Genomic DNA, 57,671 nt, shown 5'->3' with positions numbered 1-57,671 from the left:
AATTAGTGAAAAATATGCTACCAGCCTATTTTACAGCAATTGGTACCATGTCTAGTGCGGCAACTATTCCCGTTTCTTTGCGAGCGAGTAAAGCAAATGGTGTTTCAGAAGAAGTTGCAAACTTTTCCGTTCCTTTATGTGCTACAATTCATTTATCCGGTTCGACGATTACAATTGTGACTTGTGCCATGGCGGTAATGTTCTTATCACCAACGATGGCAATTCCGTCGTTACTGGAAATGTTACCATTTATCTTTATGTTAGGTATTGTGATGATTGCTGCACCAGGTGCACCTGGTGGTGCGGTTATGTCTGCATTGGGCTTGTTAACTTCCATGCTTGGCTTCGATGAAAGTGCAATTGCTCTGATGATAGCACTTTACCTTGCGCAAGATAGCTTCGGTACGGCATGTAATGTCACCGGTGATGGTGTGATCGCACTGTGGGTAAACCGATTCTCTGAAAAAGGAGAATAGGCCATAAAACCTAGTAATATAGTCGTATATTGCTAGGTTGGTGTGATGTAACTGATTATGCTTTGTGAAATTATATGTTAATCTCGCAAAGCAAATCGAATAGATTTTTTACCAAGGGCTAGCGTGAGGATGTTCCATTGATTAACGTACTTTTAGTTGATGATCATGAACTTGTAAGGACTGGGATCAAACGCATTTTAGATGATGTGCGTGGTTTCAAGGTGGTCGGAGAGGCTAAAACTGGGGAAGAGGCGGTTACTTTTTGCCGTCAGAGTGAACCTGATATCGTATTAATGGACATGAATATGCCGGGGATCGGCGGATTGGAAGCAACGAAAAAGATCTGCCGCTACTGTCCTGATGTTAAAGTGATTGTTTTGACAGTGCACTGTGAAGATCCGTTTCCAAGTAAAGTGATGCAAATTGGAGCTCATGGTTATTTAACGAAAAGTGCCGGACCGGATGAAATGATCAATGCTATCCGTTCAGTGAATTCTGGTCAGCGTTATATTGCACCTGAGATAGCACAGCAAATTGCTTTGGCTCAGTTCAGTGGTAAAGTTGATGAAAATCCTTTTCAATCATTATCTGATCGAGAATTGCAAATCATGCTGATGATCACTAAGGGTGAAAAGGCGCAAGATATTGCCGAGAGGCTCAACTTAAGCTCTAAAACTGTTAATAGTTACAGATACAGAATGTTCGAAAAATTGGACGTAAGTGGTGATGTTGAGCTGACTCACTTGGCGATTCGTCATAAAATGATTGATATTGATAGTTCTCGTTAGTCAAAACCATTTTAATGGCTGAATTTGATCACAAATCGTTTTTAAAAACGTTATCTACTGAGCCTGGTGTTTATCGTATGTATGATGATGAACACCAAGTAATATATGTTGGTAAAGCAAAGAATTTAAAAAAGAGAGTAAGTAGTTACTTTCGTAAAAATATCCCTGACAGCAAAACCCGTGTCCTAGTTAGTAATATAGTCAATATTGAAGTCACGCTGACAAATACAGAGACAGAAGCGCTATTGCTTGAAAATAACTTAATTAAGAAATATCAGCCTCGCTATAACATTTTGCTTCGTGACGACAAGTCATATCCATACATTTTATTGACCGAACATAAACATCCCAGAATTGCTTTTCACCGTGGTGCCCGCAAGCAAAAAGGTGAGTATTATGGTCCTTTCCCAAGCAGTGCAGCGGTGTCTGAAAGCTTGCGCTTAATGCAAAAAATCTTTCCTGTTCGCCAGTGTGAAGATGCATATTATCGTGCGCGTAGCCGCCCGTGTCTGCAGCATCAATTAAAGCGGTGTTCAGCGCCTTGCGTTGATAAGGTCACAGAAAGTGAATACGCAGAACAAGTTGAACTGGTAAGACAGTTTTTAGGTGGCAAGTCTCATCTGGTTATAGAAGCGTTAGTTGCAAAAATGGAAAGTGCAAGTATGGCTTTAAACTTTGAAGCTGCCGCAAAATATCGAGACCAAATAGCGTTATTGAGGCAGATGCAGGAGCAGCAATCGGTTGCAGGTAATTTCGCGGAGATGGATGTGATTGGCTTTGCTCAACGCAACGGTCTATGTGCGATACATATGTTGATGATCCGCGACCATAAAATTTTAGGCAGTAAGACCTATTTTCCAAAAGTCCCTAAGGACTCCACAGAAGATGAAATTTTAACATCATTTATCGGCCAATATTATGTCTCTAATGGTTCAAATGCACGGATAGCGAGTGACATAGTATTGCCATTTGAGTTATCTGAACATAAAGAATTGACAGAGGCCTTGACCCAGTTGTCAAAGCGTAAAGTTCATGTCCGTTCAAATGTTAGAGCGGAACGAGCCAATTATTTAGCGCTGGCAACAAAAAATGCATTAAATAGCATTATGGTTAAACAAAGTGCGCAAGATGCGGTAAGTAAACGCTATGCGCTGTTGAAAGAAGCTGTTGGCTTGGTTGATATCCATCGTATGGAATGTTTCGATATCAGTCATACTATGGGTGAAAATACGGTGGCTTCATGTGTTGTATTTGATGCTCAAGGCCCCAATACCAAAGAATATCGTCGCTATAATGTGACTGGGATCACGCCTGGAGATGATTATGCAGCGATGGATTTTGCGCTCCATAAGCGATATACAAAGATCGTTGACGAGTCAAAAGTACCGGATATTATTTTTATTGACGGTGGTAAAGGACAGTTGGCAAGGGCTGAAGCGTTTTTTGAAAATTGGAAACTAGATAAAATGCCAATGTTGATAGGTGTTGCCAAGGGCACTAGTCGTAAACCAGGTTTAGAAACGCTATTATTCGATGGTGGTCGCAAAACCATTAATTTGGACAGTGACTCACCGGCGTTGCATTTGATACAGCATATTCGAGATGAGTCGCATCGCTTTGCAATTGCAGGTCATCGAAATAAGCGACAGAAGCAGCGAACTCAGTCGGTGTTAGAAGAAATAGGCGGTGTAGGTAATAAGCGGCGACAGGCCCTATTAAAGTACTTAGGAGGATTACAAGGCGTTAAATCCGCCAATATACAACAATTAGGGCAAGTGCCTGGGATCAGTCCGCAGTTGGCTGAAAAGATATTTAACCATTTGCATGACAAAGCTTGATACTTCATGCGAACATATAAAAAAAGAATTCTTTAAGTAGTTATGTGGAATATTCCAAATACGTTAACAACATTTAGGTTGTTTCTTATCCCCGTCTTTGCTGTGGTATTTTATTTACCTTATTCATGGGCGTTTTTTGCTGCGGCATTTATTTTCTGGCTGGCATCCGTAACGGATATATTGGATGGATATTTGGCTCGTAAGCTAAATCAATCCACGCCTTTTGGTGCATTTCTTGATCCTGTTGCTGATAAAGTGATGGTGAGTGTTGCACTGGTTATGATTGCTGCTCATTATCAAAATGTGTGGATTACATTTGCAGCGGTTGTGATTATCAGCCGTGAAATTGTTATTTCGGCATTAAGAGAGTGGATGGCAGGTCTTGGTAAGAGGGCCAGTGTAGCAGTCTCTTCTTTGGGAAAGTTTAAAACCGCAGCTCAAATGCTTGCGATCATTGGTCTTATTTGGCAGTTTTCGCCTTGGATGCTGATGCTGAGTTATATTCTATTGGCGACAGCGACGGTACTGACAATTGTTTCTATGCTGCAATATTTGGTCGCTGCGAAGGGTGAATTGCTCAAATCTTAATTGAGATTGAGCAATTACAGTACGGTTTAGATAAAAAATAAGCAAACAGTTAAAAACATTCATTTTTTATATTGACGCAATCAAGAAGTTCTGTAGAATGCGTCCGTGTTGAGAGACAACAGTCATCAAAACGAAATGTAGCTAAAGCACATTAAGTTGCTTAAGTTTATGTTGCGAGTATAGCTCAGCTGGTAGAGCGCGACCTTGCCAAGGTCGAGGTCACGAGTTCGAACCTCGTTACTCGCTCCAATTTTTGATACTGGATTAGCGGCGGAATGGCAGAGTGGCCATGCAGCGGATTGCAAATCCGTCTACCTCGGTTCGACTCCGGGTTCCGCCTCCATTTCTCAATATAATCCACATGCGAAAGCAGCCCGATGCCCGGGTGGTGGAATTGGTAGACACAAGGGATTTAAAATCCCTCGCTGGTAACAGCGTGCCGGTTCAAGTCCGGCCCCGGGCACCATTTATTGTGCGAGTATAGCTCAGCTGGTAGAGCGCGACCTTGCCAAGGTCGAGGTCACGAGTTCGAACCTCGTTACTCGCTCCAACTTTATTTTAAGGTTGGCTTTTGCAAAACCCGATGCCCGGGTGGTGGAATTGGTAGACACAAGGGATTTAAAATCCCTCGCTGGTAACAGCGTGCCGGTTCAAGTCCGGCCCCGGGCACCACTTATTTATAAGTGAATATGCGAGTATAGCTCAGCTGGTAGAGCGCGACCTTGCCAAGGTCGAGGTCACGAGTTCGAACCTCGTTACTCGCTCCAACTCTTTTTAGAGTATGGCGGAATGGCAGAGTGGCCATGCAGCGGATTGCAAATCCGTCTACCTCGGTTCGACTCCGGGTTCCGCCTCCATTTATCTCCACATAATCTACTTACGTAGACATCCGATGCCCGGGTGGTGGAATTGGTAGACACAAGGGATTTAAAATCCCTCGCTGGTAACAGCGTGCCGGTTCAAGTCCGGCCCCGGGCACCACTTTGAAATTATCCAAAATCGCATAATGTTAGATACTTTTAAAAGATGTTTAAGTATGCTTACTCAATTTCTTCATATAAGAAAGTTATTCAGCTAATCACTGTGCGAAATACTAAGTGACATACACTCGCCTTGAAAAATCGTGAGCACATAAGATCTAGGTATGTGAATAATCAACGGGTGAGACCCGTTGATTCGTTAATTCACAGCCAGTTTGAATTATTTGAGTCAGTATGTTCGATTCAGTTTCCCAACAATCCCTTTTAATTGGGTAGTGAAAAGAACTCTAGCATTAATTTAAAGTGTCCCGCACCAAAGTATTCGCTAGATATAATTTTGCCATGACCACTTACACAATCGCCTTCATACGAGTGCACAAGCTCACCTTCCATCACGACTTGTCTTCTATTTTTTGCCCAGTAAATTCTGATACCTTGTTTTGTTCCTCTGAATGTATCAAAGTAATCATTGAACTCACGCTCTTTCCCTTTCAATGGATTCAACTCAAAGTCCACTTCCTCACTCAGATCTTGCCCGTAAGAGCTGAAAACGGCTAGCTGAAATGTGTCATTGATAATCGTATCAAAGTCCCACCAGGGTTTGTCTAAGGACGTTAGGTCTGGGCTTGCTGCTAAAAGTGGAATTTCAAAATCGAGTATTTCAGAAATTTGCTCTGCAGATTTATGTTGGTTGTAGATCCGCTCTACAATTGCGATTTCTTTAGGAGTAAGTGCGTGATCTTCCTCGTGCTCAAACTCCGTAATTGATTTGGCAATGAGGTGATCTTCAAGCGACTCTAATACCTTGTCTGTGATCTTAACCTTATTCATACTGATATCGTCTCATTAAATTTATTGCTGTGAGTGAGAAAGTATATGTCGAAGTCTGTTTGTGGATTATTTCCTAACTCGAGGTTCAATCCGGATTCTTCAACGCGTTTTGATAGTTTATTAACAAATCTGGAAATATAGGTGATTGCGGCGTTTCCTTTGAATCCATGCCGCTCACCCAGCTGCTTTTGAGTAAGAGTATTTTGGCGAAAAGACAGTGAAAAAAAGTCATAAAATAGTGCCTGCTTTTGTTTATCTTCTTCTTGCGCAATTGTTTCTAGTAACAGGTTGATGAATAAACGTGCATTTTTATCCATTTTTGTTACCTGATCGGGCGATGGTTGATCACTGGGCATCAGTTCATACATATTGCTACTTGAGCCCTCTGAAGTGCTATTGCTCTCATACAAGTGAACGATTTGCACTGAGCGCCCCTCATCGGGTGCTTTGGCCTGCTCAGAAGCTGATTTTCTTCTGTACGTAACGTTGCTACCCATATCTAAATAGACGCTTTCAAATGCTTTATATGTGTAAGCCTTTAAAACATGATTAAAATCACTCTGTGTATTCAACTTTTGAGTATCTTTTTCTGAGTTATCGTTAATCTCTTGCTTTGTCGCTTTTATCACTTTTAACAATGTCTCTTGAACCAGTGCTTCTGTGTCAATTCTGTGATCAGTAATCGACTTTTTTCGAAGTAAAAATTTAATAAATTTATACGCTTCTTGTACGGCTTGTTTGTTATCAAACCACATCCATACCCCCTTTAAATTGTTGTTGTATCCCTTCTACCACTCATTTCTATTACTTTATTAGGAATAGTCTGATTGCTGATTGCGATATAACAACTTTTCGATAAGTTTCAGCATATTATATTTTATTTCCTAACAGATGTTATCAAGGATTGTTGCCATTTTAGTTACACTTCAATAATTCTATATAATGTTCAAATTTATTTTGTGCTTTTTGCCACTGAATACTTGTGTGTGATTGCAAGAATGTGTCTGTGAGGGCTTTACCCGCTCCAAAGTAATTACAGGCATCCTCTGTCTCACCGATTTCTGAAGCAATATATCCAAGGTTAAATAACTTCTTTCTATAGCTAACTTGGTAGCCCTGATTGTCAGGGTGCACTCGCGTTAGGTGCTTGGCATAAGCTTCAGCTTCCTTTAGATGAGCTTGTGCAGTCTTTTTATCCCCTTGGTTGTACAAATGGATAGCGACTTTCGAATGTGCTCCCTGTAAAAGGCTGATAAAGTCCACATTATTGATATCTTGGTTGTATAGCCTTTTGGCCGCTTTAAGTGCTTTTTCGTAATATTGTGCACTTTGTTCGGTTTGATTCGTTTTTGTGAAGTAGTCGGCATAAGTCATATACAGCTCAATGCTGTGCCCTTGCCAGTCTATGTTATTGTCATTTAATACGCGTAGCTTTCTAGTAATGTCTAAGCCTTCAAGGAAGTGTGTTTGAGCCTCGACTAGATAGCCTTGCTTCAGTTTGCTACTACCTAACCTGCTCGCTAAAAGTAGTTGTGCGACTTGAACATGGACGTTGTCAGGGTCTTTAATGGCATAGAGCTTGACCAGTTCATTGGCGTGGTTATAGTACTTATCTGCTTCTACATTATTACTGCTGTTTTCAGCTAAGTTTATGTAAATTCTTAATAAATTATACTGAAAGACAAGATGGTTTGGATCAGTTTTTAATTGGTTTTCAAGTGCCGTCTTAGCTCTTAATAGTAAATCACTAGCTTGTTGCTCTGAAGAGACCGTTTTCGCAAGGTTTCGGAATGTATTAATTCTTAAGATATTAAACTCTTGGTCGAGTTTTTCTGTTGGTACTTGAGAGTCCAATAATTGTAATGTTTCATTGTATTTTTCGGCAGCGAGTTGGACATCTCCAGCCCACAAGGCCATAAATGCAATTTGTGAGACAACTTTTGCTTTAAAGAGTGTTGAAGTAGCATCGACGGGTATATCATCTATTTGCTTTAATGCGAGTTCCAAATACTGTTGAGCTTCCTCACTTCTCCCTTGCTTTATCAATAACACGCCAAATTCATAGTTAAAGGAAATAGCAATCTGTACTTCTTTCGGGTTGTTGTGGTCAATATCTTGTATTCGGCGCTCTAAAGTCGCGAGTACCTCTTGCAATTCATCGATATGTGTAGAGTCATCTTGTCGTAATATTCTTACCTTGATGAGTAATAATCTGAGTTTATCAATGTCGTCCAATGCAATGTCGTCGACACTCGATACGAGTTTTGAGATATGGCCATTTAAATACTTACGTTGAAATGTTGGTAAGTACTGGGCAAGTATCGGCTCAATGGAGTCTATGTTCAGTAACACGTTGTCTTTTAAATGAGAGAGCGCTTGTGCTGTTTTGGCTTGTTCGGACTGCACTAATTGCTTTTGGTAGTAAGCAAATGATGCTGCACTCATTGCACACACAAACAATATGCTAGTGGTAAATAGACGCTTTTTTTGTGCTTTATTTTGCTGCTCGAGTGTTGATTGGTAAAAAGCTTGAGATGCAAGAATATAGTTTTTGATTGATTGTAGGCTAATAGTGCCAGGTTGGCTAAGATACTTAGTACCATCTTGTAATTCATGTTTGCCCAGCATGAAGTTATCTTGCTCTTCGGGCTGGGATGTGAAAATTTTCCACTGTTTATATTTGGCTTCTACGCCATGAAACCATTGCAGATACTCTTTTCTTGCACTTAACCAAATATAAAACCGTGGCCAGATCTGTTGATCAAGAGAGCGCTCTTCTGCAATGGTGATAAGGCAGTCGTGTGTTAATTTTACATAGGGAGGGTGCTTGTGTACTTGATGCCTGATCACAAGCTGTTTTTCAATCAGTGCATTTACCAATTCAAGTAGATGCGGGTTTTCCTGTTCTAACACCAAGAAATCGACATGTTTTGAATAGCAAGTACCATTGATATTCACGCCTATAAACAATTCAAAAAACTGCTCTGTTAATGGCTCAAATTGTCCTAAGATATACTCTGCTTGTCGATACACAACTCCAGTCAACTTGTTGAGCTGGTTATATTGTGAAAATGTCAGTACTTTTGGTTGATTACTGTCGATAGCCAAGGCATGCATTTGGGCTAATAAATATTCCACCGCAGGTAATGCATGGGAAAGCTTTAACGCTTCTGTTTGTATTGTTTGTGCTAAACCATCTTCTAGTTTAATACCTAAGGCAATTGCTTGGTAATTGATTATTTTGAGCCAATCTTCAGCCGTTAAACTATGAGGTACATAAAAGTCTCTGCCCACCATATCAGTATGGTGTAAGTACTCACTTCTTATGCTAACTATGACATTTATAGAGGTGTGTTCAGATAACAGTGCTAAACTTTGTAATAGCTGATTATTGGGTTCAATTTCAAAAATTTCTTCAAATTGGTCAATGTACCAAATATAGTTTTTTTTATGGGCTGTGAGATGAAGTGCGAGCTCATCTAAAAAGGTGGTATTTAATTTGATGAGCTCTTCTATGAACTGCTCTATACCAACTGACATTGTTTTTAGTACTGACTCAAACCCTGCTTTATTCGAGCAAATAAAATGTTTGAGTAATGCATTACTGTCCGCAAAGTCTTTAGGCAGTCCTATCTGCCAGTGAACATTGTTTTCCTGCTGAATAAGTGCAGGTAGTAGGCCTGCTTTAATTAAACTTGATTTGCCGCTGCCGGAAACACCGTGGACCTTGATCAGGGATTTGCTTTCATTAAATAGTGTTAAGAGATCAGAAGTTAGTTGGTCACGGCCAAAAAAGTAGTAAGCGTCATGGGGCTCAAAGCTGCGCAAGCCTTTAAAGGTCAGCGAACCAGACTGCTGCGCTCCATCATAGTCATCCCCAAGTAATAGCTGTAATGCCTCGGTAATATGTTCTACTGGTGATAACTCGCCCCCTAATAATGCGACCTCTTTGATGAGTGCATCGTCGATCTCATCATGATTGGCAAGTGGATAGAAGATGACAAAAGGGCCTGTATGGCGGTGAGTCATCGCATAGATTGCCCCTTGGATCTTATTGTTGATATGGCCAATGCTATGTACGTTTCCACTCGGTGATACCTCGCCAGTAGCGAAGCATGTATATGTGTGTTTAATGGGCTTTTGAATATGCGCGCGATATGCTAAAGCGCAGCTCAACGCATAACCCAGTCCAACGCTGGTACTGTCCTCTTGTAAGTTAACTGTCTCTTGATTGCTGGTCTCTAGGTTCAACTCAATAAAAAATTGGTTATTCTGCCTATCTAATGGATTTAGAGACATAAATGCAGCTTCAGCTGCCATAGCAAAATAGTTACTTTGCTCTTTAAACTTATAACCTAGGGCAAGTATCAAGTCATTGGCAAATTTAACTTTTACTTTTTGGCGATCTTTCGGTTTTATAAATCTGAACTTCGGGCTGTATGTATAGCGCTTATCAGATAGCAGAATGTGCATTATTTTTAGCTCTTTTTAGTAAATCGTTGGTCGCACGATCATCAATATTTTTAGTTGTTATTTTTAACTCATTGCTCTAGGTAAGTACACAAAAGTCACGTTCATTTCCTTATTAAAACGTTAAATCGAAGTAAAAAATAACAAATGCGATTAAAAAACCTCTACACCTTATAGAGGTACGAGTCTAATGAATATTATTCATATTTACGAAATTTTTTGGTTTGCTTTTCTCGACATTTTCGAAAAAGTTAATATCTTATCTATGGTTCTAAAATGCCTACTATGAATTATTTAATAAATCCACTTTTTTTTGTTTTTTGCTGCCTGTTTTGTTATTTTTTAATCAAATTGGCGTTTTAAATGGTTAGAAACCGGTTTTCTATTCATGATTTAGGTCTCGAATTGTATAAGGAATGTATCGTAATAAAAGTGTAGTTGGTTGAAATTAAGGCGTAACTTATCCATTTTTGTGAAAAATCTAGAATAGGTATATCTCGAATTTAACAATTATCTCATAAGTATAGAGAGTAGATCTTCACTTTATTTGAAGTGGGTTGTTGAACTTGACTATAAAGCAGTAGAGATGGAAAAGCATAAGAGGTTGTGTTGCATCGAAGGGTGTATTCGCATTGCGGGAATTTAACAGTTAAATTCATTTAAAACAATGGTTTAAGGATAATAAATATAAAAAATTAAATATCGCTTTGCTAGGAGTTAGTATGGGTTTTTTTAAAAAAAGTGCAGTTTTTGCGAGTATGTTAGGTAGTTTGAGTTTCATGGCGCAAGCGCAACATTCTGACAGTACGTATTTAGTGCAGTTTAAAAATGGGCAGCTATCTCAAGATTTACTTAGCTCTTTAAAAGTAATTGGGCAAAGTGGCGGCAAAGTTATCGCGCAAGGCGCACTATCAGCGCAGCAAATAGATGAGTTGAATCAGATTGATGGGGTCATCCTTGAAGCCGATTATGGTTTAACCCTGAGTAGCAATTCTCTTAATTACTTTAATGCAACGACAAGCAGTTTAGATGACTTAGCCAATAATGAACTGGAGCCCTATTGGTTACGTGCAACCTCGATTAGTAAATTACCTTCTGCAACAAATGATATTTCAGTATGTGTCATAGACTCTGGTGTTGATAGTAATCACCCAGATCTGCCTTTAAATATTCACGGTTATCACAGTGTTTATGCAGGGTTCTGGGATCAGGATGCACTGAGTCATGGCACGCACATGGCTGGAATTATTGCCGCACAAAGCAATGGGATTGGTGTCAAAGGCGCATTGAGTGACGGTGCTGCAAGCCTACAAGTTCATAAATTAATAAAAACTGCAAACGGAAAAAATTCAGCTATTTGGGGCGGAAACTTGATTGAAGCCATTGAAGTATGTGCAAATTCAGGTGCGAAGGTCATCAATATGTCTCTCAGTGGTGAGCAGTATTCACCAATGACAATGACAGTGATTGATAGACTAGCTTACGATAGAGGCTTGATATTTGTCGCAGCTGCGGGAAATCATGGTTCGACAGAAAAAAAGCAGCAAGGTATGTATGATGATGCGCTGCATTATCCAGCCTCATATCATAATGTGTTATCGATAGGCGCGCTGGAAACGGATGGTACTATTGCCTCTTTTTCTCCCACTAATCAGCATATTGATTTTGTGGCCCCTGGTAGCAAAATTATATCGACTGCGAATCGCAGCCATTACGCAGTGCAGGAAGTAGTGATACAGCACAGCGGGTCTGTGTCAGATTCCGTAACATATACCCAAATTGATGTTGGCATTAGCAGTGAATCTATGCATACGGTGTTGCCAGAACAGTGCCTATATACTCTGTCTGCCAGTGATGTACATCAGCAGATAACTGAGCGCACGTTATCCTATCAGACTCGCCAAGGTTTGAGTAACGCCCAATCAAGCTGTATTGCTGCAGGCGGTAAAGTTCTGCTTGTTAACTATGCCCAGTATCCAGGGAGCAGATTGAAAGGCATAGACTATTACACTGAATTTCCAACTTTATTGGTGCATCAATGGCCGAATATTGTGGACACTTCCAATATGTCTATTGCGGTGAATAGCTACCACAATGACTATGTTGTCGGCGCTGGCACCTCTCAAGCGACGGCAATTATTTCAGGTGGTATTGCGAGGCTATGGTCACAAAACCCAAACTGGAGCCGAACGCAAATTATTGATGCGCTTAAATCGACTAGTCATGATTTAGGTGATTCAGGAAAGGACAGTGTATACGGCAATGGTTTGCCAAACTTTGCGCAAGCACTGGTTTATTTGCAGTCAGGCAGCACACCGAGCTGTCCTCAAAGTTGGTATCGCAATAAGCCCTATGAGGGGGGCGAGCAGGTGACTTATGAAGGTAAAATCTACAGCGCGTATTATTGGAATAAAGGCGCAAGCCCTGCGCAAGCTCCCAAAATGTGGCAGGAACTAGGGCAATGTGAGTCAAATAACCAAAGTCAGTCAACACAAACGGATCCAGGATTTAGCATTTTAGATTTTTCAGGGTTAGAAACTGAAAGCTCTACGTACAGCTGCAAAGGCCTCAGTCTGATGTGTGGCGGTGGGTAAATTTTGGTGGCATCAGGGCAATTGGCGCACTGATGCCACACTGTATTTTGGTTGTGGTAAGTGGTTTAGGACTTGCCCTCAAGCAGCCAAACATAGACAACAGGGAAGCCTTCTTTATAGTTGACCTGAATATCCACAAGTTGACCGCTAACTATTTGTTTAATTTCGAAGTGGGCGCTACTTAAAAAGTAACGCCCATTCTCGTTAAGTAGTGTGCTACTGGCTGATACGGTAAGACCTTTATTTTTAGCAAGCTCTACGAGTGCATCACGAATTGCATACTTTATGGCACTGCTAATGAGATTATCAGGCGCGATGGTCCCATCCTCACCAAAATTGCCCATCACGATGCTTCGCCCTTGATGCTGTTTTATTTTTCGCCAATTTTGAGCTGTTTTTAATTTTGTATCTGTGTGTTTAATTTGATAATTCGCGAATATGGTTGCGCCGTATCTACAACTTTTTGTCATAAGTAAAGGCTGTTGATATACACTACCTGTCACTTGCCCCTGCCTTGAAAACTGAGTTTGATGGTGCTCTGCAGAATAGGACTCAAAATAGTGTTCCTGCATATTTACGCGTGCTTGATCAAGGTAACCAGCCAATGCTTTAGCATTTACTCCTGTCATAGGGAGTTGCTTATGTGACAGCGCTGTATAGTAGCTCACGCCGATTACATCGTTATTCTCCCCACTACATAGCCACGCAGGTTCACATAAACTAAAGTTGCAGTTTATTTCTTTACACCACTTATTTTTATCAATGGGCTGAGTATTTGCGTAGGTATACAGGGTGTCTGATGTGGTATATGGCATGGAAAAGAATAGCGTTTGACCATTTGGTAACAAAAGTTGTGTGTGTTCAGCTGGCAGGTTTTCAATCTCTTGATCTACATTAGGGAAGCCATAATACTCAGTCAGCCTTGCCGCTGCGCGTTGCCGACTGGCGATAAGAGAGCCATTTAGAGTAGCGCTAAATGGGGCAGCAGTACCAATAAAACCAATTTGATGGGATGAAACAGGGCTTTGCAACCAGCACGGTATTTTAGCTTCAGATTGAACAGGGTCTGTCTTTGTTGTTTGGCAAGCCGTTAACGCGAACATGCTTAAACCGACCCAAAACCGAGAACGTAATAACATGAAAAAATCCTTGATACAGGCTACTCTGTTCAAGCAGCCGAATCCTTCGTTATTATTCAGTGTCTCGCAATGGGATATCAAATTCAACCATAAGGCCGCCTAGCTTTCTGTTTTTTAGTTTTAATTGCCCTTGATGGGCATGGATAATGTCATTACATAAACTTAACCCTATGCCACTCCCTTCGGGTTTAGTTGAGTAAAATGGCAAAAGCGCTTGATGTAGATTTCCGTTCAATATACCTGAACCTCTGTCCACCACAGCAATATGAAGTCTGTCATAGTTTTTTACCGCTTTGATGGCAATGTGTTCGGCGGCGCTGCCTGACTGATGGGCGTTTTTCAATATGTTAATTAAGACTTGTTCAATTTGAGTGTTGTCAAAATAAGCTTGTTCAACGGGGAGTTGGCCTACTTGCTCAAATGAGTAAAGTGCACTTACTTGATCAAACAGAGATTGAATGCAATGGTAGCCAAAATCAGGTTTTGGTAGACGAGCGAAGCGTGCATATTGTGCAATGAATTCACTTAAATTTTGGGCTCGTTGATCTACAGTTTGTAAAATATCTGGCAGTAGTTCGAGGTGTTTATTTTTTTCGAGCATATTTTTTGCCGAAGAGGTGAGTGAACTAATTGGTGCTAATGAATTATTAAGCTCATGGCTAATTAATCTAATGGCATTTTTCCACATATGTAGTTCTTCTTGCCCAAGCTCTTGAGAGACATTTTTGATGATCATTAATTGATGGGGCAAGTGATTAAAGGTCACGGTTTTGAAACTGAGATAGTAGCTTTGCTTTGCGTCACCCTGCTCAAAGCTGATCAAGCCAGATTGTGCTTGCATCACTGACTTTTGTAGATTCGGGTGTAACTTTTCACAACATTGATGAAGGGTCATTCCTTCAAGTTTGGGTAATTGCAGCAGTTGTGTGGACTCGTTATTAAAGTAGATGATGTGCTTATAAGGATCTATCAATACGATGCCCATAGGTGACGCTTGTACAATACTATCGAGCAATATCTCTCGTTGGTTGAGTGTTTGCCTTTGTTTTTTTAACTGTTGAGTGAGTTTATTGTACATGTTGAGCGCTTCGCCAAGTTCAGAGTGCTGTAGCTCTGTAATGCGAATAGAAAAATCATTATCATGAAGGCTTTTGAGGCCACTTGTGAGTGTGTCGACAACCCCCTTATGCTTTTGAAAAATGTACTCGCAACAAAAATATGTGACAGGTAATGTGATCAGTAAGGAAATTAAAAAACCAACTAATGCAGGCGCCCCAATTATGGTAAAGGCAAGTTGAATGGACCCAGACAAGACAATAAATAATGTGCAGAAAAGTGCCATTTTTCCAGCCAAAGATCCTAATTTGGCATTCATGAGCGTGCGATCCCAAATTTATCCATACGTCGGTACATAGCTTGGCGACTGAGGCCTAAACTCTTTGCTGCATGGGTGACATTTCCCTGATGAGTAGTTAAAGCGCTTATTATATCTTGTGCTGATAATTCTGTATTCGCTGCGGAATTTGCTGGATTGGTGCTGAGGCCAAGGTCACTGGCTTCAATTAGGTCACTTTTTGAGAGCAATTGAGCACGACCAATTACGTTTTGTAGCTCTCTGACATTACCCGGCCAAGTATGACATTTTAATGTGTTGACTGCACCAGCGCTAAGCTGCTTGTTATCTGATAAAAAATGGTTTGCGAGTGGGATAATATCTTCTGGTCGCTCTGCAAGAGCAGGTAGCTTTAACTCAATCATATTTAGTCGATAGTAAAGATCCTCTCTGAATGAGCCTTGAGCAATTGCGGTATTTAAGTTGGCATTGGTCGCGCTGAGAACGCGTACATTCACTTTTTTGGTCTGGCTGCTGCCAACGGGTTCAAATTCGCCGGTTTGCAATACTCGTAAAAGTTTTTGTTGCCCTGAGAGTGGCAAGTTTCCAATCTCATCTAAAAATAGCGTGCCACCATTAGCAGCTTCAAATCTTCCTATCCTACTTTTATTAGCCCCTGTATATGCGCCACCTACGACGCCAAATAATTCAGCCTCTATCAAATCAGCGGGGAGTGCGCCAGCGTTTACTTTGATAAAGGCATTGTCGCGATAGGCGCTGTTGGCGACGATCACCTCCGCGATTTTTTCTTTACCCGCCCCGTTGGGTCCTGTAATGAGTACTGGCGCGTTCGAATGTGCGACTTGTGTTGCAACTTCCAGTAAGCTGAGCATCGCAGGGTCCGCATAAACTAGGCCGGTTAAATCAAACTGTTCGGCTATTTTTACTGACCGAGTTCTAGTTTGTTTTTGTTGTTGGAATTGTGCTTTTTCAAGGCGATACATTTCGAGTAATTGATTGACGGACGCCAATAACTTTTCTTCTCGCCACGGTTTTTCTATATAGTCAGCTGCGCCATTTTTGATCAGTGCCACAGCCGTTTCTAAATTTGCCCATGCAGTGAGCAGAATAATTGGTAGATCCGGATTGAGTGCGCGAATTGCTTTATATAGGGTTTCCCCTTCCGCTCCAGACGTAGTGTCTTGGGTAAAATTCATATCTTGGATGACTAAATCATAGGCTTGACTGTTAAGCATATCGAGCCCTTGGTCTGGGCATGTTGCTCCGTCACAGTCTATGTCATTGAGTAAAAATAGTAGCTTGAGTGCTTTTATGACGTCTTGATTATCATCGATCACAAGTATTTTGTTTTGCATATTCTTATCATTATTTTTGCCGGTACTGTTGTACCGGCTTGTTATTTAACTGGTTTTCGTAACCTGTGCAGGAGATATATTAGCTGCTTTTCGTGCCGGGATATAGACGGCTATCGCACTTAGCAACCAAACACACAGTGCAACCACGGCGGCAAGCCAAGGAACAATCAGGCCTTGAATACGTAAGTTGGTGACAAAGTATTGATTGAGCCAAAGTGCAGAAAATAAACCTATAGCTATACCGACGACAGCTAAAAGAGTGTTTTCCAAGAGTAGAGTTTTCATCACTCTCGCTTGGCTAGCCCCCAATGCACGCAGGACTCCAATCTCTTTTTTTCGTACAGAAATTGAGAAGGAAACAAGCGCAATGATCCCAACGCCTGTAACTAGGATAGCGATGCCACTTATGCCTATCATAATAAACGCAAAAGTACTGCGACCATCCCACAGGCGCTTTTTGGCACGAGCTGCAAACTCAACTTGCTGAACTATGCGACCCTCTTCTTCAAATAGAGTATTTTCGATGGTGTCAAAGACTGACTTATCGGTATTTTTTGACACCTTAAGCAAATAATTAACTTGGCTGTTGGTACTAAAATGGGCCTCAGGAATGATGGCGGAGTGATACCAACTATTAGTATACGCAGCCACTTCGCCCAACATCATATTCTCATACACCGCGATGACTTGATAAGGAATGCGATTATTGTGTAAATAAAGAGTCTGACCTAATGCACTTTGCTGAGGGAATAGTGCTTTGGCAAGATCATCACTTATCATCACGACACTCGCTCTTTGGTCTTGGTTTGAATTCCCAAAAATGTAGTCCGTATCATAAAAACTGCGGCCTTGGATAACTCGAATACCTAATGTTTCAACCGCGCCGGGTGTTTGCGCAAATAAGGCTACATTTTCTCCTTGATTATCGGTGTCTAATGTGGCGTGTGCAAAGTTACGACCATTGACTGTTGCCAGTACTAGCTCATTGGCAGCGTAGCTGACGCTTTCGACACCTGAAATTAATTTTAGAGACTGTAAGTCACGCTCGATGAGAGCACCTTTGTCCACGTTTTTATCGAAAACACGTGTGTATACGTTAACGATCTGTTGCTCTGCAATATGGGATGGAATAAGCCAGTTTTGCAAAGTACGGTAACTAATAAAGCTGGTATTACCAATGATGGTCACTGCAATGGCAATTTGTAAAGTGATCAGCACAGAGATGCTCTTCTGCTTCATGATTAGTTTTAAAATATGTTTAATCGCCATTTATATTATCCTCTTAATTGAGATGCAGGTGCTATACGGCTCGCTGACACGATGGGAAACAGGCCCGCAATTAAAATGGTGGCGTAAATACTTAAAGCTGCTTTACCAGCAAACCATATATCCATGCTATATAGTCTTTGCACCTGATCTGCTACACCGACGTAATCCATGGAATACATAGCTAGTAGGTACATGATATATAGGCCTAATTGTGCACCTAGTAGACCTAAAGCAATGGCTATGGTTGCGCCAATCAATAATTCAATTACTTGCAATTTGATGATGTAAAGGCGGTTTGCGCCAAGCGCTCGATATAAAGATACTAACTTGGCTCGATGCTGGTTTTTAGCAAGTAAAATCCCAACGGTGTTGACCAGTGTGATGGCAAAAAGTAGATAAGCAAAGTTGAGATAGACACGTTCCCAATCCATGAAGTTATAAATAGTATCGTGCAGTAATTTTAATGATTGAACGTAGTAAGGCTCACTATGCGGGAAGCGGCCTTGACTTGCTTGTTGTTGTGTATAATTTCTTAGCCATAGTGTTAATTCGTCTAGCTGTTGCTGTGCATGAACAGCGCTTACTTCAGCCCAAGCATGCAGAAAACCGCATTCCGCATTTTTTAATCCAGCCATGTTTGACTGACGAAATTCGGTACGTAGTGGTTCTTCTTTAGTCATACATGGCATATAGCCAGCTCTGGGCAAGTTATTTGCCATTGCATATTCTAAAGGGATAAAGGCAAGGTCATTCTCTCGATTGCTAAAGCTATTATTTTGAAAGCGATAAGTATGATGTGATAAATCTACAACACCGATCACTTCTAGCTGTTGATTATTGATCACGACGAACTGACCAACAGAGTTTTGGCCTGCAAATAAATGATCGTTCGCTTTTTTTTCCAGCACAATCACAGCGGCTTCATTCATGTCTTCATGCCAAGCGGTACCGAATAAAAATGGCGCATGTATCATCTCAAAAAAGTGATAGTCAACTGCTGAACCTGTTGCATCTAGTGGGCGTGCACTATTATCATCAAGATCTAAAACGAATGATGTAGTGTAATTAAAGCTCAAGCTTTTCAATGACACCGCTTGTTGTTTATACGCAGTTGAGAGTGCTTGTGCATCTCGATAGGTCATAGGTGGAGTTCTTAATGCATGGCGTCTATCGAAATCACCATCCATATAGTTAAGGCTCAAATGATGAAGTACATTCAGTTTATGTGAAATTGCAGAACGGCCACTTTGATCTATGATGGTGCTCATTGTGAGTAACAAAGTAATTCCGATGACGAGATTGACTATCATTAGAGTGGTTAGTTTGGACTTTTGTCTAAACCCTTGCCATGCAAGGTGAAGTGCGTCTTTCATATGTTCACCTATACTGCTAAATCTGTAAGCTGGCTTTTAGCAATGTCACTAACTTGACCATCTAAAATCTGAATATTACGGTGTGCTCGTTGTGCTAATTCGTTATCATGAGTCACCATGATTAATGTCGTGCCTTGGCGGTTGATCTCTTGGAGTAGCTCCATCACTTGTCGTGCCATCATGGTATCTAAATTGCCGGTAGGTTCATCGGCAAGTAAAAACCGAGGTTTACCTGCCAGCGCTCTGGCAATGGCTACACGTTGTTGCTGACCACCACTCAATTGGGCAGGGTAATGTTTAGCGCGACTGCCAAGACCCACCAGTTCAAGACTCTCCTCAATGCGCTGCTTTCGTTCTTTTTTATTGATACCACGGAAAATTAAAGGGACTTCGATATTGTCGTATAAGTTTAAATCCGAAATTAGATTAAAGCCTTGGAAAATAAAGCCAATCTTTTCATTCCTGAGTCTGGATAAGTGCTTGTCTGATAATTTGCTCACATCCTCGCTGTCTAAGATATACTCGCCTTCTTCAAATGTTTCTAACAGACCTGTGATATTTAAAAAGGTTGTTTTGCCTGATCCGGATGGTCCCGTTACAGCGATAAACTCGCCTTCATCTACTGTGAGGTTAACACCACTCAGTGCGTGCGTCTCGACTAAGTCTGTGCGGTAAATTTTGCTGATGTTATTCATTTTTAGCATTGTTTTTTCCTTTATTTTTATTTGCTTAGCATGACTTGTTGAGCTTGCCCGAACGGTGCAAGGCTAGATGTTACTATGATATCACCTGCCTTCAAGCCACTTTTTATTTCGACTTCTCTGATACTTTTAGCACCTAATTTTATGTCGGTGCGATATGCACTGCCGTTGTTGATTTTATAAGCTGTTGTTGCGGATCCGGTTTCGACAAATGCGCCACGGTCGACTTTGAGTATATTTTGTTTATGGGAGATAATTACTTGTGCATTCACACGTTGATTTTGTCTTAAGTTTTCAGGTTGTTGGTCAAAACGTATACGACCTGATACGCGTCCGTTTTCTACCTCAGGAGAAATGGCCATAAGTGTTGCTGGGTAGTATTGATTGTTAATTTGTACTTTTGCTGCTAAGCCAATTCCCAGTTCGTCTGCTAAGTTCTCAGGAATATAGGCTTCTACTTCAAGTTCACTTAAGTCAATTAATGACATAAGTTCGACATCTCTTTGTACATGTTGTTTTTGTTGCACATTCAAATTACCAACAATACCGCTTAATGGAGAGGTTAATATGAGTGCATTGACCTGCCTTTGTAGATCAGTGACGAGATGGCGTTGCCTGTCTAAGTCGAGTTGCGTACTTTGTAATTCAAAACTAAGTTGCTCCTGTGAGAGTTTTAAGCTGTCGATTGCGTGGCGCTCGTTAAGTTCTGCGCGTTTGAGCTCAACCATAGTTTGTTCGAGTTCCAGTTTAGAGATGATCTGTTTTTCTATACTGGCATTGGCACGAGCCATTTCACTTTGTGCGGCTTCTAGCTCTACTTTGGCCAGTTCCATGGCTTGTGTGTTGTCCAGTTGTTGTTGTTTGATGGCGATTTGCTGGCGTTTGACTTCCATTTCTATGCGTCTGAGTGTGGCCTGCTCTTGCAGTAACCGATTGTGCAGCTCTGGGCTATCTAAGCTTGCCAGTATTTGTCCCTTACTGATCGTATCACCTGCTTTGACATGCAGTGTCACGGTCCCTGACGCAATTGCATATAGAGATGGGCTCACTGCTGCAAGGGTACGGCCTTCTACGCGTATGTCTTGGATCATATCGCCACGCACTACCTTGGCTGTTTTAAGTTGCTGACTGGATATCACTTGCTCTGAGGAAAGCAGCATAGAAAAGCTGTCATATGAGAATGCCACCGCGCTAATGAGTCCAATACCACCTAGGCTTGATAACAACCATTTTTTACTGGTGGGCTGTTTAGTTATTACTTTGTCCTGTTGAGATGTATTGCGGATCATGATGTCCGACTCCTTGAAACAATATCATTTATATTCCTATATCAATCTTTGTGCCAATTTTAAGTTTATGTATTTATTAGTTTTTTGTGTTTTTGGTGTGTTTCTATTATGCACAGCGGACGGACACCGGACAGTACGCGGACAGTATAATGAAGCGGACAACGGACGGTATGGCATTTGTGTCGTTTATCTAAATCCAGAGCTCTCGGTAACATTTATTAACGTTTACACCGTTGATTTGTGTTAACATTTGTACCTGTTTAGATGTGGTTCTAAATAAGCTCTAAGGGAATTAACATGAAAAATAAACATAATAAAAATACTCTAATCAGTGCGGCAACTTTACTTGTGCTGTCAGGTTGCGGCTCTTCAAATAAAAGTTTAGAGCACAAAATTACTCCGCCTAAACCCAAACCTGAGGTAAATCAAGTTGCACTAAAAACTGTTTATGACGGCTGTAACAGCCACGAGCGCTTGCCAAATGTGGATATAGTTTTTCATGACGCAAGCGGTGGTGTTGTGTCAACGCATACTTCTGATGCGAATGGTGAATTTAAGAGCGCTATTCCAGATCAGGCCGTGCATTTGTCTGTGGTAGAGCCAAGGAGTGTGCAACCGAAAAATAGAATGATCCGAACTTTCATGGATATAGATGGCGACGTTAATTTAGGTTCAATCTTGTTTATCCGTCCAAAGAATGCGCCTTCATGTTCACTTGTAGGCCCCAAATGTGGCTCAGTTTCATTAGATACATCTAAACTAGATGTTGCTTATGAAGGTTATAAACTGATCACGGGTGAGGGGAGTACTCGTATTTTGGGTCAAGCGGATTCAAGTACTTACCCAATTAGGCTCAGTGTTTGTGATGATCAAGATAACTATCACGTTGCGCTTGTCTCTCCAGATAGTACTTCTGCACAGGCGGCTAAGCTGTCAAACTTGGCCCATGAAGAGCAGGTATATTTACAAGCGGACGATTTTGTCTATTCTGGCGTTGCAGTGAGTGATCCAGGCTTGGAAAACTTACACGACAGTGATATTAATACTTTTGCGGCTCCAGGATTCGAACAGCCTGTATTTAGCGAAATTCCCTTTATTTTTCCAGAGCTTGGAGTATTTCGTTTTTATGAAGCAGGGAGAAAAAACACGATTACCGTAAATAGAGATAAGTATTTTATCTATAGTGGAGCGATGTCACGTATTGACGAAACTGGTCAAATCCAACTTGAAGCGCCGATTGAAATCGATATAGCCCCTGTCGACATGCTAATGTCTTTCAACAGCTTACAATATAGTTATGACTTTGCTCATATGGATGAGCGAATTAATGAGGTGACATGGACAATCAAATTTACTGATGTAGCCTCAGATAAATATAACTGGCGAATTTCAGGGGATGTGACAGGGAGTGTACCGTCTTTTCAATTTGGTCACGTGTTAAACCAGAACAGTTTAGAACTATCAGAATTATCATACATTAGACTTGCATTGTCTGGGCTCCCAGATATTTCTACAGATCTCAATACCTATAGAACCAGATATGCCGCTATGACAAAGGATGGGCAAGTGGATCACACTCAAGTGGAAGCACAATCGTATGTGTACAAGCACTATTTCCATACTAAGCGTTTTGATTAAGTCGCTGGGAGTTTTCGACTAATATTCTAATTCATAAATGAAAAAGTAATTCCTTAGAAAAATAATAAGGACAAAAATGAAAAATAATATATCCGTGCTCTTGCCTGTGGTAGCAGCATTGAGTCTTGCTGGATGTGGCTCTTCATCAAAAGATGAAGGCAACCCGGCTGTTGTTGAAAAGCCCACACCCGTCATACCGCCTGTATCAAAAAAGATTGAGTTAAAAACGGTGTTTGAGGGATGTGCTGGCGAAGAGCCGAAATCGAATGTCAATATTGTTTTTCATGACGCATTGGGAGCGGTTGTTGCACAAGGAGCATCAAACGCAGAAGGGATATTTGAAGGGAGTATTCCGGCAGACGCTAAGCACATTTCTATTGTTGATACTGATATAAAAGAGAGTTTACATTATCAGGGTAGAGTTGTGACGCATATGGATATAGAAGACGGACTAAATTTAGGGAAGTTCAATCTTTCTGCACCAGAAGCCTATCAAGGGTGTGACGTGCCAGCTGTGTCGCCTTGTTTTGCACTGCGAGTAGATTACACGGAGATCAAAAGTGTATACCCAAATCACTCAGTGATCAGCCAACAGGGAGATATTCTTGATTTACATAAACCTGAGAATTTAGTTTCGGTGCCTGGTCATACGGAAATTCAAAGCTGTGATGATCACGAGGCCTTTCAGTTTGCATTGGTATCACCCGATGGAACGGTTGCAAAAGCTGCGCGTGTAAAGCCTTCACAATATATCACGCCATTAACAGTTGAGTTAAAGCGAGAGGACTTTATTTATGACGGGGTAGCCGTTGATACCTCTCACTTTGAGTTTGGCGGGGATAACTCTCACCCTGAGCTTGGCGGTGATACGTCAATCATGTCTTATGTCAAAGTAGATAGAGAGATTTTTCCCTATGATAGAGTTTTTAGTGCTTCAACAACCGCAATGCAGTTTATTTTTCCGGATTTAGCTGAGAGCCATCATTACCGTGCTGTATTGAGTGAGCAAATAGAGATTAATGATTACTCTGTTTATACAGTGCACTCTTCGCGCTCGACCATCACAGACACAGGGCAACTTCACTTTGAGGTACCAATTGCTTTAGCAAAAAGTATCGATGCCGAGTTTTTGTCTGGTAGTTTAAATAATAGTTTTAGCTTTGATTTTGACTTTAGCAATCTGGACGAGAGACTTCAAACTGTTAATTGGGCTTTCTACCCTAAAAATGATGCAGGTGAAGTAATTCGTTGGAGTATAGCAAGTGATAAATCAGGCACTATTCCAAGGTTTCAATTTGGTGAGCAGTTAGATATTAGCGGTGCTGACTTTTCAGCGTTGCAGGACTTTGAGATTACACTTTGGGGTCACCCTTATGGGCCAAACGGGTTTAAAGCTTATAGGGAGTTCCGGTCAAATGTTGCTATTGATTTTGATAGACCTGAGTACAAGTCTTTTGTACAAGCGAGGTATATATTTACCAAACTTGTAAATTAGTAATTGCGTAACTTGGATATGGCTTGGTGAAAATCAAGCTTTATCTACTTAAGCTACTGTATTTTATAATTTAACTCCATACTCACCAAGACCATGCAACACCGCGAGTTGAATGAGCACCAACCAAATTGTAAATAGACTACTCCAAGATTTAGACATCCCTAAAATTCGATTAAAAATAAAGACTAACCAAGTGAAGGACAATATCACTCCCAAAAAGTGGTCAATTGCACTTATTACGAATAAGGTCGTGATTGTTGTAATGAATACGGCGAGTGCACAGCGCAAAATATTGCTGTAATCGGCACCAATAAATTGGACCGTGACTTTGGCTGGTATGAGTGTAATGGCAAATAAAAGCGATAAGACTAAGAAAGCAGATTCGCTGGGATAGTTTAAATCCATTTAACAATCTATAAAATATTAGTTTCCAAGTGAGGTAATTATTTCATATTAGCGAGGTACAGGCTAGCTTAGAGGTGTAACCATATAAGAAACTAATGATACTTTTCAGTCACTATATTTAATATTATGAAGTTAAATTAATACTTAAGGGTTGCCCTTTTGTTGTTTATTCATATTTTTTCCTTATTTCATGCCCATAGTCAGCACTGGTGGCCTATATCCAGCTAATTACCTGATTTTAATACTGTTGTTTTTATTATCGGGATAGATGTGTGGAAAACCGAGTAGGCTACCGACATAACCCCGACAAATCCTGGTAGTCGTTATGGAGGAACTGCAATGTTTGGAAAAAGCTACCGTCAATTGATAAATCTACTTTTACTCATCCCTTTGACAATATGGGCATCTTTACTTCATGCCAGCGTACCCATAGAGTCTTCTGCGCCTACCCAGCTGATTGCTAAAGTGCACTCATCAACTGAAATCGGTCTGAGTTGGCAGGCGCCTATTGGTGTTGAAGGCATTACTGGTTATCGCGTGTTTCGTGATGGTAAGCGCATTGGTCGCACTAAAATGACCTTTTTTGTTGATACATCAGCTAGCCCCAATTTTGAGCATAGTTATCATGTCGTAGCTGTGGCAAGAGAGCAGGGTAGAAAAATCAGCCAGCGCTCCAACACCGATAGTGTAAAAACACTTGCCAATGATACCAATAATGGCATGCGTAATGGTTCAGTGATCAGAGTGGGGATCGCAAGGCTGGTGGATCACTGTGGTACAAATGACCTTGAGGCAATACCAGAACAAGCGTTGGATGCTTGCATGGATAAGCTGATCGAGCACTATACGCTCAAAGCTGGTTTAGAGGATATGCAGGCTTATGTGGCGCGCTATCGTCGTCAAGAAGATGCTCATATGCTAGAGCTTGGCAAGCGGCTTTTTTTTAGTAAAGCGTTGAGCCAAAACTTTGATACTTCCTGTGCTTCATGTCATCACCCAGCGCAAGGCTGTGGTAGTGATGGACTGTCGTTATCTGTTGGTGTGAATGCAGTTGATTCTGATGTGATGGGGCTGGGCCGCAGTGATGGGCTGACGGTTCCTGCTGTGGGCAGAAATTCACCGCCAATATGTAATTCTGCACTTTGGGTTGACAGTATGTTTTGGGATCAACGTGTACGGTTACGAGAGGCGAACCGCGACAGTGCGGTGGGTGCTGTTTCAACGGCAGAGATACAAACACCTGAACTTTACGTGACACGGTTGATGAATGAAGACGTAGAGAGTTCGGATCCACTTCGTTTGTTGATGGCACAGGCGCATTTTCCGATAACCGCAGCTGCTGAAATGGGCGATCCCAGTGGGTTTGAATCACCGCAAGCTTACCGTGAGTTTATCGCACAACGGTTATCAGATAATTGGAAGCCTCTCTTTGTAGCGGCGTTTGGTGATGAGCAAATAAATTTTTTACGTATAGCTCGAGCCATGGCAGCTTACCAAGCGTCATTTATGTTCATAGATAATCCATTTTTTGATTATATCGATGGCGAGAAGCAAAAACTTAGTGCAGCGCAAAAACGGGGAGCCTTGTTTTTTTATACCGCTGCGGGCTGTGCAAATTGTCATGATGGCGTGATGTTTACACCTGAACGCACTCGTGGTCCATTGTACCCGCAAATTGGAGTACACGGTGTTGCTGATGGGAACTTTAAAAACCAATTTAGAATGCCAAGTTTATTAAATGTGGGCATCACTGCGCCGTACGGAGACAAAGGCGTATTTGCCACATTAGAGCGTGTTATTGAGCATTACTCAGATGTGACGGGGTCGTTGGAACGCTTTTATGGTGAGCATGAAACCTGTGGATTACCTCAGTTCCAGCACTTAAACGCTGAGCAATGTGCGATGGTTGTTGGTGGGGCAGGAGAGTATGTTTTGACATTGAATGCACAAAACCGCGCAGCCTCTGATCGGGGAGATGATGCCATTATTCGAGGTTTTACCGAGACACAAATAAACTACCTTGCAGCATTTTTGCATGCCTTAACGGATCCGGAAGCCTTGGCGGGTAGTAATGAAATTAATACGCTAATTCCGCTTCGAGATGGTGGGCCAGATGGCCATCAATTCGATGCCATAAATCATGCTGGAGATGCGTTGTAAAAACAACTTTTAGCAGGTGTGTGAGTACACCTGCTAAGTGTATAAACCATTGAATTACTTTTACTACTGGCTTTTTATTAGTCTTTTTTTGTTTTAGGATTGTATACAAATAAGCAATTAATAACTTGAAGCATTAAGGATAGTAGCGTGGTAGAATTTAACTCCATTATCGAGACGTGGCATGACTTTTACTCAGTTTTATCACAAGTCAGTGCAACGTTTGCAGGTTTGCTCTTTGTGAGTTTATCTTTACGTCATGAGTTGCTCAATCATCCTGAATTTGTACGGGTAAAGCGATTGGCACAGCACACCTTTAAAGCCTTTTTATTCCTCGTGATATTTGCTCTGATATTTATCATTCCTAAAGCTGGGTTGTTAGGGACCACTATACCGCTGTTCTTGGTTGCATTTTATGCCTTTGTGATCACAGCAAGGGGGTTGCATATTGAACTGAAAGATAAAAGTGAATATACCGTACAGGTCTCTGGCGCGAGTAAAATTTACCTTCTGTCTATGTTAACTTATTTGATGTTTGGCATTGTTGCTGTGTTGCTATTTCTAGGTATTGATAAGGCATTATATCTAGTGGTGGGGTTAGTCATATGGACACTTGCGTTGGTGACGACAAGTTCGTGGAAATTACTGGCCGAATTAAACGCAGATAACATAAATCAAAAATGTGAATAATTTAAAGTGACCTCAATGAAATAAAAAGCCCAGCTGATTAGCTGGGCATTTTATTTAGCGTAGTTTGTGACTAAGATGCAGTACTTAGTTCAGCGTCTGGCTGGCTTATATCTTTTTGAACTTGCTCAGCTTTATTGGCAAACTTCAACGCGCTATACCAACATAAGCTGGCAATTGAGATTAACATCACATCGACGATCACAAGATCTACCAATATCGTGTTTGATAGTACCTCACCAAATTGCAGGTAATTTGGAATATTGAGTAGTGCTGCTATGGCGTATAGCAACCCTGATAATTTTAAGGTGTAGTGACAAAACATAGGTTGTTGCTTGATGAACAGCGACGCAACGATACTGATAAAAAAGCTGAGATACACAATTGCTTGAATACTGGTCATGCGACCTGCTAGGTCAAGCGGGATCACTTTTGCTGCGATAGCACCCAAGGCGATAGCAGCCATGCAACCGATAAATGCTCCCGAGGTTAAGCGAGTGACGAAAGTGAGGCTGCGTTTGCTTTGTTTCTTTTGTTTGGCGCGTTTGCTGATCCACATGAGATTACCAGTAATAATCACATACGCTGTCGCTAACCCGAGAATGAAGAAAGCAATACGCATTCCATAACCAGCAAAGTCGCCAAAATGCAAGCTAGCAATCGTTGCAAGGCCACCACGTAAGTTATTGTCATAGTTGTCTTTGGTAATGTAAATTTGCTGCTGATCTTTAAGGGTATAACGTACATCCACTTCGTTAGAAAATTCATCATTACTTTTGGCCATAAAGATTAAGACTGCATTTTCATCACCAAAATGTTCTATCATCATGAGTCTGAGCGTGACATCACCCATTTCTTCCATGGCTCTCGGGTAAAGCGCATCAATTCCTTGCATCGGCATGCGTTTATCAGCTTCTTCAATATGTGGCTCGTTAAACCCAGCAGCTTGTAGTACTTTCTCTTGACTACCTTGATACAAAATAAGCGCGTACGAGATTTGATAAATAATAACGAGATTGAATACCAGACCAGTAAAGGCATACATAATATGAAAGGGCAGTCCCATGGTACCGATTAGATTATGTGCATCAAGCCATTTATCTTTGTTTGCGCCAAAGCGATATTGGTAAAAGTTTTTAAACAATTTGCGCCAGTGGATCACCACGCCACTAAGTAGGGCGACAAAAAAGAACAGAGTAATGATACCAACAAAGTATAAGCCAATGCGGCCAAGGCCTAAATCATAATGTAAATGATATACGAAATTGGCATATTGGAAGTCATTGGCGTCGGCAATCACATCTCCTGTAATAGGGTCGAGCAATAAGTACATATCTTGGTGATCTTCACCGGTTTCTGGGTGTGGCTCAGCAAGCTCAACGGCAAAGTATACTTGAACGAATGGGTTTCGCTCCGACGGTTCATATAAATAGAAACCATGGTGTGTATCTACTTGGTATTGCGCATCGAGCTTAGCGAGCACAGCATCATAAGATATTTGTTTGCTATTCGGCGCGTGTTCACCTATCAGAGAGACCTTTTCCCACGTGTCGATATTCGCACGAAATAAGCTGATTGAACCGGCAATAAATACGATAAATAATACAAATGAAATGATGAGACCAATCCAAGCATGCGCATTGGTGAGTGTCTTTAAAGTTTGGTTTTTCATCGTGTTATACCAGTAAAATAACGTTGAGTAGTGCAGAGGGGAGTAGGACTAAAAACATGTGTTTGGCGGCTTTGATAGTAGTATCAAATGCATAAACCCAAACCATAACCCCAGCCCAAATAGGAAAGCCTAAAATAAGCCCAATGAGTAATCGTGTATCTTCAGCGAAGGGTAAAATCAAGTTGGTATTGAGGGCCAACGAAATTGAAATAAATAATCCAGCAAAGAAACCTAGAATAGTTTTAGGCCACATAGAGCGTCCCTCCAATTGTTGTACAAAGTACAACGAGTAAGATCGATACAGACATAAACAGACGTATGGATTTACCTGATAAAATTGTGACAGATACCAGCCCCAACATGAGTACGACTAAACTCGCTAAAAGCGCCGAAACAAGTGGGAAGGCGTGCGCAAAAAGTGCGTTTGCAACAACGTATAATGCTAAAGCAATCAGGTAGCCGACGGCTTTATTCAGCGGCTTGTCCATCAAGCGCTGTTTTGGGCTAGATAGGTACAGCAGTAGAGAGGCTGCCCATATAGGGATAATAGCGAGAAAGCTCATGTAAATAAAAATCATTGTTATTTTGTTGTTTATTGTTTCAATAAGTGAATCAAATTTCAACAATAAAAATATGAAGATCTTACAATCAGAGCTAAATCGGGCAATTGGTAGGGCTTAAACCAATGATAAAGACCACAGTGTTCTTGTTTTGGGGTCGAGGGGGTCTGGGCCTACCTCTTTGCTACCTATAAGTTTAAATGCGCTGATAAGCGGTGCATTAGTGATTTGTGTTCTGCCAATCATATGACAGTAACCTTGCGCTTTTGCGCCACTCAAAAAATGCTCAGTTAACTTAAATATTATGCCCATGCCGAGCTTAGTTTTATGAAATTTCTTATTAATAATTATCATATCCGTATACACGCCGGGTTTGGTATTGTTTGGTAGTGTTCTTGGAAACCCCCAAATGAGGCCAACGAGCTTTTCTTGGTCAAATGCAAGATAGCCCAAGCTATTTTTCTTAGATGAAAAGTAATGTTGGGTTCGGGGTTTACTCCAAAAAGAGACTAGCGGCGTATCGCAAATAGGGCAGTGTGTTTTGTCGCGATATGTCCCAGTGCTAACATTGAACTTGTTGCCTTTACAGTGCGGACAGACATGCCCCAATTGCACAACCGAATCTTTTTCACAGTAGGCCTGATGAAGGTAATCAGCTAATACATCTACGCCGCCAATAGACTTAAGGCTAAAGGCTTTGTAGTCAAGATGAGCGGCTTTACTGGTCATTTTTTCGATGAGATTTTGTTTTTTAGTCATGAGGTTAAAGCCGTTTTTTGTGGTTCTGAAATTAAGCGTAAACTCTCTTGCGCGAGCAAGGAGATAGGGTTTACGGTTGGCTTATTTGTTAATGGTGGCAGATCGGTGCAGCCAAGAATAACTTGCTCAGCACCACATTCAATCATACGTTTAGCAATACAAAGTAAGGTACGCGGTGCGTAATCAGAGTTTAATGCCTGTGCATTTGATACTTGAGAGAGGATGAATTGATCTATTTGCTTTTGCTCAAATGAGGTTGGCAGCTCAAGTGAAATACCATGTTTACTTAACGTGTTTAAATATAAGCTCTGTTGTATGGTTTGAGAGGTTGCGAGTAACCCCACTTTGTTTACTTCATTGTGGACAAGTGATTTTACAGTAAGGTCAATGATGTTGAGTACAGGGACTGGTACGTGAGACTGAATCTCATTAATAAAGAAAGATAGTGTGTTGCAAGGTAAAGTAATAAAATCTGCACCGCTTTTGGCGAGTTTTTTTGCAGACTCAATTAAGAGTGGTTTATAGGGTTCTAAACTAGCCCCTTTCGTTAATATGTTTTCTTCTAAACAAAAAGGTATGGGTAGACTGTCTAGTAAAATATGCGGCCTATGAGTTAGATGGTTAGCGTGCTGCTGTATGGTCAAGTAAAACTGAGCACTGGCGCTGGGTCCAACACCTCCGATGATACCTATAGTATGAGTGATCACAATTTAGCCGTATGTAAACATTATTTTTGCTGATTATCTATACATTCCCAATCAAGTCTATTACACAAATATTACACTTAATTATTAGATAAAAGAGTTTTTAGTAGAGTGTTGTTAACTTGTATGTGTATTTTATGTGAATTTTGGGTGTTTTGTTTTAGTTAAAGAGATAGGCTATATAAGCGCGAGTTGAGTGATATTTGCGCAGATATATTTGATCGTAATATTTACAAGGAGCTTAACATGAAATATATACAGGGTGCTTTGTTAGCCCTCTCTCTATGCTTTTCGGCATTTGGGCAATCACGCGTAATACAGGTAGATAATCTGTGTGGACCAAACGGTGTCATGCAGCCTGAGTTAAAGCAATTTAGGCATGAAAGTATGTCAATCGATGCTGCACAACCGCAGTCTAGTGAAAAAACGGGTATCAGATTTTTGGGCTTTGACATTACCGAAAGTGGAGGTGAGAAAAATCTGACGGCTCGGTTTGCTGGCGGTGATGGACTTATCTATGCATATGCTGACATATATTCAGGTGATCACGATTTAATCTGTGGCGATGTGTATAGATCAGCACGTGAGAGCAATTTTGCATGGGCCATCAATATGCCGCTCTCTGAGGTACCGGCGATATTAAATCAAGAGGGCGAGATATTAATATGGTTACTGAGCTTTCATGATGTTAACGGTGGAGAGGAAGCGCGTACCAGTGAAATAAAGTATGATAAGCAAGCATTAATAGAGCTGGTTAATCATCACTCTGACACTGCTCTGCCTTATAAATTAACTATCGCACACCCAAGTGACTTGGAAACACAGCATGGTCTAAACGATATTGTGTATTGTCTCAATAGCCGCTTTTACAATTGTGATTATTCTATTTATGAGCATCCAAGGGGTGATGATGCTCGATGGAATACAATTGGTATTGCGCTGCCATTTAAAGGCCAATTGACTTTAGATGGCCATGTTTCATCTATCCTTTATAAGGAAGACATTACACCGGGTATGAAGGTGATGGCAACAGATATTGGCCTATGGCATAGCCGTGTTTCTGAGCCATTTCAGTTAGGTGCATTACACCCAAATAGTAAAGCCTTTTTGTCACAGTTTATGACGCTAAGCCATAGTGTGGACGCAGTCACCGGGAAAACGCAATCGATAATTGCATGGGATATCCCAGTAGCACATGGTGAATTTCTAAGTAATGGTACGTTTGTACGTGATTACAATACATACCTTTTGTATAACTTTGCAGTACAAAGAAATCCATTAGGTAGCTTACAAGATGCATTGAATAATGGGTTTACCGAAGCGCAGTATCATACACAAACCAAAACGAGCAGTATTGCGATGACAGGGATATATGATTCATTAGACGGTGCTCTAAAACTTACTCCATTAACGGTGACATATCCATAACCTATCAATGAAGCAGGCAAAAGCCTGCTTCTCGCAAAGTGCGTCAAAAGATCTTAGATGTCTTCAGAAGTGTTAGCTTTGTTTTTTCCGAGAGTGTGTAAGGTGTATTTTGGCCACTCAGTAGTGGGTGGGCTAAATCAGGTTTTTGTTCATGTAGCTGTCAATGGGCAACAAACTGACTGAATATCACGGCGTTGTGATTATTTTCTCTCAACGCTTACATCACTCATTTATAGTGCCCCTGTTTTGCCTCTTTTATTAATATTCTCTCCTCCAAATTATAAGAGGTGGGTAAGGTCCCTATTAGTATATGAAGTCTATGAGGCGGGTGATTATCTGTATATTTACGCCCAAGCACGCTACGCAAATTTTTATATATCACCAATAACTTAAAGGTTGTTACGTAGAATAGTATTAAATTAAATGTTTGTTTTATGTGAATTGTAGGGGTTTTATTTTAATCAAGAAGATAGGCTACATAAACGCAGATTGAAAACTGCGCAGATATATTTAATCGTAATACTTACAAGGATCTGAACATGAAATATATACAGGGTATTTTGTTATTATTTGCTCTTTGCTTGTCGGCATTTGGACAATCAAGAGAGATTCCGGTGAAAAATGTGTGCGGACCCAGTGCACAGATACAGCCTGAGCTAAATCAGTTTCGGCATGACAATATGTCAGTCAATGCAGAACAATTTCAGCCTACAGAAAAAGCAGGGGTAAGATTTTTGGGATTTGACGTCACTGAAAGTGCGGGCGGGAAAAACCTGACGGCCCGCTTTGCGGGTCAAGACGACCTTGCATATGCCTATGTTGAGGTGTATTCAGGAGACAACCCCTTGCTGTGTGGCGAAATTTGGGGCTCTGAAGATGAAAAGAATCTCGCATGGGCAATCGATATTGATCTTTCAGCTGTACCCACGAGGCTAAACCCTGAGGGTGAAGTAGAAATATGGCTATTTAGTTATCACCATGCGAATGGTGAGTATGAAGAGCGTTTCCGCGTAATTGCTTATGATAAACAAGCGTTACTAGAGCTTGTTAATCATCGCTCTGAAACGACCTTACCTTATCAATTAAATATCGCACACCCAAGTAATTTAGTGCCTGGGCCGCCTATGGAGGGGGTAATTTATTGCCTCAACAGCAATTATCAATTTTGTGACTATTCCCAACATAGACACCCCAAATTCGCTGATGACCCTTTGCTAAGATATGGTATTGCGGTGCCTTTTAAAGGCCAATTTACCTTAGATGGGTATGTGTCATCTATCCTTTATAAGGAGGACATCACACTGGATATGAAGGTGATGGCGACAGATTTTGGCATATGGAATGGGTCGGTTTCGGAGCCAATTCAGCTAGGCGCATTGCACCCCAATAGTAAAGCCTTTTTGTCACAGTTTATCACGCTGAGTCATAGTGTGGATGCGGAAACAGGTGAAGTACAATCGACAATCGCATGGGATATCCCCATAGAGCATGGCGAGTTTCTAAGTACTAAAACGTATGCCCGTGATTACAATACGCATTTGTTGTACAACTTTGCCGTGCAAAAAAATCCTTTGGGTAGCCTTCAAGATGCACTTGGTAGTGGGTATACGGAAGCGCAGTACCATGCGCAAACAAAAACCCGAGCTATTGCAATGGCAGGGGTATATTTGTCAATTCATGATACTTTAAAGCTAGGTCCGTTAATTGTAACTTTTCCATAAGTTTTAGATGAGAGCAGGCAACAGCCTGCTCTATCAAAGCGCAGACTGAAAGGGTCTTAGAGGGTATCTTTCAATAGCTCTAGCACTTCTTTTACTGAGAGTGTGTAAGTTGTATCTTGGCCACTCAATAGTTGCTGTGCTAAGTCGCGCTTTTGCTCATGCATGGCAATGATCTTCTCCTCTATAGTTTGCTGTGCGATCAAGCGATAAATGGTTACAGGTCGAGATTGTCCAATACGATGTGCTCTATCTGATGCCTGTGCTTCAACCGCTGGATTCCACCAAGGATCCATGTGGATCACATAATCCGCGGCCGTGAGATTAAGCCCTGAACCACCTGCTTTGAGACTAATTAAGAATACCTCACCTTCACCGCGTTGAAATGCATTAACACGTGCTTGGCGCTGCGCCGCAGGCGTTGCGCCATCTAGGTATTGGTAGTTCACGCCGCGTGTCTTCAAGTGTTGCGCTAGCAGCTGTAAATGGCCGACAAACTGGCTGAAGATCAAAGCCTTGTGGCCATTTTCTCTCAACTCTTGTTGTAGCTCATCTAATTTGTTTAATTTGGCACTGCTTAAACCTAATTCAGGGGCTACTAAATTGGGGTTGCAGCAGACTTGGCGCAGCTTGGTCAACTCAGCAAGCATCGCAAGGTGTTGAGAGCCCGAATCTTGTTGCTCATTGGCCTGTGCGATATTGGCAATGGCGTTTTGACGCAGTGCCTCGTAAAGGGTTTGCTCTTCATCACTAAGTTGGATCGGGACATTGATTTCGGTGCGTGGTGGCAGCTCTGTTAGTACCTGATGTTTCATGCGTCTTAAAATGAATGGTTGCAACAAGGTTTTTAAGTTTTGCTGTGCATAGCGTGCTGCAATCGGTTTGTCTTCTTTGCTCTCAATGGGTTGTATGAATCGTTCAGAGAAGCGCTTGAGATTACCCAATAGCCCGGGGTTAACAAAACGAAATAATGACCATAATTCTACCAAGTTATTCTCAATAGGCGTGCCTGTGGTGATCATTTTAAACTGCCCTTTGAGTGCACAGGCTGCTTTGGCGCGCTGTGACAGCGGGTTTTTGATGGCTTGTGCTTCATCTGCCACGATACAAGACCAATTAATACTTTTGAGCAGTTCAATGTCGCGCACCAATAATCCGTAACTGATGATCACAACATCTTGTGCTTTGAGTTGCGCAATCAATGCTGTTCGGGCGTCACCGGCACCATAGTGTGACAATAAATTTAATCTGAGTGTGGGGGCAAATTTCGTTGCTTCTTGTTGCCAATTAAAGCATACCGAGGTGGGTGCAATGATTAAGCTCGGTCCTTCTTTTGCTCTTGCAAGTAACACGGCTAGAGATTGCAGTGTTTTACCCAGACCCATGTCATCGGCAAGACACGCACCCGCTCCCCAATGCGCTAGGCGCATGGCCCAGTCAAAACCCGTATGCTGATAATCCCGCAGGGTTGCGTTTAAATCGGCTGGCGGGGTTACTTTAAGCGTATTGGCCTGATACATTTTTTGTGATTGTTCTTCCCAAGCAGGTAGGGTTTTCATGCGCATACCTGTGACAGCCTCAGAGACGATGGGGCTGGCAAGCGGGTGAAAGCGACCTTGCTCTGTGCTTTGATTAAGTTGCACTAACTTTTCATGTAAGGCGTGAGACAGTGCCACGACCTGCTGTCCACTGAGCTCGATAAACCGGCCATGGCTTTGTTCAACCAGTTTTAGCAGCTCTTTAAGTTCGATGACTTGTTGGTCATTAATTTTTAGCTCGCCGTTTAAGTCAAACCATTGGTTTTTCTTAGAAATGGCCAATTGTAAATGTTGTGATTCCAAAGGTTTCGATAAATTGACCTTTTTCCCTTTGGGCCATCGAATTTTAACCTGCAAAGGCGGCGAGCTTTGCAAGCCCAGCTCTAACTGTTCAAGGGCAAATAGAGCATCCTGTAAATCAGCAATGCACAAGCGGTTATCTGCCATGGCTAAAAAGGCAGGACAATGGGCATCTAAGCTGTCGAGCAGCTCTTGCTCTTGGGCTAAGTTGCGTTTCGTGGCAATTCGCTTGCCTTCAATTTCAGCACTGATACTTGCATTGCCAATACCTGGATGGAATGCGGGTCCCAAATCACCAAAAGGCATACTCAGGCAGTGAAACTCCAGTCCTTGTTGATAAGGGCTAACATTAATGATGAGGTGAGCTTGCGGCTCAACCGTTTCTAACCCGATCTCTATGTCGCTCACTTGAGAGGCGATATTCAGTAGCGGCGCAATAGCTGCGATGCTGGCAATCAATTTTGGCTTGGCTTGTTTTGGAATAAGTAAGCCATTTTCACCAATGATGTGCGCAATTTTAAGGTGTTGCTTATCAAAGTAAGTGAATACATATTGATGCGATGTAATGTGCTTTATGGCATAGACCGTTGAGTACTTCGCAAAATCATTGGGTAAATCAGTCAAGCTAAGCAACAATTGCTCCCCACATGCTGTGATGGCGAGTTGTGCTGGAGACTCGATGATGTCCAGAGGCTCGTTCAAATCGTTGGCAGTAAATACATTGGGTGCGAGTGCTGCCGCACGAAGCGCTGCAACGCTATTGAGGTGATAGGTGGTGTCTTGCCAATGTTTGTCGATGGACATGGCATCGATAACGGCCAAATCTGATGCAGTTAAATAGCTCAAATCTTGTTGATTTTGATATAGCGTCTCAAGCGGCATGGCTTTGCCTTTGCTCCAACCATTAGGTTGGCGTTTTTGTACTTTTGCTTGAAACGAAGCTTTACCATTGACTATATCCAGTAGCCAAATCAAGCGTTCATTGACAGTTGAGTCAGCGTCATCTGATATGGCTTCTTTTGGCGCAAGCGCGAGCAATCTATCTAGGGCGAGATCCCATTCAGACTGCTGCTTAATCAGTGTTGCGAAGTTAAGACTCAGCCCGCTCTCTCTATGTTCATTCGTCACAGAGACGTATAACTGATCGGCCATACCTGTAAATAAGCCTAGTGTCGCGTTACTAAAAAAAGCGCGACATGCTTGCAGTCTTTCGAGGTGTTGTTCATTGAGCGATTGCTTACACCAGTGCAGCGCCAACAGTGAAAAGAGCTGACACGCATAATAATCCAAAGGATGATTTTGCAAGTCCCGTTCATGCTCTACAAACTGGCTAATAAAGGAGGCCGCAGTCAATAAAGATTCACTCAAGCATTCAAATAATTGGCCAATATAGTAATTCGCTTTACTCCCTTTTTTATCAGATAGCTGATTACTGGCAAGGGACATAGCTTGCTGAGTATGATCATTATTACTTGACGCCGACGCTAAAAGGGCAATGAGGTGGAGCCAGCCAAAAGCACCGTCCAAATAAGGTGCTTTTTTCTTAGAATACTTTTGCTGTGCTTGAAGTGCACTATTAAATTGCTGACATGCATGCTCGCTTTGATTGTTAAGCAGTAAAAAGCTGGCCTTAAGCTGCAGCGCATAACTGGTTATATCGCTGGGCTTTATTAATTGTTGTGCTTGGTCTACGTGGTTATCGAGTAACAAGGTTTCACTGAGCAAAAAGCGCAAGTTTTTATTATTTGGACAGTGCTTTTGCGCTTGAATAAGCAGCTCAAGCGCAACATGGTTATTGATACCAAACTGTTTTTGGTTCGCAAGTAATGTAGCAAATGCTTGGTATTGCATGTCTTCTGGTAACTCAGCAAAAGTATTCAGTTGAAATGGGAAAAAAACAAGCTGTACCAGTACACTGTTATTTTGCGTGTTTATTACTTGAGGGTTTTTGTGAAAAGCCAATCGTGCTTTTGCTTTAGGTAGCTGGCCAAGTAACAAAAAGTCGCGAGTGAGACGATTCTCATCTTCTGGGTCTCGCTCCCACTCGTAGGCATTTAGCACCGGGATAAACGCTTCTGCACATTTTAATATTGGTAACAATCGCCCAAGCTTTTGTGCATGCTGAGTGACAAGGTTAGCGATAAGTGGGTTTATTCGCACATTGAGGTGCTCAAAAATAGCCAACTGTTTTGCTTCTAAAAGAGTTGTCAGTTCTGAGCTAAGTGCAGAAACAGGCCTGCCTTGTGCGATGACTTTTTGCTCTGTTAAACGCTTTAATATTTGCTTTATTTTTATGGTAGACGCCGACTTAAAAACCACTGCCATTACTTGCACCAATGTTTGGTAGTCTTCATCAAGGGCCAAATAGTCTTGATAGAGTCGCTCTATGAGGACATTGGTATCTGTTGTGAGAGTGAGTGGGCGATTAAGTGAGTGCAAGTGTATTCCTAAGCGTACAGGCTGACGCAGGGAAAGTACCAAAAGGTCGTCAATGTCACAAGCTTTATGAGGGACTAAAAGTGATAGACATAAAAGGCATTTTTTCCGTCTTTTGCTGTCGTATCGAGATGAAATTGGCATTTCTCAAGGGCACGAACAGAGCCTTTATTATGTGGGTCTACTCCAGCATACACCGTTTTGATGGTACCGGTATCTGTTAAATACGTCATTAGCCCAGACAAAAGTTCGCTGCCAAAGCCCTGTCCCCAAGCCTGTTCAGCGATTAAATACCCTATGTGTGCTGTGTCACCAGAGCGGTGGACTAAGGTTAATCCAATTGGCAGAGTGCGGTTTTTGAGTGCGGTTTCTTTGCTCATCGCTATGAATATGTCTGCTTCTTTTAGTTTGTCGTTGAGCCATTGCACTGCGTGCTCATCTAGCGGCGGTGATTGCCACTCTTTAGGTAAAAATGCAGTGACAGCAGGGGTGAGTATGTGCGTAATTTGCTGAGCATGGTTTGGCTTCGATAATAAAGATTGGCAATGATATACACAGAGTCTTTGTGTATTGAATAAAGAGGACATCTGTTTAGCGCTCCAAAAGCGGCAGTATCAGTGCCGCAAGCTTGGTTTATTTATAAAGGTTAGTTACTTTCTGACTTTAATGCACTTATTGCTGAGATTGCTTAAACGCCATCATTTTTTGGTGACCTGTGAGTGCAGGACCTGCGAGGGCTTTTAATAGTAGGCTGCCTACGTAAATGAAGAGGGCGGTCACTAATGCATCCAAAAACCAGGCTATAGGCATTGCTGTTCCCCCTAAAAAGTCAGGCATATTTTGCAGCGCGGGTAAGGTTGCTTGCTGAGTGAGCGCATGTAGTGCTAAGGCGACCCAAAAACCAAAACAGTATGGGCAATGCCATGCATCATAAAGGTAAGCAAGTGGCTTAGGGAGTTTATCGACAAGCGTGTTAAACCACGTTCCCCAATCAGGCAGCTTGTCCCAGAACAGAATATGTAATGTCAGTCCCATCAAAGCAATGGAAAAGTTTATTGTCATTGGAGAATCAACCATAATATACCTCTAAATATGCGTGTTTTAATATGTGAGCTATTCTAGAGCTAAATTTATTGGACGATAATTGATAGAATTTAGCAAAAATCGGCTTTTTTTAAGCTTTTCAGAAAGTGGGGTAACAGTATGCATGCATTGGCCGTTGGCGAGGCGTTTTTTGAGACGCTAACAGAGCAAAAGCATGACTCACATGCCCAGTGCGTACTGACTTTTATCGTCTCTGGTGAAATGACCATTGCCCATTGCCTGCCCTATCAAGTTAAGCCTGGCTCATTTAATATTGTGCCGCCGGGCGTTCCGCATACGCTGTTAACAGGTGAAAATCTGCAGGTTTTATGGCTGAGTTTTTGTCCTGATTGTTTGGGGTTAGCCGATAGTGATTTACTGGCGCCTTTTGAGTTGGTCAAAAAAGGCGTGTTGCCCGTGAAAGCGGCGAGCTTGGAGCGGCATGCCTTCATTACAACTCTATTTTATGAGTTGATTGCGGCTCAGAAACAAAAGTTGAGCCTTGAAGTGCAGCGCAGTTTTGTGGTCTTGTTGTTGAGTGAACTCAGTTTGGCTGTCTCCTGTGGCGCAAATTCGCCTCAGTATAATGAGAAAGTTGAAAGGGCGCTCGCGTTTATCCAAACCAACTATTTGCGCTCTATTGGACTCAATGAAGTAAGTGAGGCGGTTCATGTGACGCCTCCTTATCTTGCTCAATTGTTTAAACAAGAAACGGGGCATACGGTTGGTCAATGGATCACACAAAAGCGCTTATCGCAGGCGTGTACTCAACTGCTGCATACTTCGCAGCCTATCAGTCAATTAGCAGAAACACTCGGGTGGAGTGATACCACCCACTTTATTCGCCAATTTAAAAAATATATTGGCCAAACGCCTGCGGCATGGCGAAAAAGTCAAAAGCGCTAGTGTGCTAATTTATGGGCGTTTAAGCCTTCAGTGCTTTTAAGCTGCGATTAACCAGTTGATCTGCTTGTCGTGTCGTTTCAGGCAAGCGGTATTTGGGAGTGAGCTTTTCAATCCATTGTACAGCTGTTTCAATACTTATTTTATGCCCCACCGAGACAAAAACCGGTTTGATATCATTTTGCGTGCGCAGCACCTTGCCGATAAGAGCCTCATCATGCATTAAATCAGACATGCTGCCCTTACATGAACCCGGTGTTTCATACTCACCGATCAGCTTGGTTTTACCACAACCAATAGTGGGAATATCTAAAAGTACACCTAGGTGGCTTGCCATACCAAAACGCTTAGGGTGTGCGATGCCTTGTCCATCACATACGATTAAATCTGGCATCATCGAAAGTTTTTTTATGGCATTGATTAACGGGGGGATTTCACGAAAAGAAAATAACCCTGGAATATAAGGAAAGCTAATGGTCTCTACCACACTGCATGATTCGATAACTTGCAGCGTTTTTGCGTCTAATAGCACCACAGCGCCAACCACTTGGTTATTGTCTTCGTCATAGGCAACATCCACGCCTGCGATTGTATCAATCTCATTGAATTGATCAGTCATAATGACGGTATTGGCTAAAGATGTTTGAATTTGCAATGCGTCTTCTTGTGTTGTGGGTGCGTTGTATTGGATCATGCTGATGATTTATGTTGGTATTGATGATTTGATTATGATGGGGTGTAAAATATGATTATCAATAGTTTATGTGACTTTTCTCATCTATGAATGGATAAAAGAACCTCTGTATCGTGAGTAACAGAGGCTCTTTGGGTTCTAGTAATTTATCGACGTTTTAAAGTCATATCTGAAGCCAACTGACAAAGAGTCAAAATCCTGGTCGTTTGTATACGACTTGGTGAGGTATTCAAGGTGCACGCGCAGCGGTGGCGTCGGCATCCATTCTAAAGTGACGTTGTAACCATCGTAGCTCTGATTGGCTGGGTCGTTATCGCTATAGCCGTCGTCAAAGTCGAAAAAGCCCGCTTTTAGCTTATAAAACTTTGTGAGTTTATAAGCAAATGAGAGGTCAAGTGTTGAGCCATCTCTGTCTGCGATGTTGTTTCTTTCATACGTTTTATCTTGGTAGGCAACAGCAGCGTAAAAGCGGTCTGTAAAATCATAGGCTAAGGAGCCTGCCCAGATGGAGTTTTCCCCTTGTCTGACTTGCTGGTCGTAGACATCATTCATTTGGTAGGTGATTGCGGCATGTAATCCATCTTTGTCATAGCTAACACCAGCATTGAACAAGTCTGCATAGTTTTCGTTATTTGCTCCATCGTACTGTGCGACAGCTACGAAAGTAATAGGACCACTGTCAAGGCGGTAACTCAACAAGTTGTCAACGAAAAATAGGCTTTCGTTATCATAGGCGTAAGGGCTGTTAGCATGATTAAAAATATCGACGTATTCGGCAATAAACAAGTACTGTGCTGGTCGCTGTTTACCAATACCAAAGCGCCCAACTGGTGTTACTAGGGCGGTGTAGGCGCGGCGAGAGCGGCCAAATTCACCTGTATTTTGAATGTCGATACTCCACTCACCATGCAGTTCTGCAGCCCAGTCATCATTGAATCTGTGGGTGGCCTTGATCCCCGCGTGGGATAATGCGTCACGCACATCATATGTATCCTCCCCCTTGTCTTCGATGCGTCCATAGGTTGGGCGCATGGTCGCATAGACATCGACTTTATGCGTTACAGGTTTTTCTGCCACTTTAGGTACAGGCTTTGATGCTGCTTTTGCGGTGGCGGTGGGTTGTCTGGTGTCTGTTGGTTTTTCGGGTTCTGGGTGCTGCGCTGTAAATCGTCGTTTGAGTTCCGCAAGCTGGGCTTCAAGTGCCTTAATGTCATCCATGGTGACGGGACGGTTATCATTTGCAATCACCGGATATGCAAATGACGATGAGAGCAAAAGAGCAAATAAAGAACGGCTCGCTGTTTTCATAGTCTTTAAACCAATTAGTTGCGATAAAGCGAATTATAGACAACACTTTGCGATGTTGACTGATTTTTTTTCTGGCGAGTAACTATGAAGATTAGAACCAAGTTTTCAGTCGCTTCTGCGCTGGTGGTGTTTATCATCATTATTGTATTCAGCGGCTCTACTTATTGGTTTATCAATGATTCAATGAAGCAAAAAACGGCTGCTTATGTGGGAGACACAACTCAGCTGCTGGCGATCAGCATTAATAACTGGCTGTCGAAAAAAGCCTCTCAAGTGCATCTGGTCAAGACACAACTAGATGTTGATTTTAGTGTCGAGAACTTTCAACAAGCATTAAACACGCCTTATTTCAGCACGTCGTTTTTATTGGCGTTTGGCACCGTCGAGACAGAGACAGGATTGAGATCAAATAATCCTAATCGACAAAATCCCCCCGGCGTGGATTTTCGTCAGCGTCCTTGGTATTCGCTGGCAAAACAAAAAGGCAAAACGGTTTTCACCAGCCCATATGTTGATGCGGCGACTGGCGAATTACTGTTGTCAGTTGTCTCGCCAATAAATTATCAAGGTCAGTTTAAAGGCGTGATAGGAGGAGATTTAAGCCTAGCGACTATTGCAAATAGTATCAATGCGGTTGATTTCGACGAAACTGGGTTTGCATTTTTAGTGGATAAACAGGGTGAAATCATTTCACATCAGCAAAAGGATTTAAATGGCAAAACGTTACGCGACATCTCACCGAACCTATCTCTGGCTCAGTCAAAAACAGTGATCGAAGCGGAGGTCGGCGGTGAAGACAAAATCATGTATTACTATCCGTTAGATGATCAGTATGGTAACGCTTGGTATCTTGCCGTTATGCTCGACAAAGATAAAGTATACCAAGTGCTCAACAAGATGACTGTGAATACGATTGTGCTGGCAATCATTGCCGTCGTTTTAGGGTCATTAACAATCAGAACGCTCGCTATACACCTTTTAAAACCATTAAAACAGTTAGAAGCTGCTATAACCAACATCGCGTCGGGTAGTGGTGATTTGACTCAGCGTTTAACCATTCAAAATGATGATGAGTGCGGCAAAGTGGCGCAGCAGTTTAATATATTTTTAGGGTCACTCCATCAGCTCGTTTCACAAATAAAACATGGAACGGACATGGTGGTGTCGAGCAGTCAAGCAGCTCGAGAGCTGGCAACGCAATCAAGCTCGCGTTTGCAAGAGCAGGTTGGGCTCGTGGAAAGTTTGGCAACTGCCATGCATGAAATGAGTACGACCTCCGGCGAGATTGCGGGCAGTGCGCAAAATGCAGCCAGCTCTATCACAACAGTGAATGACAAAACCCGAGATGGACAGCAAGTCTTTTTAGAAACGAAAAAAGAGATCTCAGCGTTATCTGAGGAGATCAATGAGTCTCATGCGATGAGTACGCAGCTTGCGGAATACAGCCATAGTATCGAAAACATTCTCTCAGTCATTAATGGTATTGCTGAGCAAACCAACTTACTTGCGCTTAACGCCGCTATAGAAGCCGCAAGAGCCGGAGAACAAGGCAGAGGGTTTGCTGTTGTGGCCGACGAAGTACGCTCGCTTGCCACCAAAACGCAAGAGTCGACAACCGAAATTAAAAGCATGATTGAACAAATACAGGTATCCTCGAATCAGGTGCAAAATGCCATGGGGGCAAGTCGAGATAAAACTTTGTTATGTGTTGAGCAAACAGAGCATGCGACGCAAATGCTGAATGAAATTTCTGAGTCGGTAAAAGACATCATGGATCGCAATATTCAAATTGCGACTGCGATTGAAGAGCAAAGTGTTGTCATTGAAGAGATAAATAAAAACACTGCGAATATCAATGATATTAGCGTTGAGGTTGATAACTTCTCTAGTCAGCAATATGAAGCGAGCCAAGAGCTGGCTGAGCAATCACATGAGCAAGAGGTACTCCTGTCTAAATTTACTTTATAGTGTGGTGAGATGTTTTCAGCTGAAGCAAAAGCACGTATGATTTTGCTCAGTTGAAATAGTCAGTGATGGTAGGAGCAAATCATGGCCATATGGGTAGATGCAGACGCGTGCCCTGTTGTAATTCGAGAAATTTTGTTTCGCGCAGCGGTGCGCACTCAGGTGACGGTCACTTTGGTGGCAAATCAATATTTGAAAACGCCACCGTCTCCTTACATTTGCAAGCTGCAGGTGAGTGCGGGTTTTGACGTTGCAGACAACGAAATCGTAAAGCGTATGAACGCAGGTGACTTGGTGATCACCAGTGATATCCCTCTCGCAGCAGAAGTTATTGAGAAGGGCGGACTTGCACTGAGCACTCGTGGTGAAATGTATACGACGGAAAACATCCGTTCGCGTTTGAATATACGTGACTTTATGGATACGATGAGAAGTAGTGGTGTTCAAACCGGTGGGCCGCCTCCATTAAGCCAAAGTGAAAAGCAGCAGTTTGCAAACTGTTTAGATAGGTGGTTACAACAGCACAAGGCTGGTAAAAGCTAGTTTCGCATATCGCGGCTTATCAAGCATTGTGGGCTGCGAATAAAATACTCTTACTTAAGGTTTGTTTTAAATTTAGTATTTTATAATGCATTAACTTTATTAATTGTTTATATACCTGAAATGACTGCTACAGTAACGTTAGGCCTTGTTTCCTAAATAATTGAACTTATGACCTTTTGCGTGATCAGATCAAAAAAACATAACGTAACCTATGTCGCCATGACAAAGAAAATTAAGAACTGGTCTGCCTATAACCGAGCGTTGATACAGCGTGGTAATATTGCTATTTGGCTCAGCGACGACGCTATTCATCAATGGCAAACCACAGAAAAACACGGTGGGCGTGGTCGTTCAAATAAATATACTGACTTTGCAATTGAAACTTGCCTGACACTTCGGTCTGTCTTTAATTTGCCACTTCGAGCACTTGAAGGGTTCGTTAATTCCCTCCTCAATTTAATGGATGCACCTATTCATTCACCTGGTTACAGCTGTTTGTGCAAGCGAGGAAAGACACTAGATGTTCAATATCGAACCAAGCCAACCACGCAGGGATTTATTGATATTGTTGTCGATAGCACCGGCCTAAAAGTTTATGGTAACGGCGAATGGCATACCCGAAAACACCGAGCCAACAAGCGTCGAACTTGGCGTAAGTTGCATTTAGCGATAGATGCAGCCAGTCATGACATTGTCAGTGCAGAGCTATCAATGGTGAATGTATCGGATGGTGAAGTGTTAGGTGATTTACTACAACCACTACGGCGAAATGTTGACAGAGTCACCGGTGATGGTGCTTATGATACGCGTGATTGCTACGATGAAATTGCAGCCAAAGGTGCCGTAGCTCGGATCCCCCAAGGGAAAATGCCCAATATTGGGAGAAAGGTCACCCGAGAAACAGCGCCATAATATTAATACATCAATTTAGTTTAAAACACTGGAAGGAAAAGTCGGGTTATCATGAGTGTTCGCTGGCTGAAACGGGCGTTTATCGTTTTAAACAGCTTACGGGTGACCAATTAACAAGCCGTACCTTCAACAGTCAACACACAGAAGTAATGATTAAAGCCAAGGTGATCAACACGATGAACAGGCTAGGTATGCCTGAATATCAGTAAAAATGACAAGACAGTTAGGAAGAGCATATTTGCTCAACAAGGCCCTTTTTTACACCTAAATATAATGTGAAGTCATATTTTATACATTGCTATTTATTTACATGCGAAAAACGTTGTTTTCACTCGGGAAAAACAAACTCTTTTAATTGCTCTTCTGATCTTGGAAAGATATAGGCTGATCGCTGTTTTTCCCAACCTAACTTTTCATAAAACCCACTTTTTCCAGGTGCTGCTGTTAGCATCGTTGTGATATAAGAACTCAAGTTTGTTTCCAACTTACTCAATATAGTCTTACCAATCTTAAGATCTTGATATTTTGGATGAATTGCTAAGTCTACTATCCACGCATAAAAGCAACCGTCATCTACTGTTCTGCCTACTCCAATTAACTCTGTCTCGTGATATGCAAAGTATTTAAATGAGCTAGCATTGAATGCTTTTTTAAGTTGTTCTGGAGTTCGCTCTGCCCAGCCGACAGACTTAAACAATTCGCTGACTTGCTGCCAATCAACGCTATTAGTGGTGTTATCATATCTAACTTTCATAATTTACGCCTTAATGTAATTCTTTAAAATTTTATGTTATGTGAAGTGTTAAAAGCTATTTTAATGCTAAGCTTTTTTTATTTTTTATAGGCTTTTGGTTTTTTGCTGTGTGTATATTTGCTTGTGAAAATAACTGTTTTTGGTCCTTCAACTCATACTTTTCATCTTTGTAATGGAAAAATATCACGTCAATTGATTATTTTTAATTAATGTATGTATTTAAATAGATAGGCTTTTTGGGCACATCACAGTAGCCACTTCAAAGAACAGTGTATTATTGATTGAACTTATCTAAATTAAATTTGTATAAAAGTAGTGTGTAGTACTTATTAATATCAAATGATTTATTTGATCGTCAAGGCTGCTAGAGTTAAGATTTAAAAACTTGAATTGAAGGTGCAAGGTGTCGTGACGCGGATCCTCCAAGAGAGAAAAGTCACCAGACAAACTATGCCATAATATTAGTGGCATCAACTTAATGTAAAGCAATGGAATGAAAAGTTTGGTTATCATGAGCGTTCACTGGCTGAAATAGACTTTGGCTGTTTTAAACAGCTTGCAGGTCACACGTAAAAACGTTGTACTTTCTATTGCCAACACACTGAAGTGATGATTAAAGATATATTCGTTTAACGTAATGGTTTTGGCACTTCTGGTTTTAAAAAAACACAACTTAGGATTATTAAGTATGCAGATTTGGGTAAAACTTAGAAAATCTAAGTCATAATGTGTTTTAAAATTTCTTGTGAGTGGAATACCAAAAAGCCTTAAGGAGGCGGTTTGGATGAAGTCTTTGCAAGTGATCGAATGAACCATTACGAGAAAAACAGATATCCATATCTTAAAAAAGAATCGCACGAAATTCGATGTCCAACTAAATCGCTTCTTTTGTGAAGATGAAGGGATGGCAGGGTTTGTATATGCACTTTCTTAAAATAAGTGATGCTGATTAATTAGAGCTCAAAAAGCTTTTAGCTACAATGTTAAGTGATGAAGCGAAGTGGGAACATGTTTAGGCTTTGCACCAAAGTAGTGAATTGATAAACGAGCCACAGACAACTTGTTTTCCATTAGAGCTTGCTTTATACGTGTCTATTTTAGAATACAAACAGGTACTGAGTGGCCAAAAACTTCCCGAGAATCAAATTTTTTAGAAAACCTGCCAATGTCTATTTCTCTGAGTCAAACCCTGTTTTCTATAAATTAAATATAAAGGTGTGTTCTCTGCACGATCATTGAGGAGTACTGGACATGATTAAAGAGATGACAAAACAAGATTTTCATGCGTTTTGGCCCGTATTTAAAGACGTTATATTTCAGCAGGAGACCTACGCTTTTGATCCTCAGATGGATGAAAAACGCGCCTATCAGATCTGGTGTGAAGAGCCGATAAAAGCCTTTGTTTACGTGGACGGTGAAGAAGTTTTAGGGAGCTACTATATAAAGGCAAACGCAATGGGACCCAGCGACCATATATGTAATTGTGGTTATATGGTTTCACCGAAAGCGCGTGGCAAAGGTTTAGCAAGAAAATTATGTGAGCACTCACAGGTACAAGCTTTGGCACTTGGGTTTAAGGCGATGCAATTTAACTCAGTTGTTTCGAGTAATGAAATTGCGGTTTCGCTCTGGAAAAAGTTGGGGTATGAGATCATCGGCACTATTCCGCACGCTTATCGCCACCCGCACTTGGGATTTGTTGATAGTTATATCATGTATAAGTGGTTGGCATAAAAATAGAAGGAGTTACCAATGAACAAGGAGCTAGTGTTTTATTATTTAGCAGATAAGCCAGAACATCTCTCTACCATAGCTGGTTGGTACTATTCTGAATGGTGTGAGCAAAGAGGTCGGTACACATTAGAGCAGATGAGTGAAAAGCTGAAAAACTCATTAAATCAAAACACCTTGCCTAAAATAATCATTGCGTTAATTGATAACCAGTTGGTTGCGGCTGCGGAGCTAAAAATTCGAGAAATGGATGACTACCCACAATATGAACATTGGGTTGGTGGAGTGTATGTGGACGCGCAAATGAGAGGCATGCAGATTGGTAAAGTGCTGATGTCTTATGTTGTGTCGCAAGCGAAATTAGCGCAGATAAACACGCTCTACTTGCAAACAGAGCGATTAGATGGCGGTTTATATCGTCAATTGGGTTTTGAACCAATGTTTGAGACACATTCAAAGGGCTATCATGTGCTTGTGATGAAAAAATCACTGAGTTTGCCGGTATGACAACGGGTGTAAACCATATTACTTTGTCATTGCTAGATCTTATTTCATCGATTGAATTCTATCGTTTTCTCGGCGCTAAGGCTCATGTACGTTGGGAAAATGGTGTCTATTTATCACCGGGCGATTTGTGGCTATGTTTATCTTAGTTTGACAAACTGCATAGCCCTTTTAGTACTCAAAGTGACTATTACTATATGGCTTTGATTGTAGCGCAAGTTGAGCTAACGAACTTCGGTCATAAATTATAAGAGCTTAATATAAATACTTGGCTAGAGAATCGCAGCGAAGGTGAGTCGCTTTATATTCTTGACCCAGATGGACATAAGTTGGAATTGCATGTAGGGTCATTGCAAAGTCGTCTCGATAGTTTAAAAGCCAAACCATATCAAGGGCTCGTGTGGTACAACGAACTTTGAACAAGCACATTTAACAGTCATTATTATCCGTCTAATCACAATTGAAATAAATAATGTTATTACATAACAATGGTTTAGGTTTGTTTTTTAGTCTTGACTTGATTGACTTTAATTCAGCCAATGATTATATTGACGGCTCATTTATCATGCTAAGGTGCTAGATTTGAATTGTCGGATGTTGGCTTATTGGGTGCTCGTGACCGTGATTGCATTGCAGTCGGTGTCTTTTGTGGCATCTCTATCCGATGTACATTTAGTTGATGTAAAGCACCTTCAGTCTACACATTCTCATCAACATGATCTGCAAGTGACCAATACAGTAGAGCTCGATGAGCATGGTCATGCCATTCAGGATTGCCATCACTGTGGTCATTGCTCTGGCAGTCATACCTCTTGGCTTAACCGACACTGGCAAGAGGATGCCACACTCATGACTTCACTGGTTGTGGTGAATACACCTGATACACGTATCCGCAGAAGGGCGGAATCAAAATACAAACCTCCAATCTATTCTTAAAACTCTTTTTTCACTCATTCGCTTTAAATTTAGAGCGTGTTTAGTGAGCCATTAATTAGGCGTTTGTTCATAGCACATGTTTGCTGAGCATTGTGACATGTGTACAAGTGACAAACATAGTTTTAACGCAAACAGCATGTTGCGTTATGCCTCACATCAGTATGCATACCTGTTTGGTAGGTAGCGAACTGGTGCGTGGCTTTTATCATCCAATACCAGAGTGAATTGAGCGTATTGGAGGATAGATGGAGGTTTAAATTATGAACTTTTTAAATACAAGATATGTATTAGTCGTGGTAATTATTAGCGGATTTTTTAGTTTTTCTGCGTGCGCATTAACGACAGGTCATGATCATGACCATCAAGAGGATGAGCATTCTCATCACGTCGATGTAAACCGAGGCAAAGATGACACTCATCAACATACAAATGAATATGCGGTACTCAATGAAGCACAGCGTCGTATCGTGGGTATTGAAATTGCTGAAGTCAAAAAAACAAACTATCAATTAACTCAATCTGCGTCAGCTGAAGTGAAAGCAAACGGCTATACCAGTTATATAGTCTCTCCTAGAACTGATTCTGTTGTGGTAAATCGCCATGTCACATTGGGAGATAAAGTATCACAAGGTCAAAAATTGGTGACTTTGTTTAGTCAAGAAGTGGCTAGCGCGCAAGCTGAATATCGGTTGGCGAGAAGTGAGTGGTTGAGAATGGCGAAATTGACAGGAACCGCTGTCAGTGAAAGTGAAAAGCTAGCAGGAAAAACCCGCTTTGATGCAGCCTATGGCCAGCTTATTGCTCTGGGGTTAAGTGATTCTGCGATTAACCGCTTACATAGTTTAGCGAATGAGACCTTGGGTGAATACACCTTGATTGCGCAGCAAGTTGGGGTAGTGCTCGATGACGACTTTTCACAAGGGCAAAGAGTTGAAGCAGGGTATGCGCTGATGATGCTAGCGGATGAAAGTACACTGTGGGTGGAGGCTAAGTTACCCGTTCAGGCTGATTTAGAGCCACACAATATAGACCAAGCTGAAGTGGTGTTTAAAGACAGAAAGTACGCTGCCGAGGTGATCCAACAAACTCATACAATCGACCCCATTACTCGTACCAAGGTGATCCGATTATCAGTAGATAACAAAGGTGATGTGTTACATGCAGGTATGTTTGTTGAGGTGCAGTTAACAATGCACTCAACAGAGCAAGCTATGCTGGTGCCAGAGTCTGCTGTGGTCAGAGACCAAGCACAAAATTGGGTTGTGTTTGTGGAACAGAGCGATGGTGCATTGAAACCTGTTCAGATACGTTTAGGTGCTCAAGTTGGAAAACAACGTGTGATTTATGGCTTAGACAGCCCCAGTCGATTAGCGGTTAGAGGTGCATTTTTTATTGCCTCAGAGCTAGCCAAAAGTAACTTTGACCCGCATAACCACTGATGGGAGCTCGATAATGTTGAATTATATGATTTCATGGTCAGTGAATAACCGCTATTTGATACTGGTTACTGTACTCGCGTTGATGCTTGCAAGCATTACTGTGACACAAAAGTTATCTCTCGATGCTTTTCCAGATGTAACAAACACTCAGGTAGTTATAAATACGGAAGCGCCCGGGCTAGGTGCAGATGAAGTTGAACAGTTGATCACTTACCCGATTGAAGCTGTGATGTATGCTTTACCGGATGTTGCCCAAGTACGTTCTACATCAAAAACGGGGCTGTCAGGCGTAACTGTTGCTTTTAAAGAAGGGGTTGATATTTATTTTGCTAGACAGCTTGTTTTTGAACGGTTGCAACAGGCTAAAGCGCAGATCCCCATTGGTATTGGCATACCAGAGATAGGCCCAAACACCTCAGGTCTTGGCCAAATATTTCAATATTTAATAGTATCGGAGCCTGACTCCGGTTACGACACTATGGCACTGAGAAGTTTAAATGACTGGTTGGTAAAAATGATACTTATGCCAGTTGATGGCGTAACCGATGTATTGTCATTTGGCGGTGAGGTAAAGCAATACCAAGTGAACCTTAACCCGCAAAAATTACTTTCCTACGAACTTAGGCAGTCAGATATTCAATCCGCACTGGAAAAAAACAATGTGAATGCTGGTGGCTGGTATATGGAGAGAGGGCAAGAGCAGTTAGTGATCCGGGGGGCTGGTTGGTTTGCCAGTGGTGAGAAAGGGCTAAAGCAAATTAGTAAAGTCCCAGTTAAAGTCATTGAGGGCACAACGATACATGTTGGCGACGTTGCAGATGTTCAGATCGGCGCCGAAATTCGACAAGGTGCAGTGACCATGACTCGGCGAAATAACCTTGGGAAAGTAGAGGTGATGGGTGAGGTTGTGTCAGGGATTGTACTCAAACGTACAGGTGCTAATAGTAAAGAAACCATTGATGCTATCTATGAAAGATTAGCGCGTTTAGATCAAGCCTTACCGAAAGGCGTAAAAATTATGCCATTTTACGATCAGAGTGACTTAGTCGATAAGGCGGTGGAAACGGTTGCTAGCGCATTGGGCCTTGCATTTATATTTATCAGTCTTGTACTGACGTTATTTTTATTCAATTTAAGAGCGGCGCTATTAGTGCTGATATCCATTCCGTTGTCGATAGGTATGGCGCTAATGACAATGACGTGGCTTGGGATCTCGGCTAATTTGATGTCATTAGGTGGGTTAGCCATTGCCATTGGTATGTTAGTAGATGGCTCGGTAGTGATGGTTGAAAATATCGTTCGAAAGCTTCAAGCGCATGGTAATGATATTAAAAATAACCAGAACAGTGTGTTATCCATCGTGTCCTTTGCAGCTAAAGAAGTGACACATTCTATATTCTTTGCTTCATTAATTATTTTGTTGGTGTTTATGCCATTGTTCAGTTTTGAGGGCGTTGAAGCTAGGATGTTCGAACCTATGGCCATTAGCATCATGTTAGCGGTGGCTTTTGCTGTTATCGTTGCCTTGATCTTTGTGCCAGCGCTTGCCTGTATTGCTTATCGAAGTGGCATATCCATTCGACCCAATAAAGCCGCGGCTCGATTAGAGGCGATGTATCGAGAATGTTTGGTAAAAGTGATGGACAAGCGTAGAGCTTTAGTTGTGGCTGTAATTAGCTTGATATGCATAAGCGCTTTTTTAACGACTAAATTAGGTACTGAATTTGCGCCGGAGTTAGAAGAAGGCACGATTAATTTACGTGTTACGCTTGCGTCATCGGCCAGCTTAGAAACCGCACTCGAGGTTGCGCCAAAAATTGAAGCGCATTTACTAGAGATACCTGAAGTCTCTTATGCGCTCAGTCGGATTGGCCGAGCGGAAATTGGCGGGGATCCAGAACCGGTTAATAATATAGAAATTTATATTGGGCTAAAACCAATTAATCAGTGGCAAAGTGCATCCAATCGCACTGAACTTCAAGCACTCATGAAGCATAAGCTAGCTGTATTTCCAGGCATACAACTTAACTTCTCTCAGCCAATAGCAACACGGGTTGATGAGCTGCTATCGGGTGTCAAAGCGCAATTGGCAATTAAATTAATGGGGCCAGATTTAGATGTATTGGCGCAAAAGGGAACGGAAGTGGAGGCCGTTATTCGACAAATCGAGGGGGCTGTAGATGTCGCGATGGAACAAGTTAATGGTGAGGCGCAGCTTTTAATCACTCCGGATCGTCAGGCGCTAGCGAGATTTAATTTGACGGTGTCAGATATTATGTCAGTGGTTAATGAAGGTGTCGGAGGTCAATATGTGGGTCAAATTGTCAATGGTAATGAACGATACGACATATATCTGCGCTTAGACAAAGTATTTCGTAACAACCCCAAAGCAATATCAAATTTAATATTGGTTGCGCCGAGTGGAGAGTGGGTGCGGCTTGGTGATGTCGCTCATGTGGCAATAACGACAGGGACACCACAAATTAGGCGAGACGATGTGCAAAGGCGTGTCGTTATAGAGGCGAATATAGAGGGCCGAGATATGGGGAGTGTTGTCTCTGATATTTATGAGCAAGTAGCAGAGCAAGTCGTACTTCCTGCTGGTTACTCAGTCATGATTGGAGGACAGTTTGAGCGTCAGCAGCGTGCTCAACAGAAGTTAATGATGATAGTACCTTTATCTTTGATATTAATTAGCTTAATGCTGTTTTGCATCTTTCGTTCAGTCAGGCAGGCTCTATTGATATTGCTCACTATACCACTCGCCATTGTAGGTGGGGTGTGCGCGCTCTATTTTTCTGGTCTCTATCTATCAGTTGCTAGTTCTGTGGGATTTATTACCTTGTTTGGTGTAGCTATTTTAAATGGGGTTGTGATGGTAGAGAGCATTAATAAACAAGAACGTGATAAAGATATTTATAGTGCAGTGCTAAGTGGTGCAAGTGTGCGTATACGTCCAGTGTTAATGACTGCTATTACCTCAGCATTAGGCCTTATTCCTATGTTGTTATCGCATGGTGTGGGAGCTGAGCTACAAAAGCCAATTGCAGCAGTTGTCATTGGAGGCTTGGTGAGCTCAACACTCTTAACGCTTATTATCATTCCAGTTTTTTACCCAACTTTTTCACGGCAAAAGTGGTTGAGTAATAGTGAAACATCATAATTGATGATTAAATATAAAGCTCACTATGTGAGCTTTGTATTTTAAAGGGGCATGAAAATGGCTAGAAAATTTGAGAGCTTCCAAGCGTTTTATCAGTTTTATTTGCAAGAGCATCAAAACAAGCATTGCCGCAGAATGCATTTTGTTGGTTCTGCGCTGGTTATATCGATATTGATTGTTATGTTAATCACGCAATATTGGGCACTCTTATTTGCGCTGCCAATATGTGGCTATGGATTTGCGTGGTTTGGACATGTTTATTATGAACACAACAAACCAGCAACTTTTCAATATCCACTCTACAGCTTTCTTGCAGATTGGGTGATGTTCAAAGATATCATCACCCGAAAAGTTACGATTTAAGTTTTGTGGGCTTATTAAGCAAATAAACGGCGCTTAGAGCCAATAATGCGCCACAAGACATGGTTAAACTTAGGTGTTCGTCGAAATACCATATCGACATGCCCATAGCAGTAACCGGCACAATGAAAATAAACGAGCTAGAACGACTTGGTCCTAATTGCTGAGTGGCAAAAAAGAAAATGCTGGTGGCGATACTAACCACAATAATTGACAGATACAGCATATGGTACCAGTAGGTACTTGAATAGTTTGCTATATTACTGATTGGAGACAAGTCATATGCGAATAGATAACTCACAAGCATTGCCCAAAAATACATTAATGTGCTGAATGTCAGAAAGTCGCTAAATTTAGTACCTTGCTTACTGATAAGTGTTAAAAAAGCCCATGTTAACGAGGCCAATAAGAAATATGCGTTTCCTGATGCCAGTATTTGAGCGACATCAAAAAGCCAAATTTCAATCATGAAGAGCCCACCAACGACCCCCAATATACAGCCTATGAGTTGTGTATTAGAAAGAGTGCTACGTAAAATTAAAGTACTAAGAATAATGGTAAAGATAGGGTTTGTTGTAGTAACAAGCATGCCTCCTTTGCCTGGTAATCCGTCATGCAACCCTAAAAAGAAGAATTGATTATAGGCCGCCATCAATAAACCAGCAGGAATGGACCATAATAAAGCTTTACGAGAGAAAGCAAGTTTGTGCAGCCGAGATTTATGCATCAGAAATAAAATAGGCGCCATACTAATAGTAGCCAGTGCGATACGATAAAAGACAGTGATTTCAGCGGGCGCCATATCTGCAATAATTTTTCCGGATATCCAACTTGAACCCCATACGAGCATTGCCATGATAAGCGCTAAAACGACCGTTGTATTCTTTGAAGTGTTTTGTAAAACCGCAGTAGACATTAATTTCCTCGTTAATTGCAACATCATAAGCATCACACTGTGATGCACTAATAGTGTATATATTGAATTATGACTACATTTAAGATTTTGATTTTTAGAATTTTATTTTTTATAAGAATATCTTGGTTCTAGCTTCATAAAATCATAAGTACAAAAAGCAAGTCAGTGTAGAGTATAAAGTAAACAGGGACGAGTTTATTACAATTGTGCCTACGCGCATAGCTGGGCAGACTAATAAAGGAAATAATATGGCGTTATTAATGAGAGTGATGTTCCTGAGTTCACTTTTAGCCAGCAATGTCAGTAAAGCCAATTCATTTAACGATCACTTGCAAGTCGAGCAAATCATAAGAAACTACTTTAATTCATTAATTGCGAATAGTTTGCAAGAGCAGGTTGATGATGGCGGTAACATCAAGAAGAATAAAAAAGATGGAGAAACAGGTCAAACAGACGATATGTCGATGCTGGATGTAAGGGTCATGTCAATTGAGGGAGCGTTGGCTTCTGTGCAGTTGATTATTGATGATGATGTTGAAGATATCTATTTAATAAAAAACCAATATGGTTCGTGGGAAATGAAAGGGGTGTTGCATTGAAACCGAAACAATACCTGTGACTCGCTGAAATACAGCCTTGATGGGTGATTACAATCTAGCTGTAATGCCCCGTAATTGCTTTTAATCTGAATCTCCCTATAGTTGCACATAGATTATTCAGTTTGAGGGAATCGCTATGGCTGCAAAAGTTACAGTTACATTCATTAATAAAACCAAAACGCCAATGTTTGCTTTCTTATGCCAAGATAAGCAAATAGTAGCTTTGACTTTAACTCAAATATTCCCTGGTTCAGCGTATAGATTGTCTGAAGAGGTTGAACATTTAGAAGATCTACAAGTTGGATTTGGTCAATCTTGGTCAGCAGCTGAACTGGAAATGAAGCTTGATGTTAAAAGAGGGATAACAGACTTCAATGTAACTTTAGACAATGAAGGAGCAATGGAGATCGTGACAAATGGTGACCTAAAATTAAAACGCAAACATTACTTTTATGACACTGCGATAGGCCATTAAGTGATAAAGCAATTCATAGCGGCTTTATATAGTAAGTCTCCTGAATAGAGAGCGCAGTTTGAAGCCTGCGTTCATTTATTATTGATAATATCAGCTTCCTTTATATCCACATAATATACCCACTTTGACGTAATCATTTTTATCTGCAAACTACCTCTGTTACTTTGTATAAAAAATTTTATAAAAAGGCTTGACCAAATATTTTAAGTCCCTATAATGCGCACCCACTGACACGGCGGGATGCGAGAGAAAACGCAAACCAAAGTAAAGGTTAAAGTTAAATTGAAAGATTAATTAAAAAATTAAATTTTCTAGTTGACTTTAAAAGTGAAGCGGTTAATATGGCGCTCCACTTCGCAGCAACGCTGCGGTAACTAACCAAGGGTTAGTTACACTGTTCTTTAAAAATATGAAGCAATCATCTGTGTGGGCACTCGTACAGATTGAGTTCTAACAGCTCTTGATTCAGGAGCAAAAGAATTAGAATCTCAATTTTACTGAGTGACTATAACAGTCAATTCGATTTATTTCTTTTATAAGAAATTATCAATCAGTATTCATTGAGTCAGGTACTTGGTACCAAAAAACTTTTAATTGAAGAGTTTGATCATGGCTCAGATTGAACGCTGGCGGCAGGCCTAACACATGCAAGTCGAGCGGTAACATTTCTAGCTTGCTAGAAGATGACGAGCGGCGGACGGGTGAGTAATGCTTGGGAACGTGCCGTAAGGTGGGGGACAACCATTGGAAACGATGGCTAATACCGCATAATGTCTACGGACCAAAGGGGGCTTCGGCTCTCGCCTTATGATCGGCCCAAGTGGGATTAGCTAGTTGGTAAGGT

The 57,671-nt window shown here is 41.5% G+C and carries 45 protein-coding genes, 8 tRNA genes, 1 rRNA gene and 2 pseudogenes (2 of these 56 running past the window's edge); 33 read left to right on the top strand and 23 right to left on the bottom strand.

The annotated features are described in order from the left end of the window. The 12 genes from S4054249_RS15360 to S4054249_RS15305 all read left to right on the top strand — a co-directional run. Positions 1–476, top strand: partial view of a dicarboxylate/amino acid:cation symporter gene (locus S4054249_RS15360; RefSeq protein WP_046354814.1) — the final stretch only. The gene continues 673 nt to the left of window position 1, outside the view; 476 of the gene's 1,149 nt are visible here — the last part of the coding sequence; its start codon lies beyond the left edge, outside the window; it ends in the stop codon at positions 474–476. Between the two features lie 137 nt (positions 477–613). After that, positions 614–1,264, top strand: a complete 651-nt coding sequence (uvrY, locus tag S4054249_RS15355) for a UvrY/SirA/GacA family response regulator transcription factor (protein WP_039608761.1) — start codon at positions 614–616, stop codon at positions 1,262–1,264. Between the two features lie 14 nt (positions 1,265–1,278). Further along, entirely contained in the window at positions 1,279–3,102 is a 1,824-nt protein-coding gene (gene uvrC / locus S4054249_RS15350) for an excinuclease ABC subunit UvrC (protein WP_046354815.1), read from the top strand. A 42-nt stretch (positions 3,103–3,144) separates the two neighbouring features. Next, positions 3,145–3,690, top strand: a complete 546-nt coding sequence (gene pgsA / locus S4054249_RS15345; RefSeq protein ID WP_046354816.1) for a CDP-diacylglycerol--glycerol-3-phosphate 3-phosphatidyltransferase — start codon at positions 3,145–3,147, stop codon at positions 3,688–3,690. A gap of 173 nt (positions 3,691–3,863) precedes the next feature. Continuing rightward, positions 3,864–3,939 (top strand) — tRNA-Gly (locus tag S4054249_RS15340). A gap of 20 nt (positions 3,940–3,959) precedes the next feature. Then, a tRNA-Cys gene (locus S4054249_RS15335) sits at positions 3,960–4,033 on the top strand. Positions 4,034–4,069: 36 nt separating this feature from the next. Next, positions 4,070–4,156, top strand: a tRNA-Leu gene (locus S4054249_RS15330). 8 nt (positions 4,157–4,164) lie between these two features. Continuing rightward, positions 4,165–4,240, top strand: a tRNA-Gly gene (locus S4054249_RS15325). Positions 4,241–4,275: 35 nt separating this feature from the next. Next, positions 4,276–4,362, top strand: a tRNA-Leu gene (locus tag S4054249_RS15320). A gap of 19 nt (positions 4,363–4,381) precedes the next feature. Beyond that, positions 4,382–4,457: transfer RNA gene (locus S4054249_RS15315), tRNA-Gly, on the top strand. A gap of 16 nt (positions 4,458–4,473) precedes the next feature. Next, a tRNA-Cys gene (locus tag S4054249_RS15310) sits at positions 4,474–4,547 on the top strand. Between the two features lie 37 nt (positions 4,548–4,584). Next, positions 4,585–4,671 (top strand) — tRNA-Leu (locus tag S4054249_RS15305). 263 nt (positions 4,672–4,934) lie between these two features. Here S4054249_RS15305 and S4054249_RS15300 read toward each other — a convergent pair. The 3 genes from S4054249_RS15300 to S4054249_RS15290 all read right to left on the bottom strand — a co-directional run bounded on the left by S4054249_RS15300 (position 4,935) and on the right by S4054249_RS15290 (position 9,974). Beyond that, positions 4,935–5,501, bottom strand: a complete 567-nt coding sequence (locus tag S4054249_RS15300; RefSeq protein ID WP_046358464.1) for a hypothetical protein — start codon at positions 5,499–5,501, stop codon at positions 4,935–4,937. After that, positions 5,498–6,256: a hypothetical protein gene (locus S4054249_RS15295; RefSeq protein WP_046358463.1), complete on the bottom strand. Its 759-nt coding sequence runs from the start codon at positions 6,254–6,256 to the stop codon at positions 5,498–5,500. Before S4054249_RS15295 ends, S4054249_RS15300 begins: the two co-directional genes overlap by 4 nt. A gap of 160 nt (positions 6,257–6,416) precedes the next feature. Beyond that, entirely contained in the window at positions 6,417–9,974 is a 3,558-nt protein-coding gene (locus S4054249_RS15290; protein ID WP_046358462.1) for an ATP-binding protein, read from the bottom strand. 719 nt (positions 9,975–10,693) lie between these two features. Here S4054249_RS15290 and S4054249_RS15285 point away from each other — a divergent pair. Beyond that, the gene (locus tag S4054249_RS15285) at positions 10,694–12,565 is read left to right on the top strand and encodes a S8 family peptidase (RefSeq protein WP_046358461.1); all 1,872 of its coding nucleotides are present in this window, start codon (positions 10,694–10,696) and stop codon (positions 12,563–12,565) included. 65 nt (positions 12,566–12,630) lie between these two features. Here the strand turns inward: S4054249_RS15285 and S4054249_RS15280 are convergent, their stop codons facing one another. From S4054249_RS15280 to S4054249_RS15250, 7 genes are read right to left on the bottom strand one after another with little or no spacing between them, the layout of a single operon-like run. After that, a complete protein-coding gene (locus S4054249_RS15280; protein WP_046358460.1) occupies positions 12,631–13,704 on the bottom strand; it encodes a hypothetical protein in 1,074 nt (357 codons plus the stop codon). A gap of 52 nt (positions 13,705–13,756) precedes the next feature. Next, complete coding sequence (locus tag S4054249_RS15275; RefSeq protein ID WP_052961177.1) at positions 13,757–15,079, bottom strand: sensor histidine kinase; 1,323 nt, start codon at positions 15,077–15,079, stop codon at positions 13,757–13,759. Further along, the gene (locus S4054249_RS15270; protein WP_046358459.1) at positions 15,076–16,413 is read right to left on the bottom strand and encodes a sigma-54-dependent transcriptional regulator; all 1,338 of its coding nucleotides are present in this window, start codon (positions 16,411–16,413) and stop codon (positions 15,076–15,078) included. Before S4054249_RS15270 ends, S4054249_RS15275 begins: the two co-directional genes overlap by 4 nt. Before the next feature lie 45 nt (positions 16,414–16,458). Beyond that, entirely contained in the window at positions 16,459–17,682 is a 1,224-nt protein-coding gene (locus S4054249_RS15265; RefSeq protein WP_046358458.1) for an ABC transporter permease, read from the bottom strand. 5 nt (positions 17,683–17,687) lie between these two features. Next, the gene (locus S4054249_RS15260; RefSeq protein WP_046358457.1) at positions 17,688–19,055 is read right to left on the bottom strand and encodes an ABC transporter permease; all 1,368 of its coding nucleotides are present in this window, start codon (positions 19,053–19,055) and stop codon (positions 17,688–17,690) included. Positions 19,056–19,063: 8 nt separating this feature from the next. Beyond that, on the bottom strand, positions 19,064–19,759 hold the full coding sequence (locus S4054249_RS15255; protein ID WP_046358456.1) for an ABC transporter ATP-binding protein: 696 nt from the start codon (positions 19,757–19,759) through the stop codon (positions 19,064–19,066). 17 nt (positions 19,760–19,776) lie between these two features. Further along, entirely contained in the window at positions 19,777–21,045 is a 1,269-nt protein-coding gene (locus S4054249_RS15250) for an efflux RND transporter periplasmic adaptor subunit (RefSeq protein WP_046358455.1), read from the bottom strand. 297 nt (positions 21,046–21,342) lie between these two features. Between S4054249_RS15250 and S4054249_RS15245 the strand changes: the two genes are divergently transcribed. Both S4054249_RS15245 and S4054249_RS15240 read left to right on the top strand, forming a co-directional pair. Further along, positions 21,343–22,683, top strand: a complete 1,341-nt coding sequence (locus tag S4054249_RS15245) for a hypothetical protein (RefSeq protein WP_046358454.1) — start codon at positions 21,343–21,345, stop codon at positions 22,681–22,683. A 76-nt stretch (positions 22,684–22,759) separates the two neighbouring features. Next, positions 22,760–24,178, top strand: coding sequence for a hypothetical protein (locus tag S4054249_RS15240; RefSeq protein WP_046358453.1), 1,419 nt, complete (start codon positions 22,760–22,762; stop codon positions 24,176–24,178). Between the two features lie 63 nt (positions 24,179–24,241). On the opposite strand, the gene S4054249_RS15235 is transcribed toward S4054249_RS15240, so the two are convergent. After that, complete coding sequence (locus S4054249_RS15235) at positions 24,242–24,583, bottom strand: hypothetical protein (RefSeq protein ID WP_046358452.1); 342 nt, start codon at positions 24,581–24,583, stop codon at positions 24,242–24,244. Between the two features lie 339 nt (positions 24,584–24,922). Between S4054249_RS15235 and S4054249_RS15230 the strand changes: the two genes are divergently transcribed. Together S4054249_RS15230 and S4054249_RS15225 are read left to right on the top strand one after the other, a co-directional pair. Further along, positions 24,923–26,743: a cytochrome c peroxidase gene (locus S4054249_RS15230; protein WP_046358451.1), complete on the top strand. Its 1,821-nt coding sequence runs from the start codon at positions 24,923–24,925 to the stop codon at positions 26,741–26,743. 147 nt (positions 26,744–26,890) lie between these two features. Continuing rightward, positions 26,891–27,430, top strand: a complete 540-nt coding sequence (locus S4054249_RS15225; protein ID WP_046358450.1) for a hypothetical protein — start codon at positions 26,891–26,893, stop codon at positions 27,428–27,430. A gap of 70 nt (positions 27,431–27,500) precedes the next feature. Here S4054249_RS15225 and S4054249_RS15220 read toward each other — a convergent pair whose 3' ends face one another. From S4054249_RS15220 to S4054249_RS15200, 5 genes are all read right to left on the bottom strand, one after another. Beyond that, complete coding sequence (locus S4054249_RS15220; RefSeq protein WP_046358449.1) at positions 27,501–29,099, bottom strand: PepSY-associated TM helix domain-containing protein; 1,599 nt, start codon at positions 29,097–29,099, stop codon at positions 27,501–27,503. 4 nt (positions 29,100–29,103) lie between these two features. Beyond that, on the bottom strand, positions 29,104–29,352 hold the full coding sequence (locus S4054249_RS15215) for a hypothetical protein (RefSeq protein ID WP_046358448.1): 249 nt from the start codon (positions 29,350–29,352) through the stop codon (positions 29,104–29,106). Continuing rightward, positions 29,342–29,677, bottom strand: a complete 336-nt coding sequence (locus S4054249_RS15210) for a hypothetical protein (protein WP_235611256.1) — start codon at positions 29,675–29,677, stop codon at positions 29,342–29,344. The genes S4054249_RS15215 and S4054249_RS15210 overlap by 11 nt, the downstream gene beginning before the upstream one ends. A gap of 99 nt (positions 29,678–29,776) precedes the next feature. After that, the gene (locus tag S4054249_RS15205; RefSeq protein WP_046358446.1) at positions 29,777–30,418 is read right to left on the bottom strand and encodes a GNAT family N-acetyltransferase; all 642 of its coding nucleotides are present in this window, start codon (positions 30,416–30,418) and stop codon (positions 29,777–29,779) included. After that, entirely contained in the window at positions 30,415–31,125 is a 711-nt protein-coding gene (locus tag S4054249_RS15200; protein ID WP_046358445.1) for an aspartate/glutamate racemase family protein, read from the bottom strand. The genes S4054249_RS15205 and S4054249_RS15200 overlap by 4 nt, the downstream gene beginning before the upstream one ends. Positions 31,126–31,368: 243 nt before the next feature. Here S4054249_RS15200 and S4054249_RS15195 point away from each other — a divergent pair, with 243 nt between their 5' ends. Both S4054249_RS15195 and S4054249_RS15190 read left to right on the top strand, forming a co-directional pair. Further along, positions 31,369–32,550, top strand: coding sequence for a hypothetical protein (locus tag S4054249_RS15195; RefSeq protein ID WP_046358444.1), 1,182 nt, complete (start codon positions 31,369–31,371; stop codon positions 32,548–32,550). A gap of 539 nt (positions 32,551–33,089) precedes the next feature. Next, positions 33,090–34,271: a hypothetical protein gene (locus tag S4054249_RS15190; RefSeq protein ID WP_046358443.1), complete on the top strand. Its 1,182-nt coding sequence runs from the start codon at positions 33,090–33,092 to the stop codon at positions 34,269–34,271. A gap of 56 nt (positions 34,272–34,327) precedes the next feature. Here the strand turns inward: S4054249_RS15190 and S4054249_RS15185 are convergent, their stop codons facing one another. The 3 genes from S4054249_RS15185 to S4054249_RS15175 form a co-directional block, all read right to left on the bottom strand. Continuing rightward, on the bottom strand, positions 34,328–38,545 hold the full coding sequence (locus tag S4054249_RS15185) for a DEAD/DEAH box helicase (RefSeq protein ID WP_052961176.1): 4,218 nt from the start codon (positions 38,543–38,545) through the stop codon (positions 34,328–34,330). Positions 38,546–38,619: 74 nt separating this feature from the next. Further along, the gene (locus S4054249_RS15180) at positions 38,620–39,129 is read right to left on the bottom strand and encodes a GNAT family N-acetyltransferase (RefSeq protein WP_052961175.1); all 510 of its coding nucleotides are present in this window, start codon (positions 39,127–39,129) and stop codon (positions 38,620–38,622) included. An 85-nt stretch (positions 39,130–39,214) separates the two neighbouring features. Continuing rightward, positions 39,215–39,619: a hypothetical protein gene (locus tag S4054249_RS15175; protein WP_230851864.1), complete on the bottom strand. Its 405-nt coding sequence runs from the start codon at positions 39,617–39,619 to the stop codon at positions 39,215–39,217. 126 nt (positions 39,620–39,745) lie between these two features. Between S4054249_RS15175 and S4054249_RS15170 the strand changes: the two genes are divergently transcribed. After that, positions 39,746–40,531, top strand: a complete 786-nt coding sequence (locus S4054249_RS15170) for a helix-turn-helix domain-containing protein (protein ID WP_046358442.1) — start codon at positions 39,746–39,748, stop codon at positions 40,529–40,531. 19 nt (positions 40,532–40,550) lie between these two features. Here the strand turns inward: S4054249_RS15170 and nfi are convergent, their stop codons facing one another. Next, positions 40,551–41,222, bottom strand: coding sequence for a deoxyribonuclease V (gene nfi, locus S4054249_RS15165; RefSeq protein ID WP_046358441.1), 672 nt, complete (start codon positions 41,220–41,222; stop codon positions 40,551–40,553). A gap of 138 nt (positions 41,223–41,360) precedes the next feature. Next, a complete protein-coding gene (locus tag S4054249_RS15160) occupies positions 41,361–42,530 on the bottom strand; it encodes a porin (RefSeq protein ID WP_046358440.1) in 1,170 nt (389 codons plus the stop codon). Between the two features lie 84 nt (positions 42,531–42,614). Between S4054249_RS15160 and S4054249_RS15155 the strand changes: the two genes are divergently transcribed. The 3 genes and pseudogenes from S4054249_RS15155 to S4054249_RS15145 all read left to right on the top strand — a co-directional run bounded on the left by S4054249_RS15155 (position 42,615) and on the right by S4054249_RS15145 (position 46,159). After that, a complete protein-coding gene (locus S4054249_RS15155) occupies positions 42,615–44,498 on the top strand; it encodes a methyl-accepting chemotaxis protein (protein ID WP_046358439.1) in 1,884 nt (627 codons plus the stop codon). Between the two features lie 81 nt (positions 44,499–44,579). After that, on the top strand, positions 44,580–45,038 hold the full coding sequence (locus tag S4054249_RS15150) for a YaiI/YqxD family protein (protein ID WP_046358438.1): 459 nt from the start codon (positions 44,580–44,582) through the stop codon (positions 45,036–45,038). A 219-nt stretch (positions 45,039–45,257) separates the two neighbouring features. Then, a pseudogene (locus S4054249_RS15145) lies at positions 45,258–46,159 on the top strand (IS5 family transposase). A 119-nt stretch (positions 46,160–46,278) separates the two neighbouring features. Here S4054249_RS15145 and S4054249_RS15140 read toward each other — a convergent pair. Further along, positions 46,279–46,704: a GNAT family N-acetyltransferase gene (locus S4054249_RS15140; RefSeq protein ID WP_046354549.1), complete on the bottom strand. Its 426-nt coding sequence runs from the start codon at positions 46,702–46,704 to the stop codon at positions 46,279–46,281. A gap of 1,251 nt (positions 46,705–47,955) precedes the next feature. Here S4054249_RS15140 and S4054249_RS15135 point away from each other — a divergent pair. The 7 genes and pseudogenes from S4054249_RS15135 (at position 47,956) to S4054249_RS15105 (ending at position 54,840) form a co-directional block, all read left to right on the top strand. Continuing rightward, entirely contained in the window at positions 47,956–48,438 is a 483-nt protein-coding gene (locus S4054249_RS15135; RefSeq protein WP_046354548.1) for a GNAT family N-acetyltransferase, read from the top strand. Positions 48,439–48,456: 18 nt separating this feature from the next. Further along, on the top strand, positions 48,457–48,942 hold the full coding sequence (locus S4054249_RS15130; protein ID WP_046354547.1) for a GNAT family N-acetyltransferase: 486 nt from the start codon (positions 48,457–48,459) through the stop codon (positions 48,940–48,942). After that, positions 48,939–49,358 (top strand): annotated as a pseudogene (locus S4054249_RS27220) (glutathione transferase). Before S4054249_RS15130 ends, S4054249_RS27220 begins: the two are co-directional and overlap by 4 nt. A 163-nt stretch (positions 49,359–49,521) precedes the next feature. Next, complete coding sequence (locus S4054249_RS15120; protein ID WP_145925034.1) at positions 49,522–49,875, top strand: hypothetical protein; 354 nt, start codon at positions 49,522–49,524, stop codon at positions 49,873–49,875. Between the two features lie 260 nt (positions 49,876–50,135). After that, positions 50,136–51,314, top strand: coding sequence for an efflux RND transporter periplasmic adaptor subunit (locus S4054249_RS15115; protein ID WP_063881465.1), 1,179 nt, complete (start codon positions 50,136–50,138; stop codon positions 51,312–51,314). Positions 51,315–51,327: 13 nt separating this feature from the next. Beyond that, positions 51,328–54,477: an efflux RND transporter permease subunit gene (locus S4054249_RS15110; protein ID WP_046354546.1), complete on the top strand. Its 3,150-nt coding sequence runs from the start codon at positions 51,328–51,330 to the stop codon at positions 54,475–54,477. Between the two features lie 57 nt (positions 54,478–54,534). Further along, entirely contained in the window at positions 54,535–54,840 is a 306-nt protein-coding gene (locus tag S4054249_RS15105; RefSeq protein WP_046354545.1) for a DUF962 domain-containing protein, read from the top strand. Here the strand turns inward: S4054249_RS15105 and S4054249_RS15100 are convergent. After that, positions 54,830–55,753 (bottom strand): DMT family transporter, encoded by a 924-nt coding sequence (locus tag S4054249_RS15100; protein ID WP_046354544.1) that lies wholly within the window; start codon positions 55,751–55,753, stop codon positions 54,830–54,832. The two genes, S4054249_RS15105 and S4054249_RS15100, sit on opposite strands and share 11 nt — an antisense overlap. A gap of 248 nt (positions 55,754–56,001) precedes the next feature. Between S4054249_RS15100 and S4054249_RS15095 the strand changes: the two genes are divergently transcribed. The 3 genes from S4054249_RS15095 to S4054249_RS15085 all read left to right on the top strand — a co-directional run. Next, complete coding sequence (locus tag S4054249_RS15095) at positions 56,002–56,352, top strand: hypothetical protein (protein WP_046354543.1); 351 nt, start codon at positions 56,002–56,004, stop codon at positions 56,350–56,352. 136 nt (positions 56,353–56,488) lie between these two features. Beyond that, complete coding sequence (locus tag S4054249_RS15090; RefSeq protein ID WP_046354542.1) at positions 56,489–56,827, top strand: hypothetical protein; 339 nt, start codon at positions 56,489–56,491, stop codon at positions 56,825–56,827. Positions 56,828–57,418: 591 nt separating this feature from the next. Then, a 16S ribosomal RNA gene (locus tag S4054249_RS15085) occupies positions 57,419–57,671 on the top strand; it runs 1,280 nt beyond the window's last position.

This window comes from Pseudoalteromonas luteoviolacea, from assembly GCF_001750165.1.
In the GTDB taxonomy this organism is placed as follows: domain Bacteria; phylum Pseudomonadota; class Gammaproteobacteria; order Enterobacterales; family Alteromonadaceae; genus Pseudoalteromonas; species Pseudoalteromonas luteoviolacea_G.
The sequence above is the reverse complement of the archived record's forward strand: the minus strand, read 5'-3'. Positions and strand labels throughout refer to the sequence as shown.

Excerpts from the sequence above, each read along its gene's own strand:
- uvrC (WP_046354815.1), top strand. The coding sequence starts at position 1,279 with ATGGCTGAATTTGATCACAAATCGTTTTTAAAAACGTTATCTACTGAG.
- pgsA (WP_046354816.1), top strand. The coding sequence starts at position 3,145 with ATGTGGAATATTCCAAATACGTTAACAACATTTAGGTTGTTTCTTATC.
- S4054249_RS15300 (WP_046358464.1), bottom strand. The coding sequence starts at position 5,501 with ATGAATAAGGTTAAGATCACAGACAAGGTATTAGAGTCGCTTGAAGAT.
- S4054249_RS15295 (WP_046358463.1), bottom strand. The coding sequence starts at position 6,256 with ATGTGGTTTGATAACAAACAAGCCGTACAAGAAGCGTATAAATTTATT.
- S4054249_RS15290 (WP_046358462.1), bottom strand. The coding sequence starts at position 9,974 with ATGCACATTCTGCTATCTGATAAGCGCTATACATACAGCCCGAAGTTC.
- S4054249_RS15285 (WP_046358461.1), top strand. The coding sequence starts at position 10,694 with ATGGGTTTTTTTAAAAAAAGTGCAGTTTTTGCGAGTATGTTAGGTAGT.
- S4054249_RS15280 (WP_046358460.1), bottom strand. The coding sequence starts at position 13,704 with ATGTTATTACGTTCTCGGTTTTGGGTCGGTTTAAGCATGTTCGCGTTA.
- S4054249_RS15275 (WP_052961177.1), bottom strand. The coding sequence starts at position 15,079 with ATGAATGCCAAATTAGGATCTTTGGCTGGAAAAATGGCACTTTTCTGC.
- S4054249_RS15270 (WP_046358459.1), bottom strand. The coding sequence starts at position 16,413 with ATGCAAAACAAAATACTTGTGATCGATGATAATCAAGACGTCATAAAA.
- S4054249_RS15265 (WP_046358458.1), bottom strand. The coding sequence starts at position 17,682 with ATGGCGATTAAACATATTTTAAAACTAATCATGAAGCAGAAGAGCATC.
- S4054249_RS15260 (WP_046358457.1), bottom strand. The coding sequence starts at position 19,055 with ATGAAAGACGCACTTCACCTTGCATGGCAAGGGTTTAGACAAAAGTCC.
- S4054249_RS15255 (WP_046358456.1), bottom strand. The coding sequence starts at position 19,759 with ATGCTAAAAATGAATAACATCAGCAAAATTTACCGCACAGACTTAGTC.
- S4054249_RS15250 (WP_046358455.1), bottom strand. The coding sequence starts at position 21,045 with ATGATCCGCAATACATCTCAACAGGACAAAGTAATAACTAAACAGCCC.
- S4054249_RS15245 (WP_046358454.1), top strand. The coding sequence starts at position 21,343 with ATGAAAAATAAACATAATAAAAATACTCTAATCAGTGCGGCAACTTTA.
- S4054249_RS15240 (WP_046358453.1), top strand. The coding sequence starts at position 22,760 with ATGAAAAATAATATATCCGTGCTCTTGCCTGTGGTAGCAGCATTGAGT.
- S4054249_RS15235 (WP_046358452.1), bottom strand. The coding sequence starts at position 24,583 with ATGGATTTAAACTATCCCAGCGAATCTGCTTTCTTAGTCTTATCGCTT.
- S4054249_RS15230 (WP_046358451.1), top strand. The coding sequence starts at position 24,923 with ATGTTTGGAAAAAGCTACCGTCAATTGATAAATCTACTTTTACTCATC.
- S4054249_RS15220 (WP_046358449.1), bottom strand. The coding sequence starts at position 29,099 with ATGAAAAACCAAACTTTAAAGACACTCACCAATGCGCATGCTTGGATT.
- S4054249_RS15215 (WP_046358448.1), bottom strand. The coding sequence starts at position 29,352 with ATGTGGCCTAAAACTATTCTAGGTTTCTTTGCTGGATTATTTATTTCA.
- S4054249_RS15210 (WP_235611256.1), bottom strand. The coding sequence starts at position 29,677 with ATGATTTTTATTTACATGAGCTTTCTCGCTATTATCCCTATATGGGCA.
- S4054249_RS15205 (WP_046358446.1), bottom strand. The coding sequence starts at position 30,418 with ATGACTAAAAAACAAAATCTCATCGAAAAAATGACCAGTAAAGCCGCT.
- S4054249_RS15195 (WP_046358444.1), top strand. The coding sequence starts at position 31,369 with ATGAAATATATACAGGGTGCTTTGTTAGCCCTCTCTCTATGCTTTTCG.
- S4054249_RS15190 (WP_046358443.1), top strand. The coding sequence starts at position 33,090 with ATGAAATATATACAGGGTATTTTGTTATTATTTGCTCTTTGCTTGTCG.
- S4054249_RS15180 (WP_052961175.1), bottom strand. The coding sequence starts at position 39,129 with ATGTCCTCTTTATTCAATACACAAAGACTCTGTGTATATCATTGCCAA.
- S4054249_RS15175 (WP_230851864.1), bottom strand. The coding sequence starts at position 39,619 with ATGGTTGATTCTCCAATGACAATAAACTTTTCCATTGCTTTGATGGGA.
- S4054249_RS15170 (WP_046358442.1), top strand. The coding sequence starts at position 39,746 with ATGCATGCATTGGCCGTTGGCGAGGCGTTTTTTGAGACGCTAACAGAG.
- nfi (WP_046358441.1), bottom strand. The coding sequence starts at position 41,222 with ATGATCCAATACAACGCACCCACAACACAAGAAGACGCATTGCAAATT.
- S4054249_RS15160 (WP_046358440.1), bottom strand. The coding sequence starts at position 42,530 with ATGAAAACAGCGAGCCGTTCTTTATTTGCTCTTTTGCTCTCATCGTCA.
- S4054249_RS15155 (WP_046358439.1), top strand. The coding sequence starts at position 42,615 with ATGAAGATTAGAACCAAGTTTTCAGTCGCTTCTGCGCTGGTGGTGTTT.
- S4054249_RS15150 (WP_046358438.1), top strand. The coding sequence starts at position 44,580 with ATGGCCATATGGGTAGATGCAGACGCGTGCCCTGTTGTAATTCGAGAA.
- S4054249_RS15140 (WP_046354549.1), bottom strand. The coding sequence starts at position 46,704 with ATGAAAGTTAGATATGATAACACCACTAATAGCGTTGATTGGCAGCAA.
- S4054249_RS15135 (WP_046354548.1), top strand. The coding sequence starts at position 47,956 with ATGATTAAAGAGATGACAAAACAAGATTTTCATGCGTTTTGGCCCGTA.
- S4054249_RS15130 (WP_046354547.1), top strand. The coding sequence starts at position 48,457 with ATGAACAAGGAGCTAGTGTTTTATTATTTAGCAGATAAGCCAGAACAT.
- S4054249_RS15115 (WP_063881465.1), top strand. The coding sequence starts at position 50,136 with ATGAACTTTTTAAATACAAGATATGTATTAGTCGTGGTAATTATTAGC.
- S4054249_RS15110 (WP_046354546.1), top strand. The coding sequence starts at position 51,328 with ATGTTGAATTATATGATTTCATGGTCAGTGAATAACCGCTATTTGATA.
- S4054249_RS15105 (WP_046354545.1), top strand. The coding sequence starts at position 54,535 with ATGGCTAGAAAATTTGAGAGCTTCCAAGCGTTTTATCAGTTTTATTTG.
- S4054249_RS15100 (WP_046354544.1), bottom strand. The coding sequence starts at position 55,753 with ATGTCTACTGCGGTTTTACAAAACACTTCAAAGAATACAACGGTCGTT.
- S4054249_RS15095 (WP_046354543.1), top strand. The coding sequence starts at position 56,002 with ATGGCGTTATTAATGAGAGTGATGTTCCTGAGTTCACTTTTAGCCAGC.
- S4054249_RS15090 (WP_046354542.1), top strand. The coding sequence starts at position 56,489 with ATGGCTGCAAAAGTTACAGTTACATTCATTAATAAAACCAAAACGCCA.